The sequence below is a fragment of the Ornithinimicrobium sp. genome, from assembly GCF_051004135.1.
GTDB lineage: Bacteria > Actinomycetota > Actinomycetes > Actinomycetales > Dermatophilaceae > Ornithinicoccus.
The window spans coordinates 1-41,429 of sequence record NZ_JBPCKQ010000212.1 but is presented as its reverse complement, the minus strand read 5'-3'; the positions used below and the strand labels follow the sequence as shown (position 1 = coordinate 41,429).

Genomic DNA, 41,429 nt, shown 5'->3' with positions numbered 1-41,429 from the left:
CGGTGAAGCCGTCCCACGTCAAGGCGTGAACAGCGAAGCTGCGGGCGGAGGGACGCGCCGACTCCTACGTGTACGCGTTGCACAGCAGGCTGTCTCAGGTGATGGGCGACGCGGTGCACGACGGGATCATCCCTCGCAACCCGTGCTCACGACGGACGTCACCGGGCCAGGGCGGGCAGCGGCCCTACGTGGCGACCACAGAGCAGGTGTGGGCGCGCCACGACGTCTTCCCGGAGCACCTGCGGGCTGCTGTGCTGCTCGGTGCGTTCGTCGGCCTGCGGACCGCTGAGGCGGCTGCTCTGCGGCCGGGTGACGTGGACTTCATGCGAGGCATCGTGTCGCCCGTGATCCAGTACCCGGACCGACAGCTCAAGTCGGAGACCTCGCGGACCCCGGTCCCGATCCCGCAGGAGTTGGCGCTCATGCTGTCGGCCGCGGTGGCACAGGGTGAGGGGCGCACAGTCGTCACGGACGAGATCGGCCGGGAGTCTTCGCCGTGGGCCATCGAGCGGGCCATGCGGGCGGGCAGGGGGAAGGTGCCGGGTCGGCCCGAGGGGTTCCGTTTCCACGACCTGCGGCACTACTACGCCTCGCTGCTGATCGCGTCGGGGCTCGACGTGAAGGTCGTGCAGGCGCGCCTGCGGCACGCCTCGGCCATGACGACGCTCAACACCTACGGGCACCTGTGGCCGGACGCGGATGAGTCCGCGCGGGCTGCCGTGTCGGTCGTGATGGCTGCTCGTGCGGACTCGTTGCGGACTCGGGAGGCGCTATGACGCTCTGACCTGCTACTTTACCTACAGGTCGTTGTACATCGCGAACATCCCGCCGAAGCCGATGGCCCCCACCGCCAGGGTGAGCCAGACCTGCACGCTGGTGAAGGCACGCAGCTCCCGGCGCCAGGACTGGTCGGGGTCGGCCGGGGTGATCGGCACCCAGGCCCGGATCAGCAGCACCGTGAGCACACCGAGCACCGCGACGGTCCAGTATGCGGTGCGCCAGCCGACCGCCTGCCCGACCCAGGTCGCCGTCGGCACCCCCACGATCATGGCGATCGGGATGCCCAGCATGATCGTGCCGACCGCACGACCCTTGCGCCCGGGCGGGGCCAGACTGACCGCGACCAGGGAGGCCAGGCCGAAGAACGCGCCGTGCGGCAGCCCGGCCAGGAAGCGGGCGGCCATCAGGGTGCCGTAGCCCGGGGCCAGGGCCGCCAGCGTGTTGCCCACCGCGAAGACCGCCATCAGCGCGAGCAGCAACGCCCGGCGTGGCAGTCGGGCGCCCGCGGTCGCGATGAGCGGTACCCCGATGACCACGCCGAGGGCATATGCGGAGATGGTGTGACCCGCCGTGGGGATGCTGACCCCGACCCCGTCGGCGATCTGGGGCAGCAGGCCCATCGTGACGAACTCGGTGACGCCGATGGCGAAGCCGCCCGTGATCAGGGCGATCGAGGCGAGCCGAACCGTGCGGGGGTCGACGACTGCGGGCACAGCGGTGCCCGGGGAAGCTTGCGGGGGAGTCGTCATGACGACCCCATTCTCCCACCGTTTGCTCGGGGTTCGAAACGCCGCCCAACCGATTTGCTCGGGGAAGTGCGTCGCGCCTGACCATCTGCTCGGGGTTCTGCGCGGGCGCCCAGGCAACGCCCGACTCAGGGACCGCCCTGAGCCGCCCCTTACCGGACCCCTGGACGCACCCCGAAAGCCCTTCTCATCGACACACCGCCACGACAGCGTGGAGGGGACACCCGACATAGGAGGAGCAGTGACATGTCATCTCGACAGCTTTCCCGGACCGGCCGGTCACGAGGGCCGATCCTGCGGATCGTGCTGGTCCTGGTCCGTCTGGCCGGTCTCGGCACCCTCGGCGGTGCAGCGTGGGCCTGGTCGACCGCAGTGACCCACACCGCCGGCGACATTGACTTCGACCGCGCGCTCGTCGGGGTCACATAGGCACCGAGGCTGGTGTGAGCCTCGTCACACACCTGAGTCTGTCAGAGCTCGGGTGGGCTGGGAAGGGGGCGGCGCGACACAATGCGCGGTATGCCGAGCTCGCTGGACCTGGCCACCACGATGACCGATGACCTGGTCGCGCTCCGTCGTGACCTGCACCGCATACCCGAGATCGGCCTGCACCTGCCGCTGACCCAGCAGCGCATCCTCGGCGAGCTGGGTGACCTCGACCTGGAGATCACCACCGGTGCCGGTCTCAGCTCAGTGGTCGCCGTCCTGCGCGGCAGCAAGGACCCGGAGGCGTCCGACCGGCCCGTGGTGCTGCTGCGCGGTGACATGGATGCTCTCCCGGTGACCGAGGAGGTCGACGTCGACTACGCCTCGCAGCACCCTGGCGCGATGCACGCCTGCGGTCACGACATGCACATGGCCGCGCTGGTCGGGGCGGTCCGCATCCTGCACGCCCGCCGTACGGACCTCGCCGGCGACGTCGTGCTGATGTTCCAGCCCGCCGAGGAGGGGCCCGGCGGCGCGGCGCCGATGCTCGCCGAGGGGCTGCTGGACGTCGCCGGGCGTCGGGTCGATGCGGCATACGCCCTGCACGTCTTCTCCTCCGAGCTCGAGCGGGGGCAGTGGTCCGCCCGGCCCGGGCCGCTGATGGCCGGGGCCGACACCGTGCGCATCGAGGTCCGCGGTCGGGGCGGGCACGGCTCGGCGCCGCACCGGGCGCTGGACCCGGTGCCGGTGCTGTGCGAGATCGTGCTGGCTCTGCAGACCACCGTGACCCGCAGCTTCGACGTCTTCGACCCGGTCGTGCTGACCGTCGGGCGGATCGCCGCAGGGACCAAGGACAACATCATCGGCGACTCGGGCGAGCTCGCGGCGACCCTGCGCACGTTCTCGCCCGAGCAGCACGCCCGTGCCGTGCAGGCGATCGAGAGGGTGGCGCAGGGGGTGGCGAGCGCCCACGGGATGACGGCCACGGTCGGCTTCAGCGAGCGCTACCCGGCGACGATCAACGATGCCGCGGAGTACGACTTCGCCCGGGACGTGACCACCGATCTGTTCGGCGACGTCCGGTATGTCGAGCGCCCCGACCCCGAGATGGGGTCCGAGGACATGTCCTACGTCCTCGAGCAGGTGCCCGGTGCCTACTTCCTGCTCGGTGCCTGTCCGACCGACGACCCCGACAGTGCACCGGACAACCACTCACCGCGGGCCGCCTTCGACGACTCGGTGCTGCCGGACGCGGCGGCGTGGCTGGCCGAGGTGGCGCTGCGTCGCACCGGAAGCTTGGGCTGAGCGCGCACCATCCCGAGCAGAGGGGGGTCAGGAGCGGGCGGCCTCGTAGCGGCGCAGCGCCTCCTCCCGCGCCTCCTTGTGCTCGACGATGCGCTCGGGGTAGCCCTGCGCATACCCGTCGTCGGCGCCCCACGGCTGGTGCGCCGCCTTGCCGGCCAGGTGTCGCAGCTCGGGCAGGTAGCGCCGCACATAGTCACCGCTGGGGTCGAACCTCTCGCCTTGCGTGACCGGGTTGAAGACCCGGAAGTAGGGCGCCGCGTCCGTGCCGGTGCCGGCGACCCACTGCCAGCCGTGGTTGTTGGAGGCGATGTCGCCGTCGCGCAGCTGCTGCATGAAGTGCCGTGCGCCGTGCGGCCACCAGACGTGCAGGTGCTTGACCAGGAAGCTCGCGGTCACCATGCGCAGTCGGTTGTGCATCCATCCTTCGGCGAGCAGCTGACGCATCCCGGCGTCGACGAACGGGTAGCCGGTGCGCCCCTCGCGCCAGGCCTGCATCGCCTGGGCCACACCGTCGTCGGTTTCGGGGTCGTCGTAGCTCATCCCTCGCAGCGCCGGCTTGAGGTCCGACCAGGCGGAGGCCGGCTGCTGCCAGAGGACATCGGCGTAGAACTCGCGCCAGGCCAGCTCGGTCGCGAAGGTGTGCGCGCCCTTGTCGCGCCGGCCGCGTAGGTCGGCCAGCAGGGTGCGTGGGTGGATGGTGCCGTACTTCAGGTGCACCGACATCTGGCTGGTCCGGTCGTGGTCGGCCCGGTCGCGCTCCTCGTCGTATGCCGTCACATCGTCGCCCAGGAACGCCTCCCACCGCTGGTGGGCCGCCTCCTCCCCCACCTCCGGCAGCTGCACGTCGCCGAGGTCGGGACGGTCGGGCATGCCCTCGGACTCGGCCTGCCGGTGCCACCGCAGGTCCTTCGGCACCGGTGCCGGGTCGGGCCAGCCGTGCTCGCGCCAGGCCCGGGAGAACGGCGTGAATACCTGGTAAGGGTCTCCCGAGCCGTTGCGGATCGTGCCCGGCCCCACGGCATACGCGCAGCCCGTCGCGACCAGCGGGACGCCCTCGGGCAGTGCCTCGCGCACCGCGGCGTCCCGGCGCCGGCCGAACGGCGTGGACTCGGCCGAGATGTGCACGCTGCTGGCACCGATCTCCCGCACCAGATCCGGCACGACCTGCTCGGGGTCGCCGGTCCGCAGCACGATCGCCCCGTCATACGCCTGTTGTGCCGACTCCAGCGCCGAGAGCAGACAGTGGGTGCGCACCGCCGACTCCTCCAGCAAGCGGGGGTCGAGCACGAAAACGGGCAGCACCCGGCCGCCGTCGGCCGCGTCGTGGGCGGCGCCGAGCGCGGGCAGGTCATCCAGCCGCAGGTCACGGCGCAGCCAGAGCAAGGTGGTCGGCATCGTCCCAGCGTACGGCGGACCACACCCGCTCACCTGGACAACGTGCCGCCACCGGCGTTGGTGATCTCACGGCATACCGGGCAGGATCGACGCACGCACGCCACCAGATCCCAGAGGAGTCCTCGATGAGCAACGACACCGCACGCGCCCAGGTCGGCGTGATCGGCCTGGCCGTGATGGGCAGCAACCTGGCCCGCAACTTCGCGAGCCACGGTCACACCGTCGCGCTCTACAACCGGACCACAGCGAAGACGACCGAGATGATGGAGGAGTTCGGCGACACCGGCGACTTCGTCGCCTCGGAGGCCCTCAAGGACTTCGTCGCCAGCCTGGAGAAGCCGCGCCGCGTCATCATCATGGTCAAGGCCGGGCCGGGCACCGACGCCGTCATCGACGAGCTCACCGACCTGTTGGAGCCCGGTGACATCATCGTTGACGGGGGCAACGCGCACTTCGAGGACACCCGGCGCCGGGAGGCCGCGCTGCGGGAGCACGACCTGCACTTCGTCGGCGCCGGCATCTCCGGTGGTGAGGTCGGCGCCCTGGAGGGGCCGAGCATCATGCCCGGGGGCAGCCCGGAGGCCTACGAGGCGCTCGGTCCCTACCTGGAGGACATCTCGGCCAAGGTCGACGACGAGCCGTGCTGCGCCTACATGGGCCCGGACGGCGCCGGGCACTTCGTCAAGATGGTGCACAACGGCATCGAGTATGCCGACATGCAGTTCATCGCCGAGGCCTACGACGTGCTGACCGCGGCCGGGCTGTCGGCCAGCGAGGTCTCCGGCGTCTTCCGGGAGTGGAACACCGGCGACCTGGACTCCTACCTGATCGAGATCACCTCCGAGGTGCTCGACCAGGTCGATCAGGCCACCGGCAAGCCGCTGGTCGAGGTGATCCGCGACGCGGCCGAGCAGAAGGGCACCGGCCGGTGGACCGTGCAGACCGCGCTGGAGCTCGGCGTGCCGGTCAACACCATCGCCGAGTCGGTCTTCGCCCGGTCGACCTCCGGGCACACCGGGCTGCGCGAGACAGCGCAGGCAGCGCTGAGCGGTCCGGCCCGGACGCTGTCCGTCGAGGACCGCAGGCAGCTCATCGACGCGGTGCGGGCGGCGCTGTGGTCCTCCAAGGTGGTCGCATACGCCCAGGGTCTGGACATGATCCGCACGGCGAGCGAGCGCTATGAGTGGGACGTCGACGTCGCCGAGGTCGCCAAGATCTGGCGGGCCGGCTGCATCATCCGGGCGCGGCTGCTGGAGCGTATCCGCAGCGAGTATGCCGAGGGCCAGCTGACCACGCTGCTGGAGGCGGAGTCGATCGCGGCCGAGCTCGGCGAGGCCCAGGACGCCTGGCGCCAGGTCGTCGGCCTCGCCACCACGGCCGGGGTGCCGGTCCCCGGGTTCAGCGCAGCACTTGCCTACTACGACACGGTGCGGGCACCGCACCTGCCGGCCGCCTTGGTGCAGGGGCTGCGTGACTTCTTCGGCGCCCACACCTACGAGCGCACCGACCGCGACGGCTCGTTCCACACGCAGTGGTCCGGCGACCGGAGCGAGATCGAGGCCTGAGGTCGGCCGACGCACGACCTCGCGCACATTGCGCGGCCGCCGGAGACCGCGCGATGTGCACAATCCCGCGCAGTTCGGCGAGACGGGTCGACTCCATCCGTGGACGACGTCAGATGAGGCGGATGGCGGGCGGACGCAGACGCGCGCACCGAGGCAGGCCGCGGTCGTCGGTGAGATCAACCTCAACCATGACATCCTCGGCACCTTCGGGCAGGTCTGCGAGCATGAGCTTGGCGCGCATGACCATGGTGAAGGTCTCGTCGGTGTGGGTGCCCAGGTGAGGTAGACGAAGCGAGCCCCCTTGACGCCGTGCACGGCGGGGCCGTGGAAGTCGGCCTTGTCGGTGCGAATGTCCGTGACCCACTCGGCTCGCGTCGCATCTCCGGGAGCGAGGCCAGAGGCCACCCGGCCGACCTGTAGGCCGACGTGCACGTCGTCGTAGGGACCGCAGCGGCGCCCGGGGAGGTGGTGGCCGCGAATGACCAGGCGCATGCACCGAGCGTAGACCCGATCGTGCACATTGCGCCTCGATCAGCCCGTGTGCCTGCCAACCGTCGCGGGGGCTCAGCCCAGCCCGTCGGCGATGCGGCAGAACATCGGGTCGGTGAAGCCGGGCAGATCCCGGAACACCGCAGCCACCTCCGCATACCGTCGCTGCGCCTCCGGATCCGGCGTGAAGGTGCGGCCCTGGCGCACCATCGCGCCGAACGCGGTCTCCCAGTCGGGATGCACCCCTGCCGACGGCGGCACACACGGCCGTTCCCAAACCCGCGGCGTCCGGCATACCCGCTCTGATCGCCGGCCGGCCCCAGGAGTCGGCGACGATCTGCATCATCAAGTCCGACCAGGCGCCCCGCCCGAGACGATGACCTCGAGATGTGGCGTCGACAGCGCCTGCGCCATCGCCTCGGCATGCCCAAGCATGGTCAGCGCGATGCCCTCCAGCACCGAGCGGTAGAGGTGGTGCGGGCCTCCAGCCAGTCCAGCGTCGCCATCGGCTCGACCCCCGTCGCCGCCGAGCCGACCAGGTCGCGCAACCACGACACCGTCGACATCCCCCGCCGGATGCCGCCGCTCTCGTAGAGGTAACGCCCTGGCACCGCCGCGTCATTGACCCAGACGCGCGCCTCGCCCGCATCCGGATCGGTGCCCGGAGTCATCGACGCGATGTAGGTGCCCAGCGACAGCAGCAGCGCCGGCGGCGCCAACAGGCCGGCACCGAGCGCCTCGACCGCCTTGTCGTTGGCGGTGGCGTGCACCGGGCAGCCCTCCGCCAGGCCGGTGGCGGCGGCCGCCTCCGTCGTCACCGATCCCAGCCGCTCACCGGGGTCGACCAGGTCGGGCAGCAGGCGCCTCGGCATACCGGTCCGCTGCTCCTGCGCCGGATCGCTGGACCAGTCCCGCGTGGCCCGGTCGATCGGCCACATGCCCTGGTAGGTCGCGGCATTGTCCCGGCGTTCGCCGGTGAGCCGCATCGTCAGATAGCCCGCCGCGCTGGCCACCGTCGCCACCGACGGCGCCGGATCGGCCAGCGGCCGGCCCACCCGTGCGTCCATCCAGCTCAGCACCGGCTCGGTCAGCCGGCCGTGGCCATCGAGCAGAGCGCGGCAGTAGCGGATGCTGCACAGCCCGATCGCCGTGATGTCCGCGGGCGTGCCGGCGAAGGCGTCGAGCGCCTCCCGGATCGCCACGACAAGGGAGTCCCACAGGTCGTCACCAGGGTGCACGGCATACCCGTCCGGTCCGAGCTCGTAGGGCCGCAGCGCCGTCCGTCCGGTGGCGTGCACCGCGCCGGTCTCGTCGATCACCGACACCTTGGTGCTCTGCGAACCGCCGTCGATCGCCAGCAGGTATGCGGTCGCGCCCGTCGCAGCCTGCCACCAGGCGGCCCGTCGTGCCACCGTCCTCCGCCAGGGCCGGCACCAGGACGTCGGCCCCGGCTCGAGCCAACGCCACCGTGAACGCCCGCCCGAGCCCGATGTTGCCTCCGGTCACGATAGCCCGCTTGCCGCGCAGGGAGAACGCGTCGAGGCTGAAATCATCGATGGGCATCAGCCCACCTCGACCGAGACCCTCGGGGCGAGCACGTCATCGAGCACACCCTCACGCTATCCGCCCGCCCGCAGTCGCCGGCAAGACCCGCTACTGGGAAGACGTTGGTAGGCTTCTCCCTATGAGATCGACCGTCGACTCCGTAGGCAGAGTGGTGCTGCCCAAGCCACTACGGGACGCCCTGGGCATCACGGCCGGGTCCACCGTCGACATCTCGCGCTACGGCGCGGGTCTGCAGGTCACCGTCGGTGGGCGGACCGCCCGGCTGGTCGAGGAGGATGGCGTCCTGGTGGCCACGAGCGAGACCGAGATCGACGACGAGACGGTCTTCGCTCTCATTGACGCCGGACGTCGGTGAGCGCTCCGCTCGCGCTCGACACGAGCGTCGCCATACCGCTGCTGCTGACATCCCACGCCGCGCACGGCAGGGTCAGCCAGTGGTGGGCTGGACGCCGGGTCGCGCTGTGCGGGCACGCCCTCGTCGAGACGTACTCGGTCCTGACCCGCCTCCCGGGTGACGCACGGCTGTCCGGACCCGACGCTGCACGTCTCATCGCTGCTCGCTGCGAGCCCGCCCTGGTCCCCGATCAGGCCTCCTACGTGCGGCTTCCGGACCTGTTGGCCGACGTCGAGGTGGTCGGCGGCGCGGTCTACGACGCCCTCGTCGCCCTCGCGGCCGTGGCCAACGACGCCGTCCTGGCCTCGCGCGACAGCCGCGCCCAGGCGACCTACGAGCGGGTGGGTGCCAGGGTCGAGATGGTGGGCTGACCGCGTTTGCGGCCGCGGTGAGGTCAACGATGCAGGTCGATCTCCACCCAGCTGGTGGTATGCCGTGATTCGAGCGTCCCCGACCACGCTGCAGGCAGCACGACCACTCCGCCAGGTGCGATGAGGCGACCGTCCGGCATACCGACCTCGCCGGTGAGCACGATGATGGTCCGGGGGCTGGGCCGCGCCGCGACGCTCACCTGCTCAACATCGAGCCCCCTCGCTGGGACCCGCCGGACGGTGAACGCCTCGGAGCGCACGACCACACCGTCGTCGCCGCGCACGGCAGGCGGGTCGAGGTTGACCGACCACTCCGCACGAAGGCAGGTCATTGCCTCGTCGCGGTGCAGATCTCGCGGCGCCCGGCCGTACTCCTTGGTCCAGTCGTAGAGCCGGTAGGTCGTGTCCGACGGGGTCTGCGGCTCGGCCACCACCACACCGGCCCCCAAGGAGTGGATCAGCCCCGCGGGCACGTCGTGCACATCGCCGACCCGTGCCGGCACGGTGCGCAGCAGCTCGACCAACGCCGGGGTGCCGAAGGCCCCCTCGACCTGCTCCGGCGTGACCCCTGGTCGCACGCCCAGATAGATCTGCGCGTCGGGTTCGGCCGCGACGACCACCCAGGCTTCGCTCTTGATGTGCGCACCGGGCAGCTCGTCGATGACGGCGGCCGAGGGGTGGACCTGCACCGACAGATGCTGGCCGGCGTCCAGGTGCTTGACCAGCAGCGGGAAACCACCCCAGGACGTCGCGTGCATCTCGCCGAGGAGCTCGACACCGTGGGCCGCCACCAGGTCCCGCAGGGTTCGTCCTGAGCTCTCCGGGCCCAGGACGACGCTGCTGCACAGCGGATCACCTGCGGCGTCACCCGTGCCGCCGAGGTCGGTGACGTCCCAGGACTCCCCGATCAGCGTGTCGTCCGGCAGGTCCCGTCCAAGATCCGCAAGCCGTCGCCCACCCCACGGCTTCTCGACCAGGATCGGCTCGAAGACCAGCGGTCCCAGAGCCCTCACCCCGAGCTCCTTGCCTGGGCGCCGGATCGCTCGTCCGCCGAGGCAGGTGTCGAGGCGAGCAGATCGTCCGCCATCGCGAGCGCTCCCAGCACGCCCGCCTGACCGTCCAGCGCTGGCGGTCGGATGTAGTCGCTGCCCACCTGGGACAGCGGGTGGTCGTCCAGATATCCGGCGACCAGTCGGGCGCTGTGCTCCCGGGTTCGCTCGCGCAGACCCGGCACGGCGCTGATACCGCCACCGAGCACGACGCAGCCCGGCATCAGTCCGTAGGTGATCGCCACGACAAGCTGGGCGAGGTAGTAGCCAGCGAGATCGGCGATCAGGGGGTCCAGCTCCGGGGCGCGCACACCGTGTCGCCCCCATCGTTGCTCCAGCGCCGGGCCCGCGGCCAAGCCTTCCAGGCAGTCGGCGTGAAAGCTGCAGTGACCCGCGAAGGTGTCCCTGGGGTGGCGACGCACGAGCAGATGGCCCAGCTCGGGGTGCCCGCCGCCGTACCCCTGCAAGGTGTGGCCGCCGACGACACCACCGACCCCGACCCCTGTCCCGACCGTGACGTAGACAACTGGGTCGAGCCCCTGTGCCGCTCCCCATCTGACCTCGGCCAGGGCCGAGGCGTTGACGTCAGTGTCGATCGCTACGGGCACCGCGAGGGCGGTGTGCAGCAGATCCTTGATCCGAACCCCGGTCCAGCGTGCCTTCGGGGTGCGCCCGAGCACGCCATGCTGAGGACTCTGCGGGTCCAGATCGACGGGGCCGAAGGTGCCCAGCCCGATGGCCTCGAGATCGTCTCCGGGGACCGTGTCCCTGAGGAACTCAACGATCTGTCCCACTGTCTCCTCCGGGTGGGATGTGGGGATGGTCGTCCGGTGGAGGATGCCACCTCCGCGCTCGGCGACGGCGCAGACGACCTTTGTCCCACCCGTCTCGATCCCGGCGATCACTCGGCTGCTCCGTCGAGGCCGCTCGCACCGGGCCGGTGACGGTCCCCGAGCACCCGAAGGACCGGCGATGTGCTCGACACCGCGGTCAGTCTGTCCTCAGGGACGTCGCCCACCCCGGGCAGGCCGGTCAGGGTGAGACTGATCCTCTCGCCGGGCAGCACGCTCACCATCATCTCGTCAACGTGCGCGGCAGCCGGGTCCAGTCCCAGCTCGTGAGCCGCCCGGTCGGGATAGACGATCAGGTCTCGCAGCAAACTGGCTGCCGCGATGTCCAGCACCATGGCGTCGTCGGTGACCTCTCGCACCGAGACCTCGAAACGAGGAGGAGGCAAGGTCATCCTGGCCTCCTTCACGAAGGGCCACCAAGAGCGACGGCCCTCAGTGTCCTGCACCACCAGCAGCTCTGCGGCTGGGTCGTCCGGCACGACGATCCAATCATCCAACCGCGCGCAGGCAGTCCCCCCTGCGGTCGCGCCCAACTCCACGTCGGCGCCGGCAAGTTCGGTGCCGTGCAGATCAACCCGGCGCACCGTGACCGCGAGGTCCCACTGCTCTGGACTGTCGTTCACCGCGAATACCGCGACGTCTCCCGGACGGGATGCGCCGTCTGCTCCGGCCACGTGTCGGGGTTGCAGTGTCAGCAATCTGTCCGCGAAGCCTCGGCGCAGGGCGTACCAGAGCGGCTTGAGGTGCTCGTCACCGTCGACCGCGGCCCAGGACACGACGGGCCAGCAGTCGTTGAGCTGCCACACGACGACGCCGGCGCACCGTTCGCGACTGCGCAACCACTCGGTGCCGGACTGCTGACTGCGGGCTTGCAGAAGCTGGGTGAGGTAGTGCCAGCCGTCGGGGTCCGCAGCGCCGCCGAAGTTCTCCTCGAGTCCGCGGTTGAGCTTGAGCTCGCCGTCAGCCGCACGGAGGTGGTGTCGCACGCCAGGGTTCGTGAGGTCGAGCGATCCCTGCGGAACAGCCCGACGCAGTGTCGTCCACGCCGGCGGCGCGCACCAACCCATCTCGGAGACGAACGCTGGGTCGACCGCACGGTAGTGCTCGAAGTCGATCTCGTTCCAGACCTCCCACAGGTGCACCGGGCCGCGAGCAGGATCGGAGGGGTCGAGGTCGACGGATCCGGACCAGGGCTGTTGCCGACATACGGTCTTGAGGGGTCCAGGCTGGCCACCACGTCGGGTAGCAGTTCGCCGTAGATCCTCGCCCCCCAGGATCGTCCCTGCAGCTCGGCCTGCCAGCCCCAGCTGTGCCACCCCCAGACGCACTCGTTGCCGCCACACCAGATCACCAGGGACGGGTGGTGGGACAGGTCCGTCACGGCCTGCTCGGCCTCCGCGGTGATCCGGTCGAGCATCTCGGGTGACTCATCGTATGCCGCGCAGGCGGAGAGGAAGTCGTGCCAGACCAGCAGTCCTCGCTCGTCGCATGCCTCGAGGAAGTCATGATTTACGACATACCCGCCGCCCCAGACTCGAAGGAGGTTGGCACCCCCGGCCACGGCCTGGTCGAGCCGGCGCCTGATCCGTTCCGGTGTGACCTCCGCGCTGAACGGATCGTCCGGGATCCAGTTGTAGCCGCGCACCCGCACCTGGCGCCCGTTGACCTGCAGATGCCAGCGCCGGCCGAGTTCGTCCTCAGGCTCCTGGATCTGCACCGTGCGCAGGCCGGTACGTCGCGACTACCCTGTTGCTCTCGGCGACCGCCGACCGCTCGCGACAGGAGGCCCAAGTCGTCGAGGCGGTGCTGGAGCGGCGGGTGCGAGCGCTGCTCCTGGTGCCGGTCTCCCAGGACCACTCCTACCTGGAGGGTGAGCGACAGCTCGGCACGCCCATCGTGGCCGTGGACCGTCCCCTGATCGACGCGCTGAGCGACAGCGTGGTGTTCGCCAACCGGGAGGGAGCACGCAACGGCACCCGTGCGCTCCTCGATGCTGGTCACCGGCGGATCGCGTTCGTCGGGAGCCGACCGACGCTCTACACCCACGGTGAGCGACTCAGCGGCTACCGGGACGCGTTGGTCGAGCGGGGCATCACCCCCGACCCGGCGTTGGAGCGCACCGACGCCCCGGACATCGACTCCGCCGCCCGATCGACGATCTCGCTGCTGCAGCTGAGCGAGCCGCCCCAGGCCATCGTCGCCGGCAACAACCGTGCCGCAATCGGGGTGCTGGAGACCCTGCGCGCACAGCATGCGTCACCGGGCCTGATCGCCTTTGACGACTTCGAGCTCGCTCGGACCTTGGGGATCAGTGTGGTGGCCCACGACGACCTCGAGATGGGGCGCACTGCCGCGTCGATAGCCATTGCTCGCCTGCGCGGGGAGAGTGGCCCGTCCCGCCAGGTCGTCCTTCCGACGCGGCCCATCCTTCGCATGTCGCACCTCAAGGAGGGGTTGCAGTGACGCTCAGCCCTTCTCCGGACCTGCTCATCCTGCATACCGACCAGTGGCGCTGGGACGCGCTGGGGTGCCTCGGCTCACCGGTGCGCACCCCAGCTGTGGACCGGCTCGTGGCGGATGGCGTCCACTTCGACCATGCGGTGGTCCAGTCCCCCGTGTCGATGCCCAGCCGCGTCTCGATGCTGACCGGTCGCTACCCCTCCTCGCTCGGGATCACGTCCATGGGCGTGCCCGTCCCGATCGACGTGCAGACCCTTGCCACGGTGCTTCGCCGACGAGGCTGGCGGACCGCCAACCACGGCAAGCTGCACTTCCAACCCCACGCCAACCGCGACCACACCGGGCCGCACCCCTCCTACGGGTTCGACGTGCTCAAGCTGTGCGACGAACCCGGGGTCTATGAGGACGACTACCGGGCGTGGGTCCGATCCGTGGACCCGGCCGCGGTGGGCTCGATCTCGATCGGGCTGCCCCCCGCTGCAGCACAGTGGCAGTCGATGATGGGACTGGATCCCCGGGTCATGCACCCCGACGACGGCCCGCGCGAGGACTTCGACGGTCCGCACCCCTTCGGGGCCGACGAGTCGCTGGCCCATACAGCGTGGGTGGCGAGCAGCGTCCTGCAGCACCTGGCCGCGCTACCCCTGGACCAGCCGTCGATGTGCATCGCCAACTTCTTCGCCCCGCACCCGCCGTTCTACGTCCCGCAGCGGTTCCTGAACCTCTACGAACGATCCGCTCTGCCCCGCCTGCGCTGGACGATCAAGAGCGGGCTGAACAGCCCAGCACCGAGCTCACCGACTCCCGCCTGCGTGCGATCAAGCACGGGTACTTCGCAGCCCTCAGCGAGTTGGACCATCACATCGGGCGGATCCTGGAGGGTCTGGAGGCACTGGGACGGGCCGACCGGACCATGGTGGTCCTGTTGTCCGACCACGGAGAGTGGCTCGGGGACCACCTGCGTCTGGCCAAGGGCTACCCGGCCGACGACCCGGTGGCCCGGGTCCCCCTCGTGATGCGCTGGCCCGACGGGATCGTCCGACCTGGCCGGCGGGTCAGTGACGTCGTCGAGCTCACCGACGTCATGCCCACGGTCCTGCAGGCCCTGGGCATCCCGGTACCGACGGACGTGCAGGGCCAGTCCTTGTTGTCCGCGCTGCGGGACGAGCCGCTGGACCGGCTCGACATCGCGATCACCGAGCACGAGCGGTGGACGTCGGTGCGCTCCTCAACCCATCACTACCTGGTGCACGAGGACGGCCGAGAGCGCCTCTGGGACATGGTCGAGGACCCCACCGAGCACCGCGAGCTCGGGCAGGACCGGGGTCAGGACCCGGTGGTCCACACGGCCTTGACCCGGCACCGCTGTCTCCTCCTGCAGCGACAGCTCCAGGCCCGACGAGAGCTGCCGAGGACCTACCCTTACTGACTTGCGGCGACTCGCTGCATACCTGCTGGTGAGGCACCCTTAGCACCAAGCCGTCCCTCTGTCTCGCGCGATCCAGGAGCTACCCATGGTGCACGTCACCCGTCAGTTCGCCGTCAACGTCGACCAGGCCGCGGCCATCGACTACTTGAAGGACTTCTCCAACGCGGTCGAGTGGGATCCCGGCACCGTGGCCTGCGAGCGCATCGACGACGGACCGATCCGCGTGGGCTCCCGATGGCACAACACCAGCAAGCTGATCGTGATCAACACCGAGCTGGAGTACGAGCTCACCGAGCTGCGTGACGACGGTCTGGTCTTCGTCGGCACCAACACCACCGCGACGTCCTACGACCGGATCAACGTGATCTCCACCGGTGGCGGCGCCCGGCTGACCTACGACGCCACGGTGACCTTCAACGGCAAGGCGCGGTATACCGATCCGCTGATGACGCTGGTCTTCCTCAAGCTGGCGCGCGACACCGTGCGCGACCTGACCCGGGCCCTGGAGGCCCTCCCCCGCCGCTGAGCCGACCATCGCAGCGTCATACGGATTCTGCGCTCTGGCGCACATTCCGTATGACGTAGGGGCCGGAGGTTGGCAGGTGGGCAGGTGGCACCAGTCAGCGCAGCCACCGGCTCCAGATCACGGCCCAGACGGCGACCGGGACGACGACCGCGGCGGCCGGCGACCCGGCATACAGCGCCCAGAACGCCGCCGCTGCGCCGACGGCCATGCTGATGTCCTCGATGCGAGCGTGCTCCGTCCTCCCCTGGCCGAGCGGCGCGAGGGCGACGGGGGCAGGGCGCCGACCCACATCCCACCACCACCGGCCGGACCGGCGGCCGCCATGTCGCTCGGCGTGCGCCCGCAACAGCCACGCGGCCAGTGGCGCGGTGAGTCCGAAGGTGATCACGAGCAGCACCCCCTGCAGCTCGCTGAACCGGCCCCCTGCACCCATCAGCCCGACCAGGAACAACCCGATCAGCCACAACACCCACCCGGCAGCCAGCACGAACGAGACGGCCTCAGTCAACAGCCGGGGGCCCGCAGCAGCGAGCCGGGCCAGCCACGAGTGCTCGGACGGCTCGGTCATGTCCCCATCGTCCCCCGTCGCGAGGTCTGCGCTACGGCCCGCTCATCGCCGCTGCGGCGGCCGGCGCACCAGGATCAGGGTCCACACGGCGACGGGCACCACGAGCGCGGCGAGCAGCGAGCCGGCCCAGACCGTCCAGAACAACCCCACACTGCCCACCGCCAGCGCCGCCTCGCGCACCCGGGCGCGACGCCGTGCCGGCCACCGGATCGCCGCCGCCAGGTGGCGGCGCAACCCCCAGACCCCGCCGGACTGCGGACCCGCGACTCGCTCGACGTGCAGCACCACCACCCACCCCACCACGGGCGCCAGCAGCCCGAAGCCGACCACCAGCATGGCCTGCGCCCGATCGGAGAACCGCCCGTCCACGGCCATGACCAGCACGATCGCCGCGGCCGTCAGGTAGACCAGCCACACCGCGAACAGCACGAACGACACGAGCTCCTCGCGCAGCCAGCCGGGCACCCGGTCGCTCACTGCAGCCATCGGCCGGCGCGGTCGCGGTGCTGCTGCTGCTTGTCCTCCTCGAAGCCGTCCCACAGCCGGGTCATCATCCGGGAGCGGTAGCCCGCCTCGAGAACCTCCCGGTGGTCGGCCACGAAGGCCCAGTACAGTCCGTCCCAGTCCTTCGTCCACTCCCCGCTGGTGAGGTCCGACATCTTCCTCAGGTAGTTGGACCCCGAGACGTAGGGCTTGGTGGTGATCGCCTCACCGGCCGCGAACTGGCTCATCGCGTAGACGTTGGGCACCATCACCCAGTCGTAGGCGTCGACAAACATCTCCATGAACCACTCGTAGACCTCGGTGGGGTCGATGCGCAACAGGCACATCGCGTTGCCCAGCACCATCAGCCGCTCGATGTGGTGGGCGTAGCCGTGCTCCAGCACCCGGGCGATGACCAGGTCGACGGGGTCCAGACCGGTCTCCCCGCTCCACCAGCCGGGGCTCAGCGACCGAGTGTGCTGCAGCCGGTTGGCGGTGCGCATCCGCCCTCCCCACAGGTGGTAGGTCGCCCGCATGTACTCCCGCCAGCCGATCACCTGCCGCACGAACCCCTCCAGCGAGGCCAGCCCGACATCCTGCTCGTCGGCCGCCCGCAGGGCCCGGCTCACGACATACGCCGGCTCGAGGAGGCCGATGTTGAGCCCGGGGGTGAGCAGGGCGTGGAACAGGTAGGGGTGCTCGCGGCTGATCGCGTCCTCGTAGGGGCCGAACTCGGCGAAGCGGTGCTCCAGGAACTCCTCGTATGCCGTGGCCGCCTCCTCGTGCGAGGTGGGCCAGGCGAAGGTCTCGGCATCGCCGGGGGCGTCGGGGAAGGCCCGCGCCACCCAGGTGATGGCCTCGGTGACAGCGGTATGCCGAGGCACCGGCTCCACGTCCCGCACCGGGTGGCCCTTCGGCAGCTTCTTGCGGTTGTCGGGGTCGAAGGACCACTGCCCGCCTACCGGTTGGTCGCCGTCGACCAGGATGTCCAGGCGCTGGCGCTGCCAGGCGTAGAAGTGCTGCATCCGCGCGGTGTTGGCGCCGAACCACTGCTCGATCTGCGCTCGCGTGGTCAGGAAGTTGGGCGACTCCAGCACCTCGGCACTGCCGGCGAGGCCGAGATCGTCGAGCACCTCCTGGGTGCGCCGCTGCAGCCAGTCGTCGACCACGTCGTAGTAGCCCACCCGGTCCGGGGCGAGGTCACGCAGCACCTCCGCGAGCCGCTGCATACTCGGGCTGTCGGGATCGGTCTCCACCACGTGCACCTCCCGGCCGGCGTCGCGCAGGCGGTCGGCGAAGCGGCGCATCGAGGCCTGGTGCAGCACCAGCTTCTGAGCGTGGAAGGCGAGCTGCCGGAAGTGCAGGTCGTCCTCGACCAGCACGAAGCTGGTGCCCTCAGGCGCAGCCAGGTGCTCGACGAAGAGCTGGTGCGGATAGACCAGCCGGACCGGGCCGCTCATCGTGCCTCCATCGCCTCGCTACGATTCCACCGCGGACCCCCGCGGGCGCCGGTGTCGGCGGCGCGGTACCGTCGTGACCTAGAAACTACACTTAGTGAAGGAGCCTCATGAGCGTGTCGTACACCGTCCCCGGTCTCAGCGACGAGCAGGGACAGGACGTGATCGCGACCCTGCAGCAGCGGCTGTCCGCCTACAACGACCTGCACCTGACCCTCAAGCACGTGCACTGGAACGTCGTCGGCCCCAACTTCATCGGGGTGCACGAGATGATCGACCCGCAGGTCGAGCTCGTCCGCGGGTATGCCGACCAGGTGGCCGAGCGGATCGCGACCCTGGGTGGCTCGCCCAAGGGCACCCCCGGCGCGATCATCTCCGACCGCTCCTGGGACGACTACTCGATCGGGCGCGACACGGTGCAGGCCCACCTGGGCGCACTCGACCTGGTCTACGTCGGGGTCATCGAGGACAACCGCAAGGCGATCGCGAAGTTCGGTGAGATCGAGCCCGTCACCGAGGACATGATCATCGGCCAGACCGCCGAGCTGGAGAAGTTCCAGTGGTTCGTGCGAGCCCACCTGGAGGACATGGGCGGGCAGCTGGCCAACCAGGGCGCGCAGTCCGAGACGCAGGCGGCCGACGCCGCCCGCTGAGGTGGCTCGGGTGGGATGACCCTGACAACCGGCCGGGCCGATGGCCGGCACTGACACCCAGCCCCGCACCCCCAGGGAGCTGTACCGCTTCCTGCGCGCGGCGCTGGTGGAGCCGGTGCCCCGGGACCATCACCAGAGCGACCGGCAGTTCGTGCGCCGCCGGGTCGTCGCGGGGGTCACCCTGGTCGTGGGTTCGTTCGTGCTCGGCTTCGGGTTGACCCGGGAGCCGGGCTCGACCGCCTTCTACGTCTCCACCGTGGTGCTCGCCCTGGTGTGGACCATCGGGGCGTTCGTCTCGGGCCCGCTGCACCTGGGGTGGGCACACACCCGCAGCGGGGACCGGCACGCTCGGCCGATCATCCAGTCGCTCGCGTTGGGCGCCCTCGCGGTCGGCATCTTCTGCGCCGGAGCGGTGGTGGTGGCCCAGTTCGCCTTCTTGCGGGACCCGGTCAACGACGTGCTGGACTATGCCCGTTTCGCGTCGTTGCCCATGGTGGCCGGGATCACGTTCATCAACGGCGTGGCCGAGGAGCTGTTCTTCCGCGGCGCGGTGTTCGCGGCGATCGGGCGCACATACCCGGTGCAGATCTCCACCGTTCTCTACGCCCTGGCCACGGTGGCCACGCTCAACCTGATGCTGGTCTTCGCCGCCGGGGTGCTGGGAACCCTGGTCGGGCTGCAGCGCCGGGTCACCGGCGGGGTGCTCGGCCCGATCGTCACCCATCTGACGTGGTCGCTGTCCCTGCTGTTCCTGCTGCCTCCGCTGCTGGCCGCGCTCACCCCGATGGAGTGAGCGATCCTGGTGCGAGCATCCACTCTCCCGAAGGAGACCCCATGAACGCCCGACGTGCCCTGGTCACCGGTGCCACCGGATACATCGGATCCCGGCTGGTCCCCGCTCTGCTGCGGGAGGGCTGGACCGTGCGGGTGCTGACCCGCGACGGCGCCAAGGTCAAGCCACGGTCCTGGGGTGAGCAGGTCGAGGTCGCGCAGGGCAGCGCCGACGACAGCGAGCAGCTCGGGGCCGCGCTGGAGGGCGTCGACGTCGCCTACTACCTGATCCACTCGATGGACGGCGGGGGCGACTTCGTCGAGCGGGACCGGTCGATGGCCAAGCACTTCGCCGAGGTCGCCGCAAGCCGGTCGGTCGGCCGGATCGTCTACCTCAGCGGCCTCTACCCGCCCGACGAGGAGCTGTCCAAGCACCTCGGGTCACGCAAGGAGGTCGAGGACACCTTCCTGGCCTCCCCGGTCCCGACAGCAGTGCTGCGCGCTGCCGTCATCCTCGGCGCCGGGTCCGCCTCCTTCGAGATGTTGCGCCACCTGACCGAGCGGCTGCCGGTGATGATCGCCCCGCGCTGGTTGCAGACCCGGATCCAGCCGATCGCCATCGACGACGTCGTGCGCTACCTCGTGAGTGTCGGCGACCTGCCACCGGAGGTCAACCGCGGCTTCGACATCGGGGGCGAGGAGGTGCTGACCTACCGGGAGATGATCGGCCGGTATGCCGCGAGCTCGCACCTGGTGCAGCGCCGGGTCCGCACGGTGCCGGTGATGACACCGGGTCTGGCCAGCCACTGGGTGGGCCTGGTGACCCCGGTGCCGGCCAGCATCGCCAAGCCCCTGGTCGGGTCGCTGATCCACGAGGTGATCTGCAAGGAGCACGACATCGCCGAGTTCGTCCCGGACCCCGACGGTGGGTTCGTCGGCTTCGACGAGGCGGTGACCGAGGCGCAGGAGGGTCCGCAGGCCCGGGCGCTGCGCGGTGAGGTGGATCCGGATTTGCCGGCCCGGATCAGCGCTCCCGACCCGGAGTGGGCCGGTGCAACGGTCTTCCACGACCGGCACGTCGGGGTCGTGGACACCACGGCGGACCAGGTCTGGGCCGAGGTGGAGCAGCTCGGCGGCGAGCACGGCTGGCACGTCCCCGACATCTTCTGGCGGACGCGGGGGCTGCTGGACCGGGCGGTCGGTGGTCGGGGCCACCCGATCCACCGCGATTCGGGTCCGTTGCAGCCCGGGATGCAGGTGGACAGCTGGGTGGTCGAGCATGTCAAGCACCGCACGGGCTTCGACGAGGTGATGTTGCGCTCGCGGATGCGCCTGCCGGGTGAGGCGATCCTGATCCTCACCGTGGAGCCGGGTGACGAGGTGGGCACGACCCAGCTGACCCAGACCGCCCGGTTCACGCCGTCCGGGCTGCTCGGCCTGGGCTACTGGGGCGCGATGTGGCCCGCCCACACCGCGGCCTTCGCCGCCATGCATCGTGGGCTGGCCTCGGCTGCCGAGGCCCGCCAACCCGCCTGACCTGCGCAGAACCCCCGTGGTGGGAGCGCAGTCTCCCTAGCAGGTTCGGTGGAGGTGGCCTGCTGCGGCGCGGTGTCCGCTGACCAGGGCGCCCTGGATCGACGCGGTGTCCATGTGGTCGCCGCAGACCACCACCGAGTCGCCGGCCTGCATCGGGCGCCTGGTGCGCAGCGGGGGTGCCTGGGCCGGCAGCGCCTCGGGCACCTCGTGCCGGTGCACCAGCTCCCAGTCCCCGGTGTCCACGCCGTAGAGCTCTCCGGTATGCCGTCGCACCTGCTCGACGCTGGGGATCCCACCCGCTCCGTCGCGGATCAGGGCCGAGGCCTGCACCAGGTGCCGTCCCGGCGGGGCGTAGGAAGGGGCAGCGGCCGTGACGACCGCGGCGTTCTTGACCGGGCCCGATGTGGCGCCCCGGCCTTCCACGACCAGCATCGGCGGTGCGTCCGGCGCGACGGGCATGGTGAACCAGTCGGTCACGACACCTTTCATCGCCGGGGCCGGCACCCCGACCAGGTCCTGCGCCACCCGGGCCCCCGTGGCCACCACCACCAGGCGAGCGGTCCCCGTGAGACCGTCGGCGCGCACCGTGGCGCCCGATCGACCCTGCTCGATCGCGTGCACCCGCACCCTGGTGCGCACCGGGTGCACGAGGCCGGCCGCCAGCTGCTCCGGCAGCGCCTGCATACCCTCCCGTGGCAGGCCGGGAGCACCGAGCGCGAACATCCGCAGCTGCAGCCGGACGAAGTCCTGGGAGGTGCTGCCCTCGTCCTCCAACACCACCCCGGCGACGAAGGACTCGACGACCGCACGTAGCGGTCCGCTGAGCCCGGCAGCATCCAGGCCGGCACCCCAGGAGGTGTCGGGGCCGTGCTTCAACCGACCCGGCGGACCCAGCGCGGGGCCGGCCCACCGGGCCAGCGCCGCCAGCTGCGCGGGGTCGAGGTAGCCGCTGCGCAGCACGTCGGCGAGGTGGCCGGGCTCACGCCGCGGATCGGCCAGCACCGCAAACCGGTCGTCCCGCCGCACACCAGCACCCGAGCCGAACGTCTGCAGACCCAGCGCCCCCACGTCCACGTGCTGCTGCACGGCCGGGTAGGCCGGGTTGAGCACCTGGAAGCCCCGGTCCATCAAGAAGCCGTCGACCTCGTCGGTGCGGATCCGCCCCCCGACGTGGTCGGCTGCCTCCCACACCTGCACATGCAGCCCGGCGCGCTGCAGGGTGCGCGCGCACATCAGGCCGGCCAGCCCGGCGCCGACCACCAGGACGTCGCAGGTGCTGGGGGCGTCGCAGTTGTCGGTGACCGTCATGCCCCCAGTGTCCTACGAGGCCCGTTCGGTATGCGGTGCACCCGCCTGCGGAGAGACGGGTGTGCTGCGGCGCTGCTCCAGCCCCGCCATGGCCCACCGCACCGTGGCCGTCCCGACGTGCCCGAGCGGGTGCGCCACCCATCGGGCCACGACCTCGGGCACGGGCAGGCCGAGCATCTGGCGCGACCAGTCGGGCAGCAGGGCCACGCCACCGGCCGCGAGCGCGCCGTAGCCGGGCCGGGCCGCCCACGGCAGCGGCGGGCTCAGCAGCAGGAACCGGGCCGCCTCGATGGCAGCGGGCGTCGTCTCCAGCTCAGGCCGGTAGGACGCCAGCCGCTCCTGCAGCTCCGCAACCGTGGTGGGCGGGTCGAGCACCCCGAGCACCTTCGCCGAGACCCCCGCCTGGGCGACGTAGGTGTCGGCCTCCTGCTCGGTCAGCGGCGCCTTGGCGTAGGCCTGGAACCCCCGCAGGAACGAGTCGATCTCGGCGATGTGCACCCACATCAACAGGTGCGGGTCGCTGGCCCGGTAGGGCCGCCCCTTGTGGTCCTTGCCGCGCACCCGCTCGTGGATCGAGCGGACCTTGCCGATCGTCAGCTCGGCCTGCTCGATCGTGCCGAAGGAGGTGCTGGCCAGGTAGTCGCTGGTCCGCTGCAGCCGGCCCCACATGTCGCCCTTGTAGCCACTGTGCCCGGCCACCCCGGCCATCGCCAGCGGGTGCAGCATCTGCTGCAGCAGGGCCGTCACCCCGGCCGGGAACATCGCGGCGTCGGCGTGCACACGCCATACCGGGTCCTGCGGCGTGAACCACCGCTCCCCCTCGGCTCCCCAGATGCGCTGCGCCCGCTCGACCGCATCGTCACCGGCGACCTTGTCGCGCAGTGCCTGGCCGACGCGCAGCTGCAGACCTCCACTGGCGCGTTGAACCTGCTCACGCATGGTCTGGGTGACGGTGCTGACGGGGCGAGGGAGGGCAGTCATGCGGCGTCCTTCCGGTCGGTCGGTGCTGGTCGTATGCCGCGAAGCGGCCCTTGAGAGGATGGTGGCGAGGCGCGGTAGGGTCTGCTGCGCATAACGTCGACGGAGGACGAAAGATGCCGGCACCGCGCACCGCCGGCCGGCCCGGCGTTCTCGATCTGGTCGGTGATCTATCTGGGCCTGGCCGCCTACACGGCCTGGCAGTGGCTGCCCAGCCAGACCACCCGGGAGGTGCACCGACGCGTCGGCTGGCTCGCCGCCGCGTCGATGGTGCTCAACGCCCCGTGGCTGCTGGTCACCCAGCAGGGCTGGATCTGGCTGAGCGTGGGGGTGATCTTCGCGCTCGCCCTGGTGCTCGGGGTGCTGCTGCGACGACTGACCATGCTGGGCACCGAGGGCCTGCTGGACCGGGTCGTCCTCGACGGCACCTTCGGTCTCTACCTGGGCTGGGTGGCGGTGGCGACCTGCGCCAACGTCACCGCGGCCCTGGTCGCCGACGGGGTCGAGCCGGGACCGGTGGTCAGCGACGTCGCCGCGGTGCTCGTGCTGGCCGTCGTGGCCGCGCTCGGCCTGGTCTTCGCCCGGCGGCTCGGCGGGCGGTATGCCGTGGCCGCGGCGATGGGATGGGGGTTGGCGTGGATCACCGTCGGCCGGGTCACCGACGAGCCGGAGTCGCTGGTGACCGGGGTCGCCGCAGCGGTCGTCGCGGTGCTGGTGTTGGCCCTCCACGGCGTCAGCCCACATGCACGAGCTCATCATCCGGGTCTTTGATCCTGGCCTCGATCGTCTCGGCACCGTGCTTGGGCGGCCGGACCGACCGAGGCCACCAGAACGCGTCGCCCATCGTCACGCCGATGGCCGGCACCAGCACCGTGCGCACGATCAGCGTGTCGATCAGCACCCCGACGAAGATCACCACACCGAGCTGGGCCAGCACCACGAGCGGCAGCACCCCGAGGGCGGCGAACACCGCGGCCAGCAGGATCCCGGCGCTGGTGATGACCCCACCGGTGGCGGCCAGGGCTCGCAGCATCCCGGTGCGCGACCCGACGGTGCGGGCCTCCTCCAGGGCCCGGGTGACCAGGAAGATGTTGTAGTCGACGCCGAGCGCCACCAGGAAGATGAACGCCAGCAGCGGGACGCCGGCATCGAGCGCGGAGAAGCCGAACACCCCCGTGAACAGCCACCACGAGACACCGAGGGCACACACGTAGGTGAAGGCCACCGTGGTGATGAGCAGGATCGGAGCGACGACCGAGCGCAGCAGGCCGATGAGCGCCACCAGCACCAACCCGAGGATCAGCGGGAAGATGACCTGCCGGTCCCGAGCGGCGCCGTCGTCGATGTCGGCGGTCTCGGCCTCCGTGCCGGTGACGTGCGTCTCCGGCGGTGCCGCGCCCTCCAGCTCCCCCCGCAGGCCACCGATGGCCTGGACCGCGTCGCTGCTGCCGGGCTCCGGGCTCAGCACGACGTCGAACGTGGTGATCCCTGCTGCCTGGCCGCTCTGCCGCACCTCATCGACGCTGTCGACACTCAGGGCAGCCTCCTCGATCGCAGCCAGCTCGCCCTGGTCCGTGGAGCGGGTGACCACCACCGTGGGGTCCGTGCTCCCGGCGGGGAAGGAATCAGCGAGCCGGTTGGCTGCGGTGATCGCCTCGGGCTCCTCGAGGAACTGCTCGGAGGTGCTCAGTCCCAGGTCGATCCGGAAGACGCCCAGGCACATCACGGCCAGCACTGCGAGGGTGCCGATGATGAAGGCGGGGGGTCGCTTCTCGACGGCGTTGCCGACTCGACGCCAGATCGACCGGCCGTCCGCCAGCGCAGGCTGTCCCAGGCGGGGGATCAACGGCCAGAACACCCAGCGGCCGAAGATCACCAGCACGGCAGGCAGCAGCACCAGCGCGAACGTCGCAGCAACGACGATGCCGACCGCACAGGCCAGGCCTAGCCCCCGAGTGCTCGGGACCACCGACAGCAGCAGGGTCAGCAGACCGAGGAAGACCGTCGAGGAGCTGGCGAAGACGGCCTCGGCCGTGCGCCGCAGGGCCAGCAGCATGGCCTCGTGCCGACTCGCGTGGTTCTTCAGCTCGTCCCGGTAGCGCGAGATGAGCAGCAGGGAGTAGTCGGTGCCGGCGCCGAAGACCAGCACCGACAGGATGCCGACGGTCGACTCGTCGAAGGGCACGCCGGTCAGCTCGAGCACGTTGGTGGCGCCGATCCCGGCGACCCGGTCGCCGAGACCGACGACCGCCAGCGGGATGATCCACAGGATCGGGCTGCGGTAGGTCACCAGCAGCAGCACCGCGACGACCGAGGCGGTGGTGATCAGCAGGGTGACGTTGGCACCGTCGAAGACCGCAGCGAGGTCGGCCTGGATGGCAGCCGGGCCGGTGACCTGGGCCGTGACCCCGTCGGGCACGCCCTCGCCGAGCGAGTCGCGCAGCTCGCCGACCTGGTCGGCGGTCTCGGTCGCGGTCACCGCGGGCACCGCCAGCACGGCGATGGCCGCGGTGCCGTCCTGGGCTGACACCACCTGCACCGGCGGACCCTGGCCGCCGGTGTCGGGAGCCACCTGCTGGGACAGCTGCTGCAGCGCCGGCAGCTCGGCCTCGATGCCCCCGTCGCTGGTGTAGAGCACGATCGCACTGGACGACTCGTCCTCAGGCAGCTCCGAGAGCAGGGCGGTGCCCTCGGTGCTGTCGTAGCCGGCAGGCAGCGCGTCCAGCGGGGAGGGGTCGCGCTCCCCCTCGGGCAGCGCACCGGCCACCGCGAGGGCCAGCAAGAAGGTGACGAGGGCGACCATCCAGGCGGTCCGAGCGCAGGTGATCACCGAGGCGATTCTGCTCACGGATCCGATACTACGGGGATCGAAAGACTGGCGCCTATTCCCCAGCCTCTAGTCTGCAGAGGTGGACGAGGCGGAGACCTGGGCCGGGCAGGTGCAGGCGCTGTATGCCGGACCCCCAGCGGAGTTCGTGGCTCGCCGGACCGCGTTGGATCGGAGGGTCAGGAAGTCAGGGGACCGCGACGGGGCCGACGCGGTCTCGGCTCTGCGCAAGCCCACGGCCGCGGCCGACACCCTCAACCGGGTCGTGCACGCCGCGCATCCCGTCGTGGCCGACCTGGTGTTGCTGGGCTCCCGGCTGCGTCAGGCTCAGTCTGCCCTGGACGCCCGGGAGCTGGCAGCTCTGCGTGGGCAGCGCGACGCCCTCATCGAAGCCTGGGTGCTGGCGGCTCAGGAGCTGGGTGAAGGGCAGACCGCGGCGCTGCAGACGCAGCTGCGCGACACGGTCATCGCCGCCCTGGCTGACGAGAAGGCCCAGGAAGCGCTCTGCTCCGGGGTGCTGACCCGGGCGCTGAGCTACAGCGGCTTCGGCGAGGTGGACGTCTCCGACGCCGTGGCCCGCACCAGCACCGGCGTGCTGCTCACGCGGTTGGACGGCGGGAGGTCGGACGACGCCACCGAACCGAAGCCGGAGCAGAAGGTGGATCGCGAGCCTGCCGTCAGCGAGGCCGACGTGGCCGCGGCGCGGGCAGGCATCGAGGAAGCCGAGCGCCAGCGTGCCCGTTGTCGCGAGGAGGTCGCGCAGGCCGACCGACTGCTCACCCAGGCGCAGCGTCGGTCCGAAGCCGCGCAGACCGCATACGAGCGGGCCGTGCAGCGGCTGGAGGAGCTGACCGGGCAGGCGTCAGCACCCGGCTGAGCCGGCCGGCGACTCAGCCGCGGTCGCTGGCCTGGTCCAGCTTGCGCACCCCGCGCCACACCGTGGGGAAGAGCACCGCGGCGATCGCCCACTTGACGAGGCCGCCGAGGATGAAGGGGTAGAAGCCGTAGCCCAGGATGGTCTGCACGTCCGTGAGCCCGAGGACGACGGCCAGGTAGGGCAGGCCGAAGACGAAGGGCAGCAGGCTCGCCAACCCGAACCCGGCCAGGGACAGCAGCGGCCGGCGGTCCCACTGCCGCTCGGCGAGCCAGCCGATCGTGGCAGCAGCGAAGACGAAGCCGATGATGTAGCCGAACGAAGGTGCAGCGAGGGCGGTCAGGCCACCGCTTCGCTCGGAGAACCACGGCACGCCCGCGACCCCGACAACCAGGTAGGCGAGCATGGACAGCGCCCCCCGCCGCATACCGAGGCTGCCACCGACGAGCAGCACACCAAGAGTCTGGCCGGTGACGGGCACCGGCCACAACGGCACGCTGACCTGCGCGAGCAGCCCCACGAGCACGGCCCCGGTGAGCACGAGCGTGGCATCCGTGGTCAGCGAGCGGGAGACGAAGCGATCGGCCAGCACGGGCCGACGGGCGAGGGTGGCAGTGGTCACGAGGGCAGCTCCTGGGACGGGACGGCAGACATCGGGGTCGGGCTGCGGCACAGCCTAGCGGCCCGGGGCCACCGTCGTCCGTAGAGTGAGGCGATGTCCGACCAGGTGAGCTGCACCGTCGACGACGGGCTTGCGGTGGTGCGTCTGGAGCGGCCGGACAAGCACAACGCGCTGACCTTGGACATGCTGCGTGCACTCACCCGGACCTCGGCGAGCCTGCGCCGCGAGCCGCGTCTGCGGGCGGTCGTGCTGACCGGCTCCGGGCCGTCCTTCTGCAGTGGGCTGGACATCCCCTCGGTGCTCCCGGAGCGGGTCGGCCTGGCCCGGGCCTTCGTGCCGCAACCGCTACGGGGGACCAACGTGTTCCAGGAGGCGTGCTGGGGCTGGCGGCGGGTGCCCGCGCCGGTGCTGGCCGCAGTGCACGGTCACTGCTACGGCGGCGGGCTGCAGCTGGCCCTGGGCGCCGACCTGCGCTGGACCTCCCCCACTGCCTGTTGGTCGGTCATGGAGGGCCGGTGGGGGCTGGTGCCCGACATGGGCGGGGTGCAGGCACTCTCGCAGCTGGTCGGCATCGAACAGGCCAAGCGACTCACGTTTGAGGCCGCCACCATCGAGGGGCCCGAGGCGGTGCGGCTCGGACTCGCCGGAGAGTGCGTGGATGACCCGTATGCCGCCGCGCTGGCCTGGGCGCAGGAGGTGGCGACCCGCTCGCCGCACTCGCTGGCCGAGGCCAAACGACTCTTCGAGCAGACATGGGCCCAGGGGGCGCGGCGGACCCTGGCCGCCGAGCGGCGGGCGCAGCTGCGTCTGCTGCTGCGCGGCGCCGGCCGCCGGACCCGCTGACCGATGTGCGCGCGGACGCGGCCTGCGCAGGCCTCAGTGGCGCGCACAACGGTCGGTGGGTCAGTCCTTGAGCTGGCTGGTGCGCAGCAGCCGCGGCAACGTCACCAGCAGCAGCCCACCGACCACGTTGGCCAGTGCGACATACCAGAACCACTGCAGCCACCCCAGGTAGCTGACGCCCTCGGCGCCGATGTGCAGTGCGCCGAAGATGATCACCGAGTCCAGGATGGAGTGGAACAGCCCGACCCCGATCAGCAGCACCGCGCCGGCGACAGAGGCCGCCAGCGTGGCCGCGTCGCTGGAGCTCCCGGACTGCATCCTGGTCATCAGGGTGATCGCTCCGCCACCCAGCAGCGCCAAGCAGACCGACTTCCAGCCCAGCGGCGACTCGACGTAGTGCAGCGCCTCCTCGGTGATCGTGCCGTGCAGCTCAGGCATCGCGGTCACCACCAGCCACATCAGCAGCCAGCCGCCCAGCAGGTTGGTGACCAGGGTGAACCCCCACAAGCGCATGAGCTGCAGCACGGTCCCGCGCCCCGCGAAGATCGCCATGATGGGGTAGAAGAAGCCTTCGGTGAACAGCTCGGAGTGGGCCAGGTAGAGCGCCACGAAACCGATCGAGAAGGCCAACGCTCCCAGCAGGTGACTGTCGGTCTCGTGCAGCACGACCAAGTAGGCCAGCACGCCGAAGCCGATCTCGATGCCGCCCAGCAGCCCGGTGGTGAACAGCACCCGCTGTGAGCGGTGCAGTCGCTCGCGGCCCTCCTCCACGGTCGCCCCGAAGGAGCCCTGGACCTCCTCGTCGACCTCCTGGTTGGCGCTCTGCCGGCGCCCCCTGGGGGCGCCCTGGTGCTCCTCACCGGCCCGGTCGTCGGTCGCAGTCATGACAGCCCCTTCGGTCGGCTGCGCTGATGCTACGTGCTCGGGCGGATGCCGGCGCGACGGCTGCTACTTCAGGTGTGCGAACAGTGCGGCGTGCGCGAGCGCATCGTCGCCCAGGACCAGGATGGCCTGGGTGGGCCCCTTGGCTGCTCCCTTGCCGGCGACGAAGGTGATGCGCAGGTCCGCCTGCCCGCCGGCAGGGAGGGTCAGCGACGACGGGGTCACGGCGAAGTCGCCCTCGCCCCCCTGGTCCTGCACCTGCGCCGGCAGCACGAGCTCGGAGCCGGTCAGGTTGGTCACGCTCACCGTCTGCGAGCGCAGCGCACCGCTGCCGGAGGGAACCGCGCCGAACGAGACGCTCGGGCTGCTCAGCGCCACCTGCGCCGTCACGGACCCCTCGAGGTCGGCCAGGCCGGAGCCGACGTGCTGCACGTCGGTGTCGGCCGACGTGGGGTTGGCCGTCTCGGTCACCGCGTCGCGGTCGGCAGTGTTGATGATCGCCGAGCGCACCATCCAGGCCTCCCAGCCGGGGTGGGCCTGCCGTACGACCGCGGCCATGCCCGCCAGGTGCGGTGCCGCCATCGAGGTGCCGGACAGGAAGGCCCAGCAGCTGGGGGCACCGTCGCCGCAGTACTGGCTCGGGAAGGACGACAGCACGTTGACCCCTGGGGCCACCACGTCCGGCTTGACCGCGTAGCTCACATCGGTGGGCCCCCAGCTGGAGAAGCTGGCCAGGATGTTGTCGTTGCCCGAGCGCAGGTAGGCCTGCTCGGCGCCGACCGTGACGTCCTCACCGTCGAGCGCCATCAGCTCGGCGCGCGTGCCCAGCGGGGCCATGACCGCGGGGATCGTCGTGCTGTATGCAGGGTCGACGGCCATCGCGATCGGGTCGCCCGGGACGCTGTTGACGATGACGACGGCCACGGCGCCGGCCCGCTGCGCCGCATCGACCTTGGTGCCGAACGTGCACCCACCCCGCGAGATCAGCGCAGTGTGGCCCGCCAATGAGTCGGCGGGCAGCGCCGTGCAGGCGGTGCCCAGCCCGGCCCCGTCGGCGACCACCCCGAGCGGTGCGGTCAGGTCCTCCTCCGGCACCGCGAACTCGCCGGTCGCGGCCACGGCCACCCGGCCCGCGACCCCCTCGATGGGCACTCCGACGTAGTGGCCGACCGTGGAGGCACCGGCAGTGAGCGCCCGCTGCGCCGACCCCGGGGAGCCCACGGTGCCCGCACCGGGGCCGTCGTTGCCGGCCGAGACCGCGACCACGATGCCGGCCCGGTCGAGGTTGTCGACAGCCCGGGTGAGCAGATCCTGGGCACCCGAGGCGTCGCCGCCCAGGGACATGTTGATGACGTCCATGTCGTCGTCCGCGGCGGCCTGCAGCGCGTCGAGGATGTCCTCGCTGCGGGCACTGGCGACCTCACCCGGGAAGACGTTGTAGTTGCCCAGCAGGGCCCCGGGTGCCACCCCGCTGGGGTCGTAGTCGATCGCAGCCCCGCTGACCTGAGCCGAGGTGTGCAGGTTGCAGGCGATGGTGCCGGCGACGTGGGTGCCGTGGGAGTCCACGGCAGCTGCGGTCAGTCCCTGGTTGACCGCCTTGTTGTTGTGGACCTCGGCGACGACCACCTTGTCGTTGGTCAGGTCGCGATCCCCGCTCTGGTCCTGGTCGGGGTAGGCCGTGTCGTCGAAGCAGGGGTGGGTGACGTCGATGCCGCTGTCGATGACGCCGACTCGCACACCGGCGCCGGCCCAGCTGCTCGGGTCGGCGTCCTGGTCGGAGGCGCCGACCGCACCCCACCCGGCCGCCGCCTCGATCAGGGCCAGGTCGGGGTCGTCGTGCGCAGTGGGCTCGTAGACGCTCTGGTAGTGAACCTGCAGCACCCCGGGCGCGGCACGCAGGGTCGCGATGCCGACCCCGTTGAGCTCGATGGCGACGGCGTTCAGCGCATAGTCGTAGACGCCGGTGACCTCCGCCTCGGGCGCGTTGTCACGCAGCCAGGACCGCAGCTCGTTGCGCTGCCGCACCAGGGCGGCCCGTGCGCTGCGGGTGCGCTGGTCCCCCAGGTCGACCCGGCCGTCCCCGCCCCGGGCCACGGCGCGCGAGGTCGCCAGTGGCGCAGCGCCCAGCTGCACGATGACGCTGCTGCGGTCCACCCGTTGCGCGCCGACCCCAGCGGTGTCGAGGTTTCCCGTCGCGACCCGGTCGCCGCCCACGGACCTCGACGGTGACGTGCTGCCGGCGCCGGCAGCAGTCGTCGCGCTCAGCGTCACGACCGCAGCAAACACCGCACCGATGCCTCGGCGGCGGGCAAGCACGGATGACATCACGGTAAGCGTGCCTCAATCTTGGGTCAGGAAATGCTCAGGCCAAGTTCACGACTCTATCCCGGGTGTCAAGATTCGGGTAGGTCACCTGCACGGACGACGTGCGTCGCCTTGGTCCTGCCCTGCCCGGACCCTACAGACTGTCCCCTGTGAAAATAGGCATCTTGACCAGTGGCGGGGACTGTCCAGGTCTCAACGCCGTCATCCGCGGTGCGGTGATGAAGGGTGACCGGATCTACGGGCACACCTTCTTCGGCATCCGTGACGGTTGGCGGGGCCTGGTGGACGACGACCTCCACCCGTTGTCGCGGCACGACGTGCGGGGGCTCTCCCGACAGGGGGGCAGCATCCTGCACACCTCCCGCACCAGCCCGTTCGACCACGGAGGGTCCGAGCGGGTCAAGGAGGTGATGGACCGCCACGGCATGGACGCCCTGATCGCCGTCGGTGGCGAAGGCACGCTCACGGTGGCCCGCCTGCTGCACGAGGAGGGCATCAACGTCGTCGGGGTGCCGAAGACGATCGACAACGACCTGTCCGCCACCGACTACACCTTCGGCTTCGACACCGCGGTCGCCATCGCCACCAAGTCCATCGACCGGCTGCGCACCACCGGGGAGAGCCACCACCGCTGCATGGTGGTGGAGGTGATGGGACGGCACGTGGGATGGATCGCGCTGCACGCCGGGCTGGCCTCCGGGGCCCACGTCATCCTGGTCCCCGAGGTGCAGGTGAGCATGGAGGAGATCACCGGGTGGGTGCTCAGCGCCCAGGCCCGAGGCCGCGCACCGGTGGTCGTGGTCGCCGAGGGCTTCCGGCCCACCGGCCACGAGGAGGTCGTCGCGACCCGCGGGCTGGATGCGTTCGGCAGGCCGCGCCTCGGTGGCATCGGTGACCAGATGGCCCTGGACCTGCAGGAGCGCACCAGCATCGAGACCCGCTCCACGGTGCTGGGGCACCTACAACGGGGTGGGGTGCCCACCGCCTTCGACCGGGTGCTGGCCACCCGCTTCGGTGCCGCCGCCGTGGACACGGTGAGCAACCGCACCTGGGGCACGATGGTGGCGCTGTCGGGGATCGACATCCGCGCCGTGCCGCTGCACCAGGCCACCAGCGAGCTCAAGGTGGTGCCGCGGCACCGCTACGACGAGGCCGCGATCCTGTTCGGCTGAGCGCTGGTATGCAGTCGCCGAGCTCGCTCAGCGACGCAGCTCCGGGAAGTCGTCCTCCCAGAACTCACCGTCGGCATGCTCCGGCCCCTCCGGATGGCGCTTCGCGTCGGAGCCGCGCAGCTCGACACGGCGGATCTTGCCGCTGATCGTCTTGGGCAGCTCGGCGAACTCCAGGCGCCGGACCCGCTTGTATGCGGCCAGCTGGCTGCGACTGTGCGCGAAGATCGAGCGGGCGACGTCGGGACCGGGCTCGACGCCGGGGACCAGCACGACATACGCCTTGGGCACGGCGAGGCGCAGCGGGTCCGGGGAGGGGACCACTGCCGCCTCGGCCACGGACGGATGCTCGATCAGCGCGCTCTCCAGCTCGAACGGCGAGATCCGGTAGTCCGAGGCCTTGAAGACGTCGTCGGAGCGCCCGACATAGGCCAGGTAGCCCTGCTCGTCACGGACCGCGACGTCGCCGGTGTGGTAGTACCCGCCGCGCATCGCTTCCTCCTGCCGCTCCGGGTCGCCGTGGTAGCCGGTCATCAGCCCTACCGGCCGGTCGGCCAGATCGATGCAGATCTCCCCCTCGGCACCGGCGCCCTCCAGCACCTGCCCGGTGGCCTGGTCGAGCAGGACCACCGGGTAGCCCGGCATCGGAGCACCCATGGCCCCGGGGGTGACCTGCTGACCCGGCGGGTTGGCGATCATGACGGTCGTCTCGGTCCGTCCGAAGCCGTCCCGGATCCGCAGGCCCCACGCCTTCTCGACCTGGGCGATGACCTCGGGGTTGAGCGGCTCCCCCGCACCGACCACCTTGGCCGGCGGACTGCTCAGCGAGGCCAGATCGGACTGGATGAGCATCCGCCATACGGTCGGCGGAGCGCAGAACGAGGTGACGCCGCACCGCTCCATCGCGGCGAGGAGCTTGGCGGCGTCGAACCGGGGCGCGTTGTAGATGAAGATCGTCGCCTCGGCGATCCACGGCGCGAACACGTTGGACCAGGCGTGCTTGGCCCAGCCCGGCGAAGCGATGTTGAGGTGCACATCGCCGGGCTCCAGGCCGATCCAGTACATCGTGGACAGGTGACCGACGGGGTATGAGGTGTGCGAGTGCTCGACCAGCTTGGGCTTGGATGTGGTGCCGGAGGTGAAATAGAGCAGCAGCGTCTCATCGGCCCCGGTCGGCCCTTCGTTGGTGAACTGCTCCGCCGCCTGTGTCGAGTCGCGGTAGTCGTGCCAGCCCTGCGGCAGCGCTGCCTCCTCGGCACGGCCGGTGCCGCCGGCCACGGCCACCCGGGTGTAGGAGCCGGGCACGTCGTCGAACTTGTCGACGTCGCCGGCGCTGACCACGACGTGCCGGGCGTGCCCCCGCTCGATGCGGCCACCCCGAGGTCGGCCAGCCAGACGGCGACCTGGTGGGAGCGACGGGACATCTCGGCAAAGGAGTACTGCTGCTCGGCGCCGCCCTCGTCCACGATCCACAGCGCAGCCTGGTCACGGCGAGGTCCCGCAGCGATGTCGTCGAACCGGTCCTGCGCGAAGTTGAAGTGCTCGAACCGCGGCCACACGAACTCCTCGCGGGCAGCCTGCGCGTCCTCACGCAGCTCCAGCAGCCGGTCGCGGGCGGCCCGGAACTGCTCGGTCACTGACTCAGTCATGGCGGTGAGCCTCCTTGCTCCTCGATGACGCGTTCAGTCGCCCATCCTGCCGCAGCGTCGACGGCGGTGCCCAGCAGATGGGCCGCTTCCGCCGCCGCCACTCATAGCGGCTCGCGCACACTGATGGCCTGCGCGCACACGCCAGGAGTGTGCAGGAGGAGCCACTAGTGAGCCAGCCGGCACCGCCACAAGATCCGCGGACCCGTGGGCCGTTCTTGACGCCACGGCAGATATGTCACGCTGGTCGGTATGACGACCGAGCTCGCGCAGGTGACCGCTGCCGACGTCGACGCCGCCGCCGAGCGGCTGGCGGGGCGAGTCACCCGCACGCCGATCACCCCCAGCGAGCGGCTCTCCCGGGCCACCGACGCCCAGGTCTGGCTCAAGCGCGAGGACCTGCAGAGTGTGCGGTCCTACAAGAACCGGGGAGCCACCAACTTCATCGCCCAGCTCTCAGCGGCCGAGCAGGACGCCGGGGTCGTCTGCGCCAGCGCTGGCAACCACGCCCAAGGAGTGGCCTCCGCCTGCGCCCAGCTCGGCGTGCACGCCCGGATCTACCTGCCGCGCACCACCCCCCGACAGAAGCGGGACCGGGTGGCCGCCCTCGGCGGGGTCTTCGTCGACGTGGTGGTCAGCGGCGACAGCTACGACGCGGCTGCGGGAGCGGCCGCGGACCACGCGGACACCACCGGATCGACCCTCGTCCCACCCTTCGACCACCCCAGGACCATCGCCGGGCAGGGCACCATGGTGCGGGAGATCGTCGAGGACCTGGCGGGGGTCCCCGACGTGGTCGTCGTGCCCGTCGGGGGCGGCGGACTGCTGGCCGGGGCCTCGGCATACCTGCAGGAGCGGCACCCCGAGGTGCGCCTCGTCGGTGTGGAGCCGGCCGGAGCCGCGAGCATGCAGGCGGCGCTGCAGGCGGGAGGGCCGGTGATGCTGCCGCACGTCGACCCGTTCGTCGACGGGGCGGCCGTGCGTCGAGTGGGTCGGGCGACCTACCCGCTGGTCCGCGACTCCGGTGCCGAGGTGATCAGCGTGGACGAGGGCAGGGTCTGCGCGGAGATGATCGCGCTCTACCAGACCGAGGGCATCGTGGCCGAGCCTGCCGGTGCGCTGGCGCCGGCCGTGCTCGACAGGATCGGCATCGAGCCCGGCCAGCGCGTCGTGGCGATCCTGTCCGGTGGCAACAACGACATGCTGCGCTATCCGGAGGTGATGGAGCGGGCGCTGGTGCACGAGGGGCGCAAGCACTACTTCCTGGTCGACTTCCCGCAGGAGCCAGGGGCGCTGCGTCGCTTCCTCGATGAGGTGCTGGGCCCGGACGACGACATCGCGCTGTTCGAGTACGTCAAGCGCAGCAGCCGCGAGACCGGGCCGGCGCTGGTGGGCATCGAGCTCGGCTCGCCGACCGATTTGGCGCCGCTGCTGGAGCGGATGGACGCGTCGTCGATGCAGGTGGAGCAGATCCCGCCGGACAGCCCGCTGTTCCGCTTCATTCTCTGACGCTTCCCCTTGGCTGAGCGGCCAGAGTGCGCACGTGCACGATCCAGCCGCCCCGGTATACAGGACCCCACCGGCCAGACTCCGCACATGCACGATCCAGCCGACCCCGGCGAAGGGTCCGCCGTGCCCCGGCGCCGCTCAGTCGCCGGACAGCAGCTCGCGCAGGGTCCGGTGGGCGGCGGTGAACATGTGCGCGTTGGTGTGCTCGTAGTAGTGCAGCGCGCCCACTGCCTGCTCGAGCGCCCAGCCACGACCGCGCTCCCAGGTGTCGTCGTCGGGCTCCAGGTCGGCACGCCATACCTGCCGCGTCGCCCGGTCCAGCAGGTTGCCGGGCATCAGGTCACGGTGGATGGTGACCGCCGGCCCGCTAATCGAGCCGCGCCCAGCGTCTCCTCCCACGCCCGCGTCACGGCGGCAGGGTCCACCGGGTGCGCGCTACGGCGGATCGAGTGGCGCACCCAGTCGTCCGTCTCAGCGAGACCGCCGTAGCCGCGGACCGGCTCGCACACGGCCACCGGCTCGGGAACGGTGAGGGAGACGCGCGGCGCGACACGACATACCTGCGTCTGCTCGGCCGACAGCTCGGCCCGGCGGGCCTCTCCGGGGTCCGGCACGAGCGGGAACCGCGCGGCCAGGTCCTGCCCGACCCGGAACAGCGCGACGACCGTGCCGCCCGAGGACACCGGCCGCACTTCGGCGTCCGCACACTTGGGCCGGACCGAGACCACCGCTCGCCGCACGTCCGCGACGTCGATGTCGACCTGGTCGTCATGCATTCTCACCGGGTGACCCTCGCACGGTGCCGCGGCCGGGTGCAGCCGGTTATCGACGAGGATGAGCATGATGACCTTCGACGGCGATGACCTCCGTGAGCGCCTGGGGCAGGTGCGCTGGCTGGGTGGCGGGTCGGGCGCGGGCAAGTCGACGGTCGCCGCTCGACTGGCCGTCGAGCACGGTCTGCAGGTCTACTCCGCTGATGAGGCGATGGCCGGGCACGCACGGCGGACCTCGGTGCAGGACAGCCCGCGGCTGGCCGAGTTCCTGGCGATGAGCATGGACCAGCGCTGGTGCGACCGATCCCCGGAGGTCATGCTCGAGACGTTCCACTGGTACCGCGGGGAGGCCTTCGGTCTCATCGTGGAGGACCTCCTCGCCCTCCCACCGACCCCGATCATCGTCGAGGGTTTCCGCCTGCTCCCCCACTTCGTGCAGCCGCTCGCCCATCCTGGCCGTGCCGCCTGGCTGCTGCCGAGCCCGCGGCTGCGTCGCATGGCGCTGGTGGCCCGCGGCTCGTTGTGGGAGATCGCTGAGCGGACCAGCGACCCGGATCGTGCGCTGGCCAACCTGCTCGAGCGGGACGCGATGTTCACCGTTCGGCTCCGGACCTCGGTGCACCCGCTCGCACTCCCCGCCGTCGAGATCGACACCGACGTCTCCCTCGACACGGTGACGACCAGGGTCGCCGCCATCCTCGGGCTCGACGGCTGACCGGCGCGAAGCGGGTCAGCGCCCCAGGAGAAGTAACCCGCCGAGCAGCAACGCGGCCAGGGTGACCAGCAGGAAGACGCCGGTCCACAGCGCCGTGGGCATCCGTGTCAGCGCGGCAAGCTGCCCGACGTCCGAGCCGCGAGCGCGCCGACCCAGCCGGGCCAGCTCCACCACCGACCGGGGTGCGGCCAGCAGCAACGTCCACACGACGACATACGCCAGCCAGACCAGCATCGCCTCGGGCAGCCACCAGCTCGCCGCCGCGACCCCCACGCCGAGAACCAGCAGCACCCACAAGCCGTAGAGGTTGCGAACGAACAGCACCATCACCGCGGCCAGCAGCACCAGCGCCCAGAGCAGCGCGACGGCATACCCCTGGCCGAGCAGCCAGGCGCCCAGCAGCCCCACCAGCGCGGGAGCGGGATAGCCCGCGAGCAAGGTGGCGACCATGCCCGGGCCGCGCGGGCGGCCGCGCGAGACGGTGAGCCCGGAGGTGTCGGAGTGCAGCCGGATGCCGGTCAGCCGCCGCCCCACCAGCACCGCCACGAGGGCGTGCCCAGCCTCGTGCACGACGGTCACGCCGTGCCGGATCCAACGGTATGTCGTGGGCTGGGCGACCAGCAGCAGCGCCACCACCGCCAGGGCCAGGCCGACAAGGGGCGCCGGCGCAGGCTGGGTCGTGGTGACGCGGTCCCAGATCTCAGCCACCACGTCGCCCACCGGCACATCCTGCCGGACCGGGCTGGCAGCAGGCTGAGCCCTCAGCCGTCGACGTCCACCGGTCCGCAACCCGGCATGACCCGCGACGGCGTCGGCCGGGTTCCCAGGTGCAAAGCGGCCGCCTCGACGCCCTCCGTCCGCAGCGCCTCGTGGTAGGCCAGGGCCAGCGGGAGGTCGACGAGGCCGCGCACCGCTGGCAGGTCGGGGCGCGCCAGGCGCAGCAGCGACTCCAGCTGGCACGACGCGATGGCCCGGGGCAGCCGCAGTCCGAGCACCCGGTCGAGATATCCCAGGCCGTCGAGATTCACCGCAGGTGTCTGCTGCACCGGTCCGCAGTCCAGCAGTCCGCCCCCGGCGACCAGCACATCCCCCGACTTCCCCATCCGCCGGTGCGCGGCCTCGATGTCCAGACAGGGTGGGAAGGAGTCGTCGACCACGACCGTGCCGGGGCGCAGCGCGTCGACGTCGAGCAGGCTCGCACCTCCGCCGCTCACCGCCGTGAGCACCAGGTCGCACGCATACACCTGGTCCGGCAGGGCCGAGGCGGAGGTGCAGACCTCGACCTCACGCTCGGCCATCCCCCGCTCGCGCAGGGTCGCGACCAGCTCGTGCAGCTGCCGGGACCGGGCCGGCACGTCGCACAGCACCAGGCGCCGCGGTGCCCCTTCGACCGCCAGGAGCAGCTCAAGGGAGGTCCGGCCGATGGACCCGAGCCCGACGCACGCCAGCCTGGCCTCCCCCAGGTCACGGCCGGTGGCGGCCAGCGCGGCCAGGGTGGTCCGCACCATCGACGCCGCCGTCGTCGCGTGACCGGTGGTCACCAGGGCGTGCTCGGCACCCCACGCCCGGGTGATGTCGTAGCCGTATGCCGTGTACGCCGGGATCATGCCTGCCAGCGAGACGCCAGTCGCCCCGCGTGCGGTGGCCAGTTCGATCGCCTCCACCACGTCGCTCCCCAAGCCGTCGGCACCCCGCGCCGCGAGCTCGTCGGCGAACAGCGGCAGGCAGACGAATCCCGAACGGCCGAGCCGTGTCGACACGACCTCCAGCAGCTGCGGATGCCGTCCGGGGAACAGCCGGCCCCGGATCGTCTCGCGCAGCCCGGCATCCGGACGGATGCCGGCGAGCCGAGCCACCTGTGCTGAGTCCGGTAGGTAGCCGACGAGGGCAGCGTCCAGCGCGAACGGTGGGGCCTCCCCCGGGCCGCTTCGTCTCGTCGGCTCGACATCAGCGAGACGTTCGAGCTCGCGCCGGAGGTGCCCGGCGAACCCGCGCAACGCCGCCGTGTCCAAACTGCCCGCCGGTGCCCGCAGCGTCAGGTGCGTCCCCTGCGCGACCGGGCGCACGGTGAGGACCAGGTCCGTGCCGATCCGGGGAGGCTGCAGGTCGCTGCCGGCCTCGTCCCACGTCACCTGCAGCGTCCGTCCCCCCAGCCCGCCCAGCGCGTCGAATTCGAGGTAGCTGAAGACGAGCTGCGCTCCCGCCGCCGGGCCGGCCCCACCCTCCCGGTCCTGGCGGGCGAGTCGGGCCAGCGAGGCACCCTCGGCCCGGGCGTCCGCGACCCTGACCGCCACGTCGCGCGTCCGGACGCTCGCAGCCTGGCCGGCCGGGCGCAAGCGGACCGGCAGCAGCGTGGCCAGCGGACCGACCAGCCGCCCGATGTCCGTCAGCGGGTGGTCCCGGCCGGTGATCGCGACCCCGATCAGCAGGTCGTCCTGACCGGTCAGCCGGGCCAGCGCGCGATGGTATGCCGTCAGGAACGGGACGTAGCGCGTCGTCCCCTCCCGCTCCGCCAGCCTGTGCAGGGCCCTGGTCACCGGCTCACTCAGCAGCAACCGCTCGGTGCGCGCCTCATCCAGCTCGCTGTCGGAATCGCCGCTGCCCGCCCGCAGGTCGGGCGCGGCATACGGGGTGGTCGACCTCGTCGATGGTCGGTCTCCGTTCGGACCCGGCCCGCCCGGCGGGTGACTCGCGGCACCGGGACCTGCTCCCTCCGTGAGCGCCACGTAGTCGGCGAAGGTGCTCCGCAACGACGGCAGCCCGTCCGGTGCAGCGTCCACGATCTGGTCGTAGAGCGCCATCAGGTCCTGCGCGAGGACGACCACGCTGTATCCGTCGCCGATCAGGTGGTGCGCGTGCACGACCAGCACGTGCTCCTCGGCGCTCAGGCGCAGCAGCTGCAGCCGCACCAGCGGCCAGCCCGAGACGTCGAATCCTCGATCCCGCTCGACCGCCAGCCGCCCGGGCAGGTCCTCGGCGGCGACCACCGCATACTCGACCGGCAGCCTGGCCTCGCCGGACACCTCCCGCTGCGTCGGCGGTCGCTCGCCGGCGGCCACCACGACCCGCAGCATCAGGTGACGTCGCACGAGGGCGTCGACGGCGTCCTGGAACAGGCCCGGCTCGAGGGGTCCGGTCAGCCGAAGGCCCGCCAGCCAGCCGCCGCTCGCGCCGGGCGCCATCGCGTCGGCCAGCAGGAAGCCCCGCTGGGCCGCGGACAACGGGAAGGGGGCGCCCGCTTCGGGCGTCGCCCAGGTCGGCGCGGGGGTGCCGGCCTCCGCGACGCTGTCGATGACCTGGGACAGGGCGGCGAGGGTGCGGTGCCGGTAGAGCACGGTCGGCGCGGGCAGCCGCGGACGTTGCGGCTCGAGCCGGGTGAACACCTCCAGCACCCCGATCGAGTCCCCGCCGAGGGCGAAGAAGTCGTCCTCCCGCATGACCGGGTCGACCCCCAGCAGCGGCTCCCAGACCGAGGCCACCAGCAGCTCGGTGTCGGTGGCCGGAGGCGTGCCCGAACGGCGGGTGGCACCCCGCCCAGGTATGCCGATCGCCGTCGCGCGCAGACCGGTCCGGTCGACCTTTCCGGAGGCCGTCAGCGGCAGTGTGTCCACCAGCTGGATCCGGGCGGGGCAAAGGTAGTCGGGCAGCCGTCGCGCCAGGTGGGCCCGCAGTTCCTCGACCCCGACCGTGGCCACCTCGTCGGAGGTGGCCCGCAACTGCACCCAGGCGGTGAGCGCTGGCGACGCTCCGGCCGGGCCGGTGGCGTCGGCCGTGACCGCGACCGACTCGACCGCGGGGTGCTGCCCCAGGACCGCCTCGACCTCACCAGGCTCGACCCGGTGACCCCGGATCGTGACCTGCTCGTCCAGCCGGCCGAGGAAGTCCAGCCGGCCGTCCGGTCGCCGCTGCACCCGGTCACCGGTGCGGTACCACCGCATACCCTCGCGCTCGACGAAGACCTCGGCGCTGAGCGGGGGGTCGCCCAAGTGGTCCGCGCCCACCCCCAGCCCCGCGAGACACAAGCCCCCCAGCTAGGCCCCGAAGGAGGCGGCGTCGGGGCCGACCACGTCAACGACGGTCTGCGCCGCAGGCACGCCGATCGGCATCCGCTCGACGTCGTCCCCGGGTCGGGACTCGA

38 protein-coding genes and 3 pseudogenes are annotated in these 41,429 nt (G+C 71.3%); 19 read left to right on the top strand and 22 right to left on the bottom strand.

Annotation, left to right across the window (positions count from 1 at the left end):
• The first annotated feature begins 77 nt into the window (after nucleotides 1–77).
• Nucleotides 78–776: a site-specific integrase gene (locus ACR2FV_RS15230; protein ID WP_434016548.1), complete on the top strand. Its 699-nt coding sequence runs from the start codon at nucleotides 78–80 to the stop codon at nucleotides 774–776.
• 21 nt (nucleotides 777–797) lie between these two features.
• On the opposite strand, the gene ACR2FV_RS15225 is transcribed toward ACR2FV_RS15230, so the two are convergent.
• Nucleotides 798–1,529, bottom strand: a complete 732-nt coding sequence (locus ACR2FV_RS15225; protein ID WP_434016547.1) for an MFS transporter — start codon at nucleotides 1,527–1,529, stop codon at nucleotides 798–800.
• A 243-nt stretch (nucleotides 1,530–1,772) separates the two neighbouring features.
• On the opposite strand from ACR2FV_RS15225, the gene ACR2FV_RS15220 reads away from it, so the two are divergent.
• Together ACR2FV_RS15220 and ACR2FV_RS15215 are read left to right on the top strand one after the other, a co-directional pair.
• Complete coding sequence (locus ACR2FV_RS15220; RefSeq protein ID WP_434016546.1) at nucleotides 1,773–1,955, top strand: hypothetical protein; 183 nt, start codon at nucleotides 1,773–1,775, stop codon at nucleotides 1,953–1,955.
• A gap of 90 nt (nucleotides 1,956–2,045) precedes the next feature.
• Nucleotides 2,046–3,257 carry a M20 metallopeptidase family protein gene (locus ACR2FV_RS15215; protein ID WP_434016545.1) on the top strand — a complete coding sequence of 404 codons (1,212 nt, stop codon included), beginning with the start codon at nucleotides 2,046–2,048 and terminating at the stop codon, nucleotides 3,255–3,257.
• Nucleotides 3,258–3,284: 27 nt separating this feature from the next.
• Here the strand turns inward: ACR2FV_RS15215 and ACR2FV_RS15210 are convergent, their stop codons facing one another.
• The gene (locus ACR2FV_RS15210; RefSeq protein WP_434016544.1) at nucleotides 3,285–4,652 is read right to left on the bottom strand and encodes a cryptochrome/photolyase family protein; all 1,368 of its coding nucleotides are present in this window, start codon (nucleotides 4,650–4,652) and stop codon (nucleotides 3,285–3,287) included.
• 125 nt (nucleotides 4,653–4,777) lie between these two features.
• Here ACR2FV_RS15210 and gndA point away from each other — a divergent pair, with 125 nt between their 5' ends.
• Nucleotides 4,778–6,217, top strand: coding sequence for an NADP-dependent phosphogluconate dehydrogenase (gene gndA / locus ACR2FV_RS15205; RefSeq protein ID WP_434016543.1), 1,440 nt, complete (start codon nucleotides 4,778–4,780; stop codon nucleotides 6,215–6,217).
• A gap of 109 nt (nucleotides 6,218–6,326) precedes the next feature.
• Here gndA and ACR2FV_RS15200 read toward each other — a convergent pair.
• The 3 genes and pseudogenes from ACR2FV_RS15200 to ACR2FV_RS15190 form a co-directional block, all read right to left on the bottom strand.
• A pseudogene (locus tag ACR2FV_RS15200) lies at nucleotides 6,327–6,709 on the bottom strand (DUF5990 family protein).
• 72 nt (nucleotides 6,710–6,781) lie between these two features.
• Entirely contained in the window at nucleotides 6,782–6,967 is a 186-nt protein-coding gene (locus ACR2FV_RS15195; protein WP_434016542.1) for a hypothetical protein, read from the bottom strand.
• Nucleotides 6,968–7,143: 176 nt separating this feature from the next.
• Nucleotides 7,144–8,118, bottom strand: coding sequence for an FGGY family carbohydrate kinase (locus ACR2FV_RS15190; RefSeq protein WP_434016541.1), 975 nt, complete (start codon nucleotides 8,116–8,118; stop codon nucleotides 7,144–7,146).
• Between the two features lie 272 nt (nucleotides 8,119–8,390).
• Between ACR2FV_RS15190 and ACR2FV_RS15185 the strand changes: the two genes are divergently transcribed.
• A complete protein-coding gene (locus ACR2FV_RS15185) occupies nucleotides 8,391–8,627 on the top strand; it encodes an AbrB/MazE/SpoVT family DNA-binding domain-containing protein (RefSeq protein WP_434016540.1) in 237 nt (78 codons plus the stop codon).
• Nucleotides 8,624–9,037, top strand: coding sequence for a PIN domain-containing protein (locus ACR2FV_RS15180; protein WP_434016539.1), 414 nt, complete (start codon nucleotides 8,624–8,626; stop codon nucleotides 9,035–9,037). Before ACR2FV_RS15185 ends, ACR2FV_RS15180 begins: the two co-directional genes overlap by 4 nt.
• Nucleotides 9,038–9,060: 23 nt before the next feature.
• On the opposite strand, the gene ACR2FV_RS15175 is transcribed toward ACR2FV_RS15180, so the two are convergent.
• From ACR2FV_RS15175 to ACR2FV_RS15165, 3 genes are read right to left on the bottom strand one after another with little or no spacing between them, the layout of a single operon-like run.
• The gene (locus ACR2FV_RS15175) at nucleotides 9,061–10,050 is read right to left on the bottom strand and encodes a type I phosphomannose isomerase catalytic subunit (RefSeq protein WP_434016538.1); all 990 of its coding nucleotides are present in this window, start codon (nucleotides 10,048–10,050) and stop codon (nucleotides 9,061–9,063) included.
• Entirely contained in the window at nucleotides 10,047–10,991 is a 945-nt protein-coding gene (locus ACR2FV_RS15170) for an ROK family protein (RefSeq protein ID WP_434016537.1), read from the bottom strand. The genes ACR2FV_RS15175 and ACR2FV_RS15170 overlap by 4 nt, the downstream gene beginning before the upstream one ends.
• Nucleotides 10,988–12,079: a hypothetical protein gene (locus ACR2FV_RS15165; protein ID WP_434016536.1), complete on the bottom strand. Its 1,092-nt coding sequence runs from the start codon at nucleotides 12,077–12,079 to the stop codon at nucleotides 10,988–10,990. Before ACR2FV_RS15165 ends, ACR2FV_RS15170 begins: the two co-directional genes overlap by 4 nt.
• Nucleotides 12,080–12,686: 607 nt before the next feature.
• On the opposite strand from ACR2FV_RS15165, the gene ACR2FV_RS15160 reads away from it, so the two are divergent.
• From ACR2FV_RS15160 to ACR2FV_RS15145, 4 genes and pseudogenes are all read left to right on the top strand, one after another.
• Nucleotides 12,687–13,400, top strand: a complete 714-nt coding sequence (locus tag ACR2FV_RS15160) for a substrate-binding domain-containing protein (protein WP_434016535.1) — start codon at nucleotides 12,687–12,689, stop codon at nucleotides 13,398–13,400.
• Nucleotides 13,397–14,122, top strand: a pseudogene (locus ACR2FV_RS15155) (sulfatase-like hydrolase/transferase); the annotation flags it as partial. The gene ACR2FV_RS15160 and the pseudogene ACR2FV_RS15155, both read left to right, overlap by 4 nt.
• Nucleotides 14,059–14,826: a sulfatase family protein gene (locus ACR2FV_RS15150; RefSeq protein WP_434016534.1), complete on the top strand. Its 768-nt coding sequence runs from the start codon at nucleotides 14,059–14,061 to the stop codon at nucleotides 14,824–14,826. The pseudogene ACR2FV_RS15155 and the gene ACR2FV_RS15150, both read left to right, overlap by 64 nt.
• A gap of 85 nt (nucleotides 14,827–14,911) precedes the next feature.
• Nucleotides 14,912–15,352, top strand: a complete 441-nt coding sequence (locus ACR2FV_RS15145) for an SRPBCC family protein (protein WP_434016533.1) — start codon at nucleotides 14,912–14,914, stop codon at nucleotides 15,350–15,352.
• Between the two features lie 94 nt (nucleotides 15,353–15,446).
• On the opposite strand, the gene ACR2FV_RS15140 is transcribed toward ACR2FV_RS15145, so the two are convergent.
• The 3 genes from ACR2FV_RS15140 to ACR2FV_RS15130 are packed head-to-tail and all read right to left on the bottom strand — an operon-like array spanning nucleotide 15,447 to nucleotide 17,863.
• A complete protein-coding gene (locus tag ACR2FV_RS15140) occupies nucleotides 15,447–15,920 on the bottom strand; it encodes a hypothetical protein (RefSeq protein ID WP_434016532.1) in 474 nt (157 codons plus the stop codon).
• 42 nt (nucleotides 15,921–15,962) lie between these two features.
• Entirely contained in the window at nucleotides 15,963–16,406 is a 444-nt protein-coding gene (locus tag ACR2FV_RS15135; protein ID WP_434016531.1) for a hypothetical protein, read from the bottom strand.
• Nucleotides 16,394–17,863 carry a cryptochrome/photolyase family protein gene (locus ACR2FV_RS15130; protein ID WP_434016530.1) on the bottom strand — a complete coding sequence of 490 codons (1,470 nt, stop codon included), beginning with the start codon at nucleotides 17,861–17,863 and terminating at the stop codon, nucleotides 16,394–16,396. The genes ACR2FV_RS15135 and ACR2FV_RS15130 overlap by 13 nt, the downstream gene beginning before the upstream one ends.
• A 107-nt stretch (nucleotides 17,864–17,970) precedes the next feature.
• Here ACR2FV_RS15130 and ACR2FV_RS15125 point away from each other — a divergent pair, with 107 nt between their 5' ends.
• From ACR2FV_RS15125 to ACR2FV_RS15115, 3 genes are read left to right on the top strand one after another with little or no spacing between them, the layout of a single operon-like run.
• The gene (locus tag ACR2FV_RS15125) at nucleotides 17,971–18,513 is read left to right on the top strand and encodes a Dps family protein (protein ID WP_434016529.1); all 543 of its coding nucleotides are present in this window, start codon (nucleotides 17,971–17,973) and stop codon (nucleotides 18,511–18,513) included.
• Between the two features lie 40 nt (nucleotides 18,514–18,553).
• On the top strand, nucleotides 18,554–19,306 hold the full coding sequence (locus tag ACR2FV_RS15120; RefSeq protein WP_434016528.1) for a lysostaphin resistance A-like protein: 753 nt from the start codon (nucleotides 18,554–18,556) through the stop codon (nucleotides 19,304–19,306).
• Nucleotides 19,307–19,347: 41 nt separating this feature from the next.
• Complete coding sequence (locus ACR2FV_RS15115; RefSeq protein WP_434016527.1) at nucleotides 19,348–20,820, top strand: DUF2867 domain-containing protein; 1,473 nt, start codon at nucleotides 19,348–19,350, stop codon at nucleotides 20,818–20,820.
• A gap of 36 nt (nucleotides 20,821–20,856) precedes the next feature.
• On the opposite strand, the gene ACR2FV_RS15110 is transcribed toward ACR2FV_RS15115, so the two are convergent.
• The gene (locus tag ACR2FV_RS15110) at nucleotides 20,857–22,128 is read right to left on the bottom strand and encodes an NAD(P)/FAD-dependent oxidoreductase (RefSeq protein WP_434016526.1); all 1,272 of its coding nucleotides are present in this window, start codon (nucleotides 22,126–22,128) and stop codon (nucleotides 20,857–20,859) included.
• A 12-nt stretch (nucleotides 22,129–22,140) separates the two neighbouring features.
• The gene (locus ACR2FV_RS15105; protein ID WP_434016549.1) at nucleotides 22,141–23,067 is read right to left on the bottom strand and encodes an oxygenase MpaB family protein; all 927 of its coding nucleotides are present in this window, start codon (nucleotides 23,065–23,067) and stop codon (nucleotides 22,141–22,143) included.
• 204 nt (nucleotides 23,068–23,271) lie between these two features.
• On the opposite strand from ACR2FV_RS15105, the gene ACR2FV_RS15100 reads away from it, so the two are divergent.
• Nucleotides 23,272–23,877, top strand: a complete 606-nt coding sequence (locus tag ACR2FV_RS15100) for a tryptophan-rich sensory protein (protein WP_434016525.1) — start codon at nucleotides 23,272–23,274, stop codon at nucleotides 23,875–23,877.
• Here ACR2FV_RS15100 and ACR2FV_RS15095 read toward each other — a convergent pair.
• Nucleotides 23,840–25,954 (bottom strand): MMPL family transporter, encoded by a 2,115-nt coding sequence (locus ACR2FV_RS15095; protein WP_434016524.1) that lies wholly within the window; start codon nucleotides 25,952–25,954, stop codon nucleotides 23,840–23,842. The two genes, ACR2FV_RS15100 and ACR2FV_RS15095, sit on opposite strands and share 38 nt — an antisense overlap.
• A gap of 61 nt (nucleotides 25,955–26,015) precedes the next feature.
• Between ACR2FV_RS15095 and ACR2FV_RS15090 the strand changes: the two genes are divergently transcribed.
• Nucleotides 26,016–26,810: a hypothetical protein gene (locus ACR2FV_RS15090; RefSeq protein ID WP_434016523.1), complete on the top strand. Its 795-nt coding sequence runs from the start codon at nucleotides 26,016–26,018 to the stop codon at nucleotides 26,808–26,810.
• Nucleotides 26,811–26,823: 13 nt separating this feature from the next.
• On the opposite strand, the gene ACR2FV_RS15085 is transcribed toward ACR2FV_RS15090, so the two are convergent.
• Nucleotides 26,824–27,429, bottom strand: a complete 606-nt coding sequence (locus ACR2FV_RS15085) for a biotin transporter BioY (protein ID WP_434016522.1) — start codon at nucleotides 27,427–27,429, stop codon at nucleotides 26,824–26,826.
• A 93-nt stretch (nucleotides 27,430–27,522) separates the two neighbouring features.
• On the opposite strand from ACR2FV_RS15085, the gene ACR2FV_RS15080 reads away from it, so the two are divergent.
• Nucleotides 27,523–28,272, top strand: coding sequence for a crotonase/enoyl-CoA hydratase family protein (locus ACR2FV_RS15080; RefSeq protein ID WP_434016521.1), 750 nt, complete (start codon nucleotides 27,523–27,525; stop codon nucleotides 28,270–28,272).
• A gap of 60 nt (nucleotides 28,273–28,332) precedes the next feature.
• Here ACR2FV_RS15080 and ACR2FV_RS15075 read toward each other — a convergent pair whose 3' ends face one another.
• Both ACR2FV_RS15075 and ACR2FV_RS15070 read right to left on the bottom strand, forming a co-directional pair.
• Nucleotides 28,333–29,157, bottom strand: a complete 825-nt coding sequence (locus ACR2FV_RS15075; RefSeq protein WP_434016520.1) for a formate/nitrite transporter family protein — start codon at nucleotides 29,155–29,157, stop codon at nucleotides 28,333–28,335.
• 63 nt (nucleotides 29,158–29,220) lie between these two features.
• Entirely contained in the window at nucleotides 29,221–31,479 is a 2,259-nt protein-coding gene (locus tag ACR2FV_RS15070; RefSeq protein ID WP_434016519.1) for a S8 family serine peptidase, read from the bottom strand.
• Nucleotides 31,480–31,628: 149 nt separating this feature from the next.
• Between ACR2FV_RS15070 and ACR2FV_RS15065 the strand changes: the two genes are divergently transcribed.
• Nucleotides 31,629–32,651, top strand: a complete 1,023-nt coding sequence (locus tag ACR2FV_RS15065) for a 6-phosphofructokinase (RefSeq protein ID WP_434016518.1) — start codon at nucleotides 31,629–31,631, stop codon at nucleotides 32,649–32,651.
• A gap of 27 nt (nucleotides 32,652–32,678) precedes the next feature.
• Here the strand turns inward: ACR2FV_RS15065 and ACR2FV_RS15060 are convergent.
• Nucleotides 32,679–34,297 (bottom strand): annotated as a pseudogene (locus tag ACR2FV_RS15060) (AMP-binding protein).
• A 249-nt stretch (nucleotides 34,298–34,546) separates the two neighbouring features.
• Here ACR2FV_RS15060 and ilvA point away from each other — a divergent pair.
• Nucleotides 34,547–35,803 carry a threonine ammonia-lyase IlvA gene (gene ilvA, locus ACR2FV_RS15055; RefSeq protein ID WP_434016517.1) on the top strand — a complete coding sequence of 419 codons (1,257 nt, stop codon included), beginning with the start codon at nucleotides 34,547–34,549 and terminating at the stop codon, nucleotides 35,801–35,803.
• Nucleotides 35,804–35,941: 138 nt separating this feature from the next.
• Here the strand turns inward: ilvA and ACR2FV_RS15050 are convergent, their stop codons facing one another.
• Together ACR2FV_RS15050 and ACR2FV_RS15045 are read right to left on the bottom strand one after the other, a co-directional pair.
• The gene (locus ACR2FV_RS15050) at nucleotides 35,942–36,139 is read right to left on the bottom strand and encodes a hypothetical protein (RefSeq protein WP_434016516.1); all 198 of its coding nucleotides are present in this window, start codon (nucleotides 36,137–36,139) and stop codon (nucleotides 35,942–35,944) included.
• Nucleotides 36,139–36,585: a hypothetical protein gene (locus ACR2FV_RS15045; protein WP_434016515.1), complete on the bottom strand. Its 447-nt coding sequence runs from the start codon at nucleotides 36,583–36,585 to the stop codon at nucleotides 36,139–36,141. Before ACR2FV_RS15045 ends, ACR2FV_RS15050 begins: the two co-directional genes overlap by 1 nt.
• Before the next feature lie 61 nt (nucleotides 36,586–36,646).
• Here ACR2FV_RS15045 and ACR2FV_RS15040 point away from each other — a divergent pair, with 61 nt between their 5' ends.
• Nucleotides 36,647–37,291, top strand: coding sequence for a hypothetical protein (locus tag ACR2FV_RS15040; protein ID WP_434016514.1), 645 nt, complete (start codon nucleotides 36,647–36,649; stop codon nucleotides 37,289–37,291).
• 15 nt (nucleotides 37,292–37,306) lie between these two features.
• Here the strand turns inward: ACR2FV_RS15040 and ACR2FV_RS15035 are convergent, their stop codons facing one another.
• Both ACR2FV_RS15035 and ACR2FV_RS15030 read right to left on the bottom strand, forming a co-directional pair.
• Nucleotides 37,307–38,011: a M50 family metallopeptidase gene (locus ACR2FV_RS15035; protein ID WP_434016513.1), complete on the bottom strand. Its 705-nt coding sequence runs from the start codon at nucleotides 38,009–38,011 to the stop codon at nucleotides 37,307–37,309.
• A gap of 41 nt (nucleotides 38,012–38,052) precedes the next feature.
• On the bottom strand, nucleotides 38,053–41,277 hold the full coding sequence (locus ACR2FV_RS15030) for a condensation domain-containing protein (RefSeq protein ID WP_434016512.1): 3,225 nt from the start codon (nucleotides 41,275–41,277) through the stop codon (nucleotides 38,053–38,055).
• Nucleotides 41,278–41,429: the final 152 nt, after the last annotated feature.

Coding starts and splice junctions, on each gene's coding strand:
- ACR2FV_RS15225 (WP_434016547.1), bottom strand. CDS start 1,529: ATGACGACTCCCCCGCAAGCTTCCCCGGGCACCGCTGTGCCCGCAGTC.
- ACR2FV_RS15220 (WP_434016546.1), top strand. CDS start 1,773: ATGTCATCTCGACAGCTTTCCCGGACCGGCCGGTCACGAGGGCCGATC.
- ACR2FV_RS15215 (WP_434016545.1), top strand. CDS start 2,046: ATGCCGAGCTCGCTGGACCTGGCCACCACGATGACCGATGACCTGGTC.
- ACR2FV_RS15210 (WP_434016544.1), bottom strand. CDS start 4,652: ATGCCGACCACCTTGCTCTGGCTGCGCCGTGACCTGCGGCTGGATGAC.
- gndA (WP_434016543.1), top strand. CDS start 4,778: ATGAGCAACGACACCGCACGCGCCCAGGTCGGCGTGATCGGCCTGGCC.
- ACR2FV_RS15185 (WP_434016540.1), top strand. CDS start 8,391: ATGAGATCGACCGTCGACTCCGTAGGCAGAGTGGTGCTGCCCAAGCCA.
- ACR2FV_RS15145 (WP_434016533.1), top strand. CDS start 14,912: ATGGTGCACGTCACCCGTCAGTTCGCCGTCAACGTCGACCAGGCCGCG.
- ACR2FV_RS15140 (WP_434016532.1), bottom strand. CDS start 15,920: ATGACCGAGCCGTCCGAGCACTCGTGGCTGGCCCGGCTCGCTGCTGCG.
- ACR2FV_RS15135 (WP_434016531.1), bottom strand. CDS start 16,406: ATGGCTGCAGTGAGCGACCGGGTGCCCGGCTGGCTGCGCGAGGAGCTC.
- ACR2FV_RS15130 (WP_434016530.1), bottom strand. CDS start 17,863: ATGAGCGGCCCGGTCCGGCTGGTCTATCCGCACCAGCTCTTCGTCGAG.
- ACR2FV_RS15125 (WP_434016529.1), top strand. CDS start 17,971: ATGAGCGTGTCGTACACCGTCCCCGGTCTCAGCGACGAGCAGGGACAG.
- ACR2FV_RS15120 (WP_434016528.1), top strand. CDS start 18,554: ATGGCCGGCACTGACACCCAGCCCCGCACCCCCAGGGAGCTGTACCGC.
- ACR2FV_RS15115 (WP_434016527.1), top strand. CDS start 19,348: ATGAACGCCCGACGTGCCCTGGTCACCGGTGCCACCGGATACATCGGA.
- ACR2FV_RS15110 (WP_434016526.1), bottom strand. CDS start 22,128: ATGACGGTCACCGACAACTGCGACGCCCCCAGCACCTGCGACGTCCTG.
- ACR2FV_RS15105 (WP_434016549.1), bottom strand. CDS start 23,067: ATGCGTGAGCAGGTTCAACGCGCCAGTGGAGGTCTGCAGCTGCGCGTC.
- ACR2FV_RS15080 (WP_434016521.1), top strand. CDS start 27,523: ATGTCCGACCAGGTGAGCTGCACCGTCGACGACGGGCTTGCGGTGGTG.
- ACR2FV_RS15075 (WP_434016520.1), bottom strand. CDS start 29,157: ATGACTGCGACCGACGACCGGGCCGGTGAGGAGCACCAGGGCGCCCCC.
- ACR2FV_RS15070 (WP_434016519.1), bottom strand. CDS start 31,479: ATGTCATCCGTGCTTGCCCGCCGCCGAGGCATCGGTGCGGTGTTTGCT.
- ilvA (WP_434016517.1), top strand. CDS start 34,547: ATGACGACCGAGCTCGCGCAGGTGACCGCTGCCGACGTCGACGCCGCC.
- ACR2FV_RS15050 (WP_434016516.1), bottom strand. CDS start 36,139: ATGCCCGGCAACCTGCTGGACCGGGCGACGCGGCAGGTATGGCGTGCC.
- ACR2FV_RS15040 (WP_434016514.1), top strand. CDS start 36,647: ATGACCTTCGACGGCGATGACCTCCGTGAGCGCCTGGGGCAGGTGCGC.